The following is a 57671-nucleotide window of genomic DNA, read 5'->3' as shown; positions in this document are numbered from 1 at the left end:
ACCAGCACTAATTGCTGTGTCATATGCTTGTTGCTTAGCAGAATCGGCATTGTAGTATGCTGGGGTCTTTTCTGTAGTTGACTTGGCATCTACTGCTTGTTGCAATGCATCTTTGGCATTTTGTAATGCTGAGCTATTGTCTAAGGCTGTCTTTGCATTAGTTAATGCGGTGTTTGCTTCATTTACTGCTTGTTGTGTTGCATTTGGATCTGCCAATACTTGGTTAGCTTTATCAAGTGCATCAGTGTAATCTTGCTTAGCTTGAGCATCAGCATTGCTCTTATCAAGATCTACTGCATTACTTACACTATTTTGTAAAGTAGTTTTATCTGTTGGATCTCCGTCTAACGTGCCTTTTGCAGCATTAATATTATCCAATGCTGTCTTTATTTGATTTGCTGTTGCATTTGTATTATCTAATACTTTTTGACCTTCTGATACGGCATTCTTATAGTCATTTTGTGCTTTTTCAGTGCCGTTATAGTACTTAGAAGAAGTCTTTTCAACTGTTGGTGCCTCTTTTACTGCTTCTTCAAGAGCAACCCTGTTAGCAGCATCTGTCTTGGCATCTCCGTTCAATTTGCTATTGGCAGTATTTAGATCTTTTAATGCTTGAGTTACTTGAGCTTGAGTTGCGTTTTCGTTGTCTAAAACGCCTTGAGCAGCGGTTACTGCATTGTCGTATGCTGTCTTTTCATTTTGATCAGCATTAGCGTAGTTATTGCTGTCTTTGATACCTTTAGATTTATTAACTGCATCTTGAAGATCTTGCTTATTGGTTGGTTGGCCATCTAATGCTTTCTTAGCGGCTGTAATTACATCTAATGCATTCTTGACTTCTGCTGGAGTGGCATCCTTATTATCTAAAACTGCTTGTCCATCAGTAATTGCATTATTGTATGCATCTTGAACTTTGCTATCTCCGTTGTAGTATGTTGGCGTATTTCTTACGTTCGGTGCGTCCTTAACTGCAGCTTCAAGAGCTTGCCTGTTAGCGGCATCAGTCTTGGCATCTCCGTTCAATGCCTTATTAGCAGTATTAATAGCAGTTACTGCATCATTTACTTGAGTTTGAGTAGCATTATCGTTACTCAATACCGTTTGGGCATCAGTAATTGCTTTATCATAAGCAGTCTTTTGAGCTTCATCGGCATTAGTGTAGTTATTGCTACTCTTGATGCCGTTAGAAGCATCTACTAACGTTTGCAATTCACTCTTATCGGTTTTCTCACCATCTAAAGCATTCTTGGCATTATTAATTGCACTTAATGCACTGTTAATTTGATCAGCTGTTGCATCAGCGCTATCTAATACTTTTTGGCCAGCTTCAATGGCACTCTTATAAGCATTCTGAGTAGTTTCAGTACCGTTGTAGTAAGCTGATGAAGTCTTTTCAACTGTTGGTGCTTCTTTTACTGCATCTTCAAGAGCAGCCTTGTTAGCAGCTTCTGTCTTGACATCACCGTTCAAATTGCTATTGGCAGCATTAAGATCTTGTAACGCCTGATTTACTTGAGCCTGAGTTGCATTATTGTTGTCTAAAACGTTTTGAGCTGCTGTTACTGCACTGTCATATGCGGTCTTTTCATTTTGATCAGCATTAGTATAGTTATTGCTATCCTTAACGTCTTTAGATTTATCAACTGCATTTTGAAGAGCCTCTTTATTTGTTGGCTGTCCATCTAATGCTTTCTTAGCGGCTGTAATTGTATCTAGAGCATTCTTTACGTCTGCTGGAGTTGCGTCCTTATTATCTAAAACCGCTTGTCCATCAGTAATTGCCTTATTGTAGGCTTCTTGATCTTTGCTATCTCCGTTGTAGTATGCTGGAGTATTTCTTACGTTTGGTGCGTCCTTCACTGCAACTTCAAGGGCTTGCTTGTTAGCAGCTTCAGTCTTGGCATCTCCGTTCAAATTGCCATTGGCAGCATTAAGATCTTGTAACGCCTGATTTACTTGAGCCTGAGTTGCATTATTTTTGTCTAAAACGCTTTGAGCCGCGGTTACTGCATCATCATATGCGGTCTTTTCATTTTGATCGGCATTAGTGTAATTATTACTATCCTTGACGTCTTTAGAATTATTAACTGCATTTTGAAGAGCCTCTTTATTGGTTGGTTGACCATCTAATGCTGCTTTAGCATTAGTAATTGCATCTAATGCATTCTTCACATCTGTTGGAGTTGCATCCTGATTATCTAAAACTGCTTGTCCATCAGTAACTGCCTTATTGTAGGCTTCTTGATCTTTGCTATCTCCGTTGTAGTATGCTGGAGTATTTCTTACGTTCGGTGCGTCCTTCACTGCAGCTTCAAGAGCTTGCCTGTTAGCGGCATCAGTCTTGGCATCTCCGTTCAATTTACCATTGGCACTATTTAGATCTTGCAATGCTTGAGTTACTTGAGCCTGAGTTGCATTATTTTTGTCTAAAATGCTTTGAGCCGCGGTTACTGCATCATCATATGCTGTCTTTGCTGCTGGATCGGCATTAATGTAGTTGTTGCTGTTCTTAACGTCTTTAGATTCATCAACTGCATTTTGAAGAGCTTGCTTACTAGTTTCCTTACCATCTAATGCAGCTTTAGCGTCATTAATGTTCTTTAATGCAGTAGTTAAGCTATCAACTGTAGCATTCGAATCATTTAATGCAGTACTACCGGCAGCAACTGCATTGGTATATGCTCTTTGCTTAGTAGTGTCTGCATTGTAATAAGTTGCAGAAGTCTTTTCAAAGTCTGAAGCTGCGTCAACTGCAGTTTGAAGATCTTGTTTTACCTTGTTGAAATCACCATTTAAAGCAGTCTTAGCATTGACGATGGCATTAGCTGCAGCTTCAAGTTGTTCTGAAGTAGCACTAGTATTTTGAAGAAGAGTGCTACCATCACTAATTGCATTAGTATAAGCAGCCTTAAGATCGTTAGTAGCATTAATGTAGTTAGAGCCTGCTTCAACATTAGGAGCTTCATCAACTAACTTTTGCAATTGATCACGGTATGAACTAGTCATCCAGTCAGAAACAGTCTTAGTATCCGTATCACTAGTTACAAAGTCCTTAGCTGCATAAAGTGAAACTTGGTCGTTATCGTTTAACTTACCTAAGTTAACGCTAAATTTACCATCTGCTCCTGTTTCAGCAGTGTAAGGAACTTGAGAAGAAGTTGGATCTCCAGTTTCTCCGGCTGTCCAAAGAGTTTGATCATTATTAGTAGAAACTTGGCGAACTGTACCATTTACTGATACATAAACATAAGCACCTTCACCAGCAGCAGTATTTGCATTACCACTCATGATGTAGTTTCCATCAGCGTCTTTAGTAAATGTGATATCTTTTAAGTCAACTTCTTCACCAGCAGCAATCAAGTTAATCTTATTTTTAGCACTATTCCCAGCAGTTCTAGTTGCTGTAGTGGTAGCTTCATCGTAACTAGTTACCTTAGTGACAGTTGGAGTACCATTTGCTGCATAAGTAATGTCAATTTCGCCGATTGGCTGGCCATCAGCTGAGGTCTTTACACCCTGAAATTGAACTTTACCGTTCTTAATAGCAGTGGCACCATCTGGCATTGAAATATTGAATAATTCTGGTTGTGTTGAAGTAAAGGTACTACCACTACCAAGTGATACACCAGTAGCTTGGGCACCATCACCAGTTACATCGAAGGTACCATGGTGATTAATTGAAATAGTAGAAGTACCAGCTGATGCCAGTAAGGTACCACTATAGTTTCCTAGATTAGTAGCATTGATGTTAAACTGACCACCATTAACATTAATCTTAGAGTCACCACTAATGTAAATTGGTGCATCAACATCATTTCCATAAGGAGCACCATCTACATTTACATTCAAAGTTCCTTTATTTTCAATAGTGGCTCCCTTAGTCAAATATAAAGCACCTGAAAGCCACTTGTCTGTTGATAATTTGTTTAAACTAATGGTCAAATTAGAACTCTTGTCAATATTGATATTAGTGGTACCTTGTGATGCAATACCTCTACCAACACCATCAACACCCATAAAGTTTGACTCAGGCGCGGTTTGAGTATGTGGTTCTAACGTAACTTGAGCACCATTAGCTCCGTTATTGCTTTGAAGATTAATAGCGGTAGTGCCACCATCAATTTCGATTACGTTACTACCATATGTTTTCAGGTTTACATTACTACCTGGTGCAAAATTAATTGCATTATTTCCAGATCTAAACTGAATAATTTGTTGGTTTCCGCTACCTTGAGTAGTTTGGTTCTTATTATTAATTGGACTGGTATAGCCATTAACAGCCTCGGCAGTAACATTCCCCTTGAAATTAACAGTTACATTTGGAACTGAAGTATCAGTATAAACTAATTGAGAGCCATGGAACGTAACATTATCAAATGTATATTCCTTAGCATTTTCAATTGGGCTCCAATATGCTCGATCATAAAGATCAAGGTTACTAAAAGTAACCCCATTTTTACCTGCCATATTAAATGAATATCCATTAAAGTCAACAGCATACTTCTTATTGTCATCTGCAGACTTAATTACGATATCTCTATAATTCTTAATATTTTCAATATGAGTTTGCCTTGTATCCTTAGCACCTAAATCAATATCTGCACCAATGTTAATCGTCGTGGCAGTACCATTTTGAATTGCATCAATTAAGCCTTGAGCATCAGTAACCGTTGTTTCCTCACCAGTAGGGGTTGCTACAAAGGACGCACCAAACAAACTAGCCACATTGTTAGTATTGTTACGATATGAAGCAGTGTTGCTAATATTCTGCAGAACCTGACGCGTGCCATCGAGACTATTCTGATTTTGGTCGGCATTGGTTGATTGACCTTGCGAAGCTGGCGTTGTCTTTTGAGCAGTTGCTTCATTAGCTGTTACTTTTTCGTTATTTGTAGTGGCAGCAGGAGTATCAGTGGCATCTGTAGATTTAGTAGCCACCCCCCCTACTGGCTGTTGGTTTGTGGTTGCCTTATTAGTCTCACTAGCAGTTACTGAATTATCAGTCTGGGCATTATTATTCAATGTAACTTGTGACTGGTCAGCCAAAGATTGTTCGTTAGTCGTCTTAGCTTCTTCAGGCTGGTCGCTAGTAGTGGTCGTATCAGCATGAGCAACCAGTTGTCCGCCTCCGTAAACACTAAACGTAACCCCTAATAGGACTGACGCTACACCAACATTTAATTTCCGTAAAGCGAACCGTTGCTTTTCATTTTTACGATTCTTTTCAGCAATTAATTTATGATTATTCTTAGAAACCATCTATTGATCCCCCGATTCTCTAATCTATACAAAAAAAGCAGTTAACTTTTTGTCTCCGTTGTCCACCCCTAATGTAACTAATCAAATTATCAATTAATCACACCATACTAATTACACACTTCAGATAAAAAGTTACTACTATGCCTACATTTACTGCCTTATTAAGCGGACTTAATGCCGATAAAAAATATTAGCAATCCGCTCACTAAGACAATTACATGATAAGTATAACTTAAAATATACCGTCCTACAACTACCTTAGCTCTTTTAAATCTTAAAAGACCCCTAGCGCCTCTTTGCACTAGGAGTCTGTTTACTAATCTTCTTTTCGGTGACGGATATTAAATGAATGACGGCTAGAATGGCTCTTGCCGTGGTTATCATTCCGATGTCCGTGACGACGATAATTTTTGCGGCGGTAGTGGTTTCCGCCATGGTAATTATTACGGTTGCCGTTACGATTATTATTACGCTTGTTACGGCGTGGGAGCGGTCGTTCTGGGGTGATCTTTACCGGAACTTCACTTGCCGCTTCCTTGGTCATGTTGTTTAATAACGCTGCTACTAAATCAGTTGCATTATGGGTCTCCAATAACTTTTCAGCAGCTTCTTCATATCGATCAGTTGAATCTTGTGCAATCAACTCATCAATGTCATTAAAGGCTGAGGCCACTTGACCCTTAAATGCTTCTTCGGCTGTTGGCGGCTTCAATGGTAGCATCCGCACCCGAGTTAATTTCTCGATTTCGTGGAGGTAATCCATCTCATTTGGCGTAACAAAGGTTAAGGATACACCATGATGTCCGGCACGACCAGTCCGACCAATCCGATGAACATAGCTGTCAGGGTCAGATGGAATATCATAATTATAAACATGGGTTACCCCAGAGATATCTAATCCACGGGCAGCTACATCTGTGGCGACCAAGATATCAAGCTCATTATTCTTAAACTTCCACATGATTTTTGATCGCTTATCCTGCGTAAGGTCACCATGGATTCCGGCTGCATTGTATCCCCGCGCAATTAATCCCTTTGATAATTCGTCTACCCGGCGCTTCGTCCGACCAAAGACAATCGTTAAGTCGGGGTCTTGGACATCAATTAACCGGGTCATAATATCAAACTTTTCGTAATCGCGAGCTCGAACATAGTATTGATCAACTAAGTCAGTTGTCAATTCCTTGGCCTTAATCCGAACAGTCTCTGGATCAGTCATAAACTGAACCCCAATCCGCTTAATTTCTGGTGGCATTGTTGCTGAGAAGAGCAATGTTTGCCGATTATCTGGAGTTTCTTTAATGATTGCCTCAATATCATCCAAGAATCCCATATTAAGCATCTCATCAGCTTCATCGAGGACAAGCGTCTTAATGTGGTCAAGCTTAACTGTATGGCGGTTAATATGATCACGTAAACGACCAGGAGTCCCAACAAGAATTTGCGGGTGCTGCTTCAAGCTCTTAATTTGGCGACGAATATCTGCACCACCGTATACTACTTGAACCCGGACATGTTTATCTTTTCCCAGACGGTAAAGTTCTTCTTGGGTCTGGATTGCTAGTTCACGGGTTGGGGAAATGATGATCGCTTGGATATTAGAATTATCAGTATCAACATTTTCAATAATCGGCAATCCAAAGGCAGCCGTCTTACCAGTCCCTGTCTGTGCTTGTCCGATAACATCCTTACCCTTAAGGACCATCGGAATTGTTTGTTCTTGGATTGGAGTTGCCTCTTCGTATCCGCTCCGCTTAATTGCTTTTAATAGGCTATCTGATAAGCCTAATTCACTAAACTTCAAAAATTTTCCTCCTAAAAATGACCAGTCGATTCATGATATAAGCATCAGTAATCGACTGGCAAATATATTAACTATTCTGCTTTTAATGCCGTTAAAACTTCTTCAAGGTGAATACCGTGACTTGCCTTTAGTAGGACAATATCATCACCAGTCAAAGTACTTTTAAGATCGGCAATTAACTGTTGAAGGTTATCAGCAGCATAGTGATGAATATCCTCTGCTGGGTAACCCTCTTGGATCAACTTATCTTTAAGATTTTTCATTTGTTCGCCTACAAGGTAAACACTAGCAATCTTTTGGTGGTCAATCTCCTCTGCTAAGCTAGCATGCAACTTAGGCGCCGCATCCCCTAATTCAAGCATATCGCCAAGGACCGCAATCCGCCGTCCCTTTACCGGAGTCTCCGCGATTGTCTTAAGGACTTCCTTAGCTGCAGTCGGGTTTGAATTGTAAACATCGCTTAAAATCTGTTCACCATTTTCACCCTTAACCCATTCGGCGCGGTTTTCGGTCAATTCAACATTTGCCAGCGCCTGCTTCATATGAGCGGGAGTAATATGAAGCAGCTGGCCAACCTCCATCGCTGCTAAGGCGTTATTAACGTTGTATTCTCCTACCATCGAAATCGTGAATTCGTCATCCGGCCATTCATTGACAGTAAAAGATAACTGGCGAGGTTCATCGTGAACACTCGTTGCATATAAATCATTGCTTAGCTGCCGACCAAAGCGCATTTGCCGTTGTTTAAGATCTTTTACCCGGTCTGTTAGCAATGGCTCATCACCATTAAATACTAGCGTCCCATCTTCTTTTAGGCCATGAGTAATTTCCATCTTTGCGTCAGCAATCTTATCACGAGTCCCAAAGAATTCAATATGAGCTTCCCCAATCATTGTAATCACAGCAATGTCAGGATTGACAAGCTTACTTAAGAAGTCCAGTTGGCCGAAACGGTCCATCCCCATCTCAACAACAACTGCTTCTGTATTAGACTCCATATTAAGGAGGGTCACTGGAACTCCAATCTCATTATTAAAATTAGCATATGTCTTAGTGACATTGAACTGAGTGCTTAAAATCGACGCAATCATATCCTTAGTCGTCGTTTTACCATTACTTCCCGTAACAGCAACAACAATTGGATTAATCTTATGCAAGTAATACTTACCCAAACGCTGAAGTGCCTCTAGCGGATCACTAACAACTAATAATGGGTGAGTATGACCTGTTATCTCATGGTCACTAGCCCACAAACTAGCCGCGGCGCCATTAGTAAAAGCACTAGGTACGTATTGATGGCCATCTTGAGCACCTTGCAACGGAACAAACAAGCTCCCCTGATCCAAGTGGCGACTGTCAAATGACACACTAGTCACTTCCACGTCTTTCCATTGTTCAATGTCATTTTGTGCGTTAATCGCCTTGGCAATTTCCGCTAATTTCATTTTCATGAAAAAGATACCTCTTCTTTTGATACTTTGGTCTAGCTTTTTAATTATATCACCCTCACTAGTATAAGGCGATTAAAAACAAAAATGTTACATAAAAATAAAGCGGGAGAAAAGGAGAATTTTCTGTAATTCCCTTCTTCTTCCACTTTGACTACATTTGACGTAACCGCTCAATTCGCTTATCCAGCGGCGGATGCGTGTCGAATAAATTTGAGAATGGATGATGCTTAGCGTTTTTTTCCGGATCACTGATGTATAGAGCTGAACTACTAGGATCCACGTGTTTCATTGGTACAGCAGTCTTAAGCTTCTCCAATGCGCTGATCATTCCCTGCGGATTACGCGTTAATTCAACAGCTCCTGCATCGGCTAAATATTCCCGATTACGGGAAAGTGCCATTTGAGCGATTGTAGCTGCTAATGGCGCAAGGATAATCAACAAGATCGAGCCGATAATTGCAAAAACACTCGAAGGATTATCACGGTCATCACTACTACTTCGCCCGCCAATCCACCAGAAGTTTCCCGCAAAGTTAACAAGCATTGCAATTGCAGAGGCTAAAGCTAACGCAATCGTTTGGAGGCGAATATCATAATTCCGAACGTGAGTCATTTCGTGGGCCATTACCCCTTCCAATTCTTCACGGTTCATCTTCTCCATCAGCCCGGTAGTAGCGGCTACAGCAGCGTGCTCAGGGTCATTACCTGTTGCAAAAGCATTTGGACTCGGATCGTGGATAATATAAACTTTCGGCATTGGCACACGGGCAACCAAGGCCATATCTTCAACAACATGCCATAATTCCGGGGCATCACTTGCTGACCGAACCTCGGTTGCATTATTCATCCGCATCACCACATCAGTCGATTGACCAATAATTACGGACATGTAAACCACCGCAATGATTGCTGCAATGATCATTCCGCCAACTGCCGTCCGTGCAAATAAATATCCGATTGCCGCGCCAATTAAAGCAAGCAATACAAAGAACCCAAACATTACCAAAATTGTTTTTCGTTTATTACGGGCAATTTGCTGATATAACATGCTTAGTCACCTAAATCATCGAATGAAACTTTTGGAACCGCCTTAGCTTCGTCAGGAACCTGTAAGTAATCCATTTGCTGGAAGTGATGAATTTTTGCCACAATATTACTTGGGAAAGATTGAATCTTGGCGTCCAAAGCAGCAACAGTACTGTTATAAAGCTGCCGTGAGTAGGCAATTTTATTTTCAGTATTTGTCAATTCTTCCATTAATTTTTGGTATTCAGCACTTGCCTTTAAATCTGGATAGTTTTCAGCAACAGCAAATAACGTCCGCAAAGTTCCAGTTAATTCATTGGAAACTTCCATCTTTTTAGCGTGATCGCTATCCGGAATACTATTTAACTGTGTCCGAAGCTTAGTTACCTTTTCTAAAGTTCCAGCTTCATACTTGCTGTATCCCTTAACAGTTGAAATTAAGTTAGGGATCAAGTCGTTACGTCGTTGTAATTGAACATCAATTTGACTCCATGATTCTTGAGCGTGGGTCCGCAGTTGAATCAAACTGTTGTAAAGTCCTGCATAAATAGCAATTAGCAAGATAATAACAACAATTACAATAATAAGGGTCATTTCTGTTCCTCCTCTAAATAATATTTGTTCTTAATTTTACCAAAAACTTAAGGACAGTGTTAGAATTACCGAATATTTTAGCAAAATATTATCTTTTTCGGTATGATAGAAATAAAATGAGGTGATTATATGAATGTTTTGTTTGTCTGCTTAGGAAACATTTGTCGTTCTCCAATGGCCGAGGCAATGTTTAAGCAAATGGTCGATAAAGCAGGATTAAGCGGAAAAATCAATGTTGACTCTGCTGGAACAAGCAGTGAAGAAGAAGGTAATGGTCCCCACCCCGGCGCCGCGCAGACAATGCATGCGCACGGATTATCAACTGACGGGCTGGTCTCGCGTCCGATCACTCGGCAAGACTTTGAATGGGCCGATTATATTATTTGTATGGATAATATGAATAAGTATAATTTACAGCGGATCGCACCAGCGCAGGATCGGGATAAGGTTCATTTAGCCTATGAAGTTATTCCGGGTAAAGAAGATCAAGAGATTCCAGATCCATGGTATACGCACCGCTTTGAAGATACCTATAATAGTTTGAATGAAACATTGCCATTATGGCTAAACAAAATGGCAAAGGAATTGAAATAACAAAAATCATCTTCACTCTTCCAAGAACACAAACAAGGCCTCTAGAGTTCGGGTTTACCGGATTTTAGGGGCCTTTTGCGTATTGTGATATTCACTTTTCACAGTTATTTTTTATAATTCAAACTGGTTATATGCTACTACTGTCGTTTTTTTAGAGGTCAATTGCAGTTTCATTAACGCGCCATTGTGGAGATTTTCATACTTATGACCAGGTTCACCGTACATTCCTGCAATATATTGAATAATTGATCCGTGGGCAACAACTACAACGTTGCTATCATCTGGCAGATCCTGCAAAAATGCAATCGCCTGTTCTACTCGCGCGTTTAGTTCTTTACTATCCTCGGCAAGATGGGCTGGATCAGCTTCTTTCAACAAATCATGGGCTTTTTCAACCCCAAATTCATCAACTAGCTCGCCAATTCGGCGGAATCGTTTGCCACCAAGGTAACTTGCCCAAATTGCCCCTTCTTCATTACTGTGCCCCTCAAAAGATCCATAGAACACTTCGCGAAAGAATTTTTTTTGGACCGGTTCCTTCATTGAGGCGGTTGGATGTTCTGCAATTAGGATTCGTGCAGTATCAACTGCCCGTTTTAAATCACTTGAAAAAAGGTAGTCAATTCGCAAATCTGCTAAAACCTTACCGATTTTTTGCGCATTCATCTTTCCTTTTTCAGTTAACGGCGTGTCTGACCAGCCTTGTAACCGTGCGAAACGGTTAAAGTATGTTTCACCATGACGGACAAAGTAAACTGTAATTGCCATTCCATAACCTCCATTACAACTAAGCTACTGCCGGGGTGCCTAGCCATTCAATCATATCTTTCATTTTAGCAGTTATCGCATCAGTTCCTGGCAGCAGTAACTTCCGCGGATCGTAGCCTTTTTTCGCTGTATTTAAGTCTAACTCATTTTCAATGTACTTTCGCGTTGCATCTTGAAATGCTAACTGGAATTCTGTATTAATATTTACCTTTGCGATTCCCATTGAAATTGCCTTTTGCACTTGCTCTTTAGGAATCCCTGATCCGCCATGAAGTACTAACGGGATATCAATCGCATCTGCAATTTCTTGAAGGCGGTCAAAGTTTAATCCCGGCCAATTTGTAGGGTAAATTCCATGAATATTACCGATTCCACAGGCAAGGCGGTCAACACCCATTGCCGCGAACGCCATTGCATCCTCGACATCAGCTAATTCACCACTGCTTGTATCTTGGTTTTCACCAACTTTGCCAATTTCAGCTTCGACAGCGATTCCGCGTGAATGAGCCAGCTGAACAATTTCTTTTGTCTTTGCGTAATTCTCTTCAATCGGAAGCTTATGTCCATCAAACATAACAGATGAATAGCCGAGATTAATACATTCAATCGCTGCGTCATAGTCACCATGGTCAAGATTAAGGATAACCGGAACCTTGATCCCCATTGCATCCATTTGATCTTCAACCATATCCTTAACGAATTTGTAACCGCCCATGTACTTAGCAGCCCCCATTGAGACTTGAATTAAGACAGGTGTATTGGTCTCAGCAGCCGCTCGTAAAATTGCCCGTGTCCATTCAAGATTATTAATATTATAAGCGCCAATCGCATAGTGGTTCTTCCGTGCATCATCAAAAAGTTTGTTTCCGTTATCAAAATAAGCCATGTGTTCTTTCCTCCTGAACTAAATTACCTGTAATTTTTCGTTGCTCACTGCTTCAACACAGTTAACCATCTGCAAAAAGCTCTCAATGTCAAGGCTGGCACGACCGATTAACGCGCCATCAACATTCGGTTTACTCATAATTTTGTAAATATTATCGGGATTTACGCTACCGCCATAAAGGATTCGAATGCTATCACCGATTTTATTGCCATACATTTCAACCAGACTTTGCCGAATCGCCTGACATCCCTCTTCAGCAACATCTGGATTTGCCTGATGACTGCTACCAACTGCCCAGCTCGGCTCATATGAAATCACAACTTGTGACAGCTTGTTTGCTGGTACTCCCTTTAAGACACTCCGCAGTTGTTGAAAAACATAATGAATCTTGCCATTGACCTCGGTCTGAACCATTTCCTCATCTGTACAAATAATTGGAATAATTCCGACTTGAAGGGCCGCTAAAACTTTTTGGTTAATTGCATCATTACTTTCATTAAAAAGCCGGCGCCGTTCCAAATGGCCGAGCATCACATAAGTTACTCCCGCATCAGCTAAACTCCGCATACTAATTTCACCAGTATATGGACCTTCTAATTCAGCTGATGCATTTTGAGCAATAATTTGTAAGTTTGAATTTCCCGCTACTTCCTTCATGTTATACAGGGAAACCGCCTGCGCTGCGATTCCGATCTCTTTATTAGTCGGTAGCTTCTCTTTAATCGCCTTTACAAAAGCGACTGATTCATGAACGTTTTTGTTCATCTTCCAGTTCGCAATAATAAACGGTTTACGCATTCTTTTTCTTCCTCCTTAAAACAGCAGTCTAAATAAACGTTGACTGTATTCTTCTTTAGTATCAAATGGACCGGCAGTTACGCTAATTCCTTCGCGGTGGTTGCCTAAAAAGTCTGTATCAAAGTCAAGCGCGGTCTCAGCACTGGTACCGACTGCCACTACTCGGCTCGTGTCTTCATCTAAGTAGTCACAAATATTACTATCAATAAATACCCCGTCTTCATTTGAATCGATTTTCACCGTAACGTCTTCTGTCTGATCATTCATAAAGACATTTCCGGCTTTATTAGCAGGGATATAGTTTCGCTGCCCGCTAGTTTGACCAACGTAAACAGCATTGCCATCACTAACATGGTTATTAACCGGCTGTTCATCTGCCTGTTCTTGGGCAAATACAATTAACTTTTGCATCTCACCACGGAGAGTTTTCCGGATAAAAACGTTGTTATAGAAACAGGACGAATCATAGGAGTCGCTTTCCGTTGTTTTCTGTTGATAAAGGCGGTGATAGTAAGGATCATTGTCTAAAACATTAGTGTTGCTTAACCATTCCACGCTACCATTAATTAAGTTGTGAACCAATAGCACACCCTTTGTTGCAAGCTTAAGAGCACAATCTGACAGTAGGAAATTGTTGTCAATCAAAGTAACACCAGTAGAATCTTTAATTGTAATATCTTCGCCGAGTGCTGCAACTAGGTCGTCACGATTCTCAGTAGTTACTTCAAATGATTCTGGTAACGAATTGTTGTAGAAAACATTCCGTGATATTTGTGTATTCTCAACATCGCCGCCAAGCCAAATTCCCCGTGTACAGTCATGAATGCAATTACGAACAATTTTGGCACCAATAGCTGGCGAAAGATTAATTGCACTCACATCATCACTAACAAAGTTTTGGCGGACATTAATGTTGTAAATACTGTTATGCTCAATGACTGGTGATGGGTTGCCCTCAACACCGATAATACCGGTCTGTCCGCAATCATGGATAGTATTATTCTTAATACGGTGAGGATAAACCTTGTTATCATCAATCGTTGGTACAATGTTTCGGCCAAGTGAAATTCCCGAACACTTTGCGTGGGAAATGTCACATTTAGCAATTTTCCAGCCCTGACCACGGTTAGTGCCTATAATCCCTTTGTTATACTTTGGCGATGCCCAGCGACAGGCTGCTTTTGTCATCGTAAAGCCTGATAAAATAAGGTGGTTAATTTCCTCTTTTTCGGGGTAGAAACAAGTTTCACGAAATGTTAGCTCAACCTGTTCATTATTTGGATTTTTATCTTGGAAGTTAGCATAGATTACCGTTGCATTTTCTGCAGGCAACTGTTCGGTGTACCAGGTATAGAGGGTAGCCTTGCGATCTCGTGAAAGCTCGTTTTCGACTGGCTTTTCAACCTTGGCTAGCTGATCAACTTCATACATTGCCTTATTATTTAAGAAAATTTCACCGGCATGGTTAAAGGTCTGGTCAACTAAAATATTATAAGGATTATAATTACCAAAATCAGTATTAGGGAGCTTCAATTGCCATACCGTGCCGCTAATGTGCTGCCAGCCAGTAACCCGATCTGCTCCAGTGATAATTGCACGATTTTGTCGCGCAGATGCATAAATGATTGGCTTATCGTTAGTTCCCGAATATTGCGGATGAACTTCTTCATGGTATTCACCCGGCATTACTTGAACATAATCACCGGGACGCGCGATATCAGCAGCTTGTTGAATCCGTTTGAAGGGGAACTCTTGTGAACCATTACCATTTTCGGGAGCATTTATATCAACAAAAATTTGCATCTTATTCAATCCTTTCTACCATTCATAAGTTTCAGCATTCTGACGTCCCTTACCAGTTGCGCTGTCAAGCATAATCCGTTGTTCAACACTTGCCACATTCCGTTTTGTTGCTTTGACCATATCAGGATTAACCGAAATATAATCGATTCCTTGCTGAATCAAGAAAGCAGCTAGTTCAGGATATTCTGATGGTGCTTGACCACATATTGAGACCGTCTTATTGTCTTGATGGGCAGTCTTGATGAGGTGACTAATTGCACGTTTAACCGCAAGATTGCGTTCATCAAACAGGTGCGCAACCGTGTCATTATTACGGTCACAACCTAAGATAAGCATTGCTAGATCATTGGAGCCAATTGAGTAGCCATCGACGTACTTGTTAAATTGATCAGCTAAGATGATATTGCTTGGAATCTCAGCCATCATGTATACCTTAAAGTCTGGACCGCGGTATAGGCCTTCATCTTTCATTAGCCGCGTGACCTTTTCTAATTCTGCAACTGTCCGAACAAATGGAATCATCACATTAAGGTTCTTCAGTTGAAATTCTTCACGGACCTTTTTAATTGCCGCCAGTTCTAATTTGAACGCTTCAATATATTTTGGATCATAGTACCGTGAAGCTCCCCGCCAGCCAAGCAGGTCAGCTGGTTCATGTGGTTCGTACTTATCACCACCGGTTAAATTACGGTACTCCCCTGATTTAAAGTCGGAGAAACGCAGAACCATTGGCCGTGGAGCAATTGCACGGGCAACTTTGGCAATTCCATCGGCTAACATATCGACAACTTTTTCTGCTTGTCCGGTCTCAATTAGGTATAGGGGATGGTCATGAATATAGGTTGTCCAAATAAATTCTTCCCGCATTAGGCCAATTCCATCGGCAGGCAAATCAGCATATTTTTCGGCAAGTTCCGGATCACCCAGATTCATCATTACGCCAGTTGCGGTTGGCGCATAGTATTCAGCTTGACCACATTCTGTTGACTTTTCTCGTGAGCTAAACTGTGCTTGGATATTTCCGTGGTAGACAACACCATTTTTAGCATCAACCGTAACCTGATCACCATCTTGAAGTGTTTCAGTAACAGCGTCTCCACAGCTCTTGGTCCCCACAATACATGGAATCTGCATTTCACGTGAAACAATCGCTGCATGACAAGTCATTCCACCATTGTCAGTGATAATTGCTGCTGCTTTCTTCATTGCCGGTACCCAGTCTGGAGAGGTCATCAAGGTTACCAAGACTTCTCCTTCTTCAAATTGATCAATATCCTGAGGGTCAGCGATTACATGAACTTTTCCGGTTGCGGTACCGGGGCTGGCTGGTAATCCCTTAACTAACGGTTTTTGGCTTTCGTTCATCGGTTTCACTGACTCCTTTACTGTTTGTCCGCTATTTTTATTTGACCAGACTGTTTCAGGCCGCGCTTGTACTAACCACAGGCGGTCCGTCCGTGCATCCAGGGCAAATTCCATATCCATGTAACAGCCGTAATGTTTTTCAATTTCCTTAGCATAGCCAGCTAATTCACGAATTTGATCTTCGGTTAATGCAGGCCGGGTAGCACGCTCTGCTGGCACTTGTTCTTCATGAACACCACCACCAGGAGTTTGCCGCAACTCAATTGCTTTCGGTACAACTGATCGTTCTAACACGTGAAGGTCATCCTTATTAATCACAAAATGATCGGGGGTTACTTTCCCAAGAACAATATATTCACCTAGACCCCAGATTGTATCGATAACAATTTGTGAATCATCCCCGTTAGCCACGTTTACGGAGAACATTACACCAGATGCTTTAGAGAAAACCATCATCTGAATTGCTGCAGATAATGCCACCTTTTCATGAGGAAAATGTTGCTTATGACGATAATACGTAGCCCGATCAGTAAATAAAGAAGCATAACATTCTTGGACTTTTGCTAATACCATTTCTGCGCCACGGACATTTAAATATGATTCTTGCTGTCCCGCAAAAGAGGCATTTGGCAAGTCTTCCGCTGTGGCACTTGAACGAATAGCCACAAACGGTTCGGTCTCACCCATTTTTTCGGATAAGTCTGCGTAAGCCTGCGTAATTGATGCTGTCAGTTCGCTAGGCATTGAGGCATCAACAATCATCTGCCGGATTCGGGAACAAACTTGATGAAGCTCATCGGCATTTTCATAGTCGTTGATTTCATTTAACAAACTATTTATTTGATCGTTTAATCCCGTTTCAGTCATGAATTGGCGATAAGCATGGGTAGTTGTCGCAAATCCATATGGGACTGGAATTTTCATTGAAGAAGTCATTTCACCTAATGAGGAAGACTTTCCACCAACGAGATTAACGTCAGAACGATGCAATTCATCAAACCATAAAACATTTTCCTGCTCGCGTTTTTCCATTACTGCATCTCCTTAAATTCAATGTATCTCTTTCTTAGGCGGTTCCCAAAAAAGAGTCAAGGAATTTATGTCCATTAAAAAAATGAGCAAACGGTGGCATTCTTGTCCGTTCGCTCATCTTTTTACTTAAAATTTATTTAGATTTGAACATTTTAGCGACGATTGTGTTTTTCTTAATTTGGAATGGATTACAAATCTATCAAAAAAAGAAGCATGGAAATTTCTTTCCAGCTTCTCATCTTTTAACGACCTGTCGTGTATTTTTCACTAAAATTCTTCTGGACATTTTGTGGTGCTTGCGTAAATGGTTCGGATTTAACAAACTTTCCCCTGATCATCAAACGGTTTGCCCCCGTAGCGTCACAAGTAATCAACGTAATGATCTTCTCAGGGGTATTATTTACCACGTCAACACGCGTAGCCGCAATAAATTCACGCTGGTAAATCTTGTACTCATAAACCCGGTCCATATTTGTAATATAGATCATCTGACCAACTTTCGCATGATAATACAAGGGCGAAAATAGGATTTTACTTCCGTGCGCCATATTGTGACCAGCTAACGCATAGTTGCCTTCTCCCATCTTCATGTCTGGACGAAGAGTCCCCGCAGCTAACGCAAGAGTTGTATTATCAACACCATTAGCAATTGGGATCGTCATATTAATGGCTGGGACCGTAATCGCACCAATCGTATTAATCGACTGCTTGTTTGCCCGTGCCTTTGCAGCAGTTTGCAAATTAAGGTCCTCAACACTTTGAAAATCATAAGTTGCCTTTTTCTTTTGGTTATTTTGAACTGTTTGCCGTGTGATCTCTGGCTTATAGCTTCCCACCAGGTAATATTTAATTTGCTGGTTAAAGATCAAAACGATAGAGACCAGAAGCAGTACAACAACCGCTGTCCACCGCAACCATTCAAATGACCGCTTTTTACCTTTTTTCACGATTTTGAACCCCTTCACTTTTTATTATGAACATAGTATAACCTGCTTAATTAATTTTGAGTAGTCCCGCGCTTATTTTGCGGATTAGGATTTCCATTATCGTTTGGATCAAGCAAGTATTCTTCAATCAGACGGACAATCTGTTTATTCTGTGGCAAATTTGAGTGCTGAGCATCTTTACCAGTAACGGTCATACTTGTATAGTGAGCAACCTGTTTTTGGTAAATATATTTACCCGCGTTCACACTTCCTTCTGGGACCAGCCCATCCGAGGTATAAGTTTCCGTACCTGCTACTGAATAGACTAATAAATTTTTAGGAATTCGATCCCGATATTTTACGAAATCAGAAAACATTTGAGTTGGATGACTGACAGAAGATTCTGCAAAGTTATATGGTGTCCCTAACGTCATCAGCCTTTTAATCGTAATAGTATCTTGATATTCAGAGTAATAATGCTCTAGCCAATAAGTCCATATTAATCCCCCGTTAGAATGACCAAACGCCTTAAAGTTGTTGAAGTTATATTCTTCCGTTAGGCGTTCAAAGACTTGATTAACCATTTTAGCCTGCTTTTTAATATTTTGATAACCATCATGATTATTCTCAAAACCAATAACGATGATTGGTTCGTTATCTCCACGATTGATCCATCCCTGTGAAGTAATCTTACCGTTATTCTTAACTTCCAACCGCAACACGCTATGTTTCTTCGGACTATCTGCATTAATTTTTTGAATCAATGGGTTAAATCGATTTTGCGTGGCCGAACTACCTGGAACCATAATTACTGGTGACATTCTCGAATTATGCTGGGCGGCTAAGTATTTATTATTATCCTTCATCCAAATATAAGCTGGAATTGCCATAAGAATTAAAATAGTCATCAAACTAATTAATACCAGCCGGCTGTGGAGAGTGGTTCTAGCTATTTTTTTCATGACCTGCCACTTCCTGTTCTTCTAACATTAAACGACGCTCAACTGCCAATGCCATTTTCACAAAAGGAATATATGCAATGATATCTAGCAATAACAAAACCAATGCAAAAATAAGCGTTCCCCAATTACCATTTGTGCCGAGGAAACCAAGCAACGGTCCTGGTGTTCCCTGAAGAACCGGGTAAGGAGTTGAGGGAATTAAGTGAATAGCAATCGCAAAACTAGCAAGCAGGATATTCACAATTGGCAAAAATGTAAATGGGATAAAGAATAAGGGATTAAATACAATCGGCAGTCCAACCATTGTCGCATAATTAAAGTTAAATAGTGTCGGCAAAGCGGTCCAGCGCGCAACCCGATGCATATAAGATCCATTCGACGTCAACAAGATTGCAACAATGAGTGCTAAAATCAGTCCATCTCCACCAAAATTAGCAAATGAATTATAAAGCGAACTTCCTAAATATTTATAAGGAACGTTCCATGGTGTTCCATGCGCTAGTGCATAGTTTAAATTAGCGGTAAACGACTCTCCTGACATTAGTGCCATCGAATTATAGGGAACTCCTAGTCCGAGCCAATCCATCGTTGTTATTCCAATCGATGCTAACAGTGTTAACCATAGCTGCCGGTGTTCTTGCGCAACGCCAACTAGCGAAGAATAGCTAGTAGACCAGGCATGGTAAATTGTATTGGAATTTAAGAAAATTGCGACAGCTACGCCAAATATAACGCTAATTATTATTGGTCCCATCGAACTAAATGCTCGTTCTTGTAATAATGGGAGCGAATTAGTATTTTCTCCATACTTTGGCGGTGTTAATAAGCGGTAAAGCTGACCAATTCCGTACCCAAGTAGTAAAACTAATAATAGACTATTACCGCTAAGAAGACGTTGGTAAAAATTAAGAGAAAACGATGATGACATCTTTCCATACCGGTACGACATCAGTAAAAGCGTTAATATTGCCGTGATTCCCGCAAATTTACCATCACGTCGATATAATTTTGCTGTAAACTTAGCTGCCATGTAAGCAGTGTAAACTCCCAAAATACCTAAAGTTAGCTGACCTATACTTGTTAATACAAATTGAATAATTTGCAATACGCTCTGTGGTATCACATCAAGGAAAGCAACATTATAGATAAAGCCATCTGGTTTAAAAACAGTTTTTAAAATCATCTTCGCCATTGTTCCGATAAAAACAATTGGAAAAATCATAATTAGCGTCTGACGAGTTATCCTAACGAAAGAATAATGATGCAGGGCAATTATTCGATTGATTATTTTCTCATGCATAGGTAGACCCCACTTTCGGATACATCATTGAACAAAAAACCCGGGAAGAACTTTCGTTTTTCCCGGGTTTGAATATAAGAAGCTCGATTACTTGAGACCGTACTTCTTGTTGAACTTGTCGACAGCACCGTCGGCTTGAGTAAACTTTTGCTTACCAGTGTAGAATGGGTGTGAGTCAGAAGTAACTTCAACCCGAATTAATGGGTATTCATTACCGTCTTCCCACTTAACAGTTTCACTTGAAGTGGCTGTTGAGCCAGAGAGAAACTTGAAACCAGTAGATGAATCTTCAAAAACTACTGGATGATAATCTGGATGAATTCCTTGTTTCATAATTTATTACGCTCCTTTTGCCATGAATCATTGCCTGAAACATAGATAATCAACTTTAACAGGATACCACGATTTAAAGAACTACGCAACTTCTAACTAATTTTTACTGAAGAATCGTCCTCAATTGAAACATTAGCATGAAGCCGATTAAGCTTCCATACAATCCGGTCGTAACCCCGCAAAATATTTCCGGCATTATTAATTATTGTCTGTCCATCTGCCATTAATCCAGCAATCGTTAAAGCGGCTCCTGCCCGAATCTCGCCTGCAGAAACCTCTGCACCATGGAGTTTTTCCGTATGTTGAACAACAATCATCCCATCATGCGCCTCAATCTTCATCCCCATCTTTTGTAGTTGGGAAATGTGTTTTACCCGCTTAGGATAAATAGTATCAACAATCGTACTATCACCCTCCGCAAGTGACATCAGCGGAGTTAATGGTTGTTGCAGGTCGGTAGCAAAACCAGGGAATGGCATCGTTTTGACAGTAACTGGTCGTAAGTGCTCTGATTTAGGTACAAAGATCTTATCACTATCAATTTGCAGATCAACACCCATCTCAATCATTTTACTTGTGAATGATTCTAGGTGTTCTGGAATAACATTATGAATCATAATCCCATCACCTAGCGCTGCGGCTAATGATAGGTAAGTTCCAGCTTCGATCCGATCTGCAATAATTGTGTGGGTATTCATAGACTGCAGGGTCTTTACCCCAGTGATCCGAATAGTATCTGTTCCAGCTCCACGAATTTTCGCACCCATATTATTTAAGAATGTCGCTAAATCAATAATTTCTGGTTCACGAGCTGCGTTTTCAATAATCGTTGTTCCTTCAGCGCGAACGGCTGCCAAAGTAGCATTAATTGTTGCACCAACTGATACCATATCTAAAAAGATCCGTGACCCATGTAAGCCATTCGGTGCATCTAAATGAACAGTACCTTTTTCTTCGCTAACGGTTGCTCCAAGTGCCTTAAATGCTTTTAAGTGTTGGTCAATTGGTCGGGGACCGATATTGTCGCCCCCCGGAAATGTTAATGTCGCGCGATGGAAACGACCTAATAATGCACCCATAAAATAATAGGAAGCTCGAAGACTTTTGATTGCCTTGCTTGGAAGTTCAGCTTCTACGATTTGTGTTGGATCAATATCTAAAACTCCGTGACTAAACTCGGACTTTACATTCATTGACTCCAAAATAATCATCAGATTGTGAACATCCAAGATATCTGGAACCGTGTCAAACTCTACCGGGGTATCTGCAAGAATAGCAGCAGGAATTAATGCAACTGTACTATTTTTTGCACCACCGATCGTGACTTCACCAGAAAGACGGTTTCCTCCTTGAATGATCATTTTCTTCATTTCTGCGTTTCCTCACTTAAAAATTTTAGTCTGTTTTTCATTTAAGCTAAGTTAATGATTATTTCAGTTACAAAACAGTCAACTGTAATGATAATGAAATATCAAACGAATTACAACCTTTTATAAACAATCTTAAAAAAAATCGTAAAGTAACAGCTAAAAATAGCCTCTATAACTTAAAATTTAACAATGTCACTAATAAAAAACAAGAGAAGTGACAAGTTTGCCCCCATCTCTTGTATTAATTCTATTATATAATTTTTAAATTTATTTGTCCTCGGCGGCTGCCTTTACAAAAGCAGCAAATAATCCTTCTGGGTGGTTAGGACGTGACTTGAATTCTGGGTGGTATTGAGCAGCCACAAAGAATTTCTTGTCAGGGATTTCAACTACTTCAACCAAATTACGGTCAGGATTAACACCAGAAATCACTAACCCATGATTTTCCATTTCTTGGCGGTAATCATTGTTAAATTCGTAACGGTGGCGGTGACGTTCACTAATCATTGACTGGTTGCCATAAGCGGCAGCAGCGACTGTCCCTTCCTTAAGCTTGCAAGGATAAGCACCAAGCCGTTGAGTTCCTCCCATATCTTCAACGTCTGCTTGATCAGCCATTAAATCAATAATATTATGCTTTGTATTTGGATCAAATTCAGTTGAGTTAGCATCCTTGTATCCTAATACGTCACGAGCAAACTCGATACATGCGGTTTGCATCCCTAAACAAATACCAAGGTACGGAACGTCATTTTCCCGAGCATACTTAATTGCAGTGATCATTCCTTCTACTCCTCGGTTTCCAAAACCACCCGGTACAAGAATACCATCGTAGTCCTTTAAGGTTTCGTCAACATTTTCAGGGGTAATATTTTCCGCATTAAAGTGGTCAATTTTAACCTTAGCATTTACAGGGTAACCGGCATGTCGTAATGATTCATTAACAGAAATATAAGCATCTTGTAAGTCAGTGTACTTACCAACCATCGCAATCTTAACCGTCTTAGTTAAGTCATGTTCGATATGATTTACCATTTCTGTCCATTCTGTCATATCAGCTTGTGGCACATCCAAGCCAAAATGATCTACAACTAATTGATCCATCCCCTGCTTTTGTAAGTTCAGCGGAATCTCGTAAAGAGTATGAACATCCATCGATTCCACTACTGCTTTAGGATCAACGTCACAGAATAATGCGATCTTTTTCCGCATATCATCAGTGATCGGCTTTTCTGTCCGTACAACCAAGATATTAGGCTGAATACCCAATCCCCGTAGTTCACGAACACTGTGCTGTGTTGGCTTAGTCTTCATTTCACCAGCAGCACGGAGGTACGGAACTAATGTTGTATGGATATATAAAACATTGTCACTACCAACTTCTTCTTTCATTTGGCGAATAGCTTCCATAAATGGCTGCGATTCGATATCACCAACGGTCCCACCAATTTCGGTAATCACAACTTCAGCATCAGTACTTTCTCCCGCGCGCTTAATCTTATCCTTAATCGCGTTAGTAATGTGCGGAATAACTTGTACCGTGCCACCAAGGTAATCCCCACGGCGTTCCTTACGAAGAACTTCAGAGTAGATTTTACCCGTTGTAACATTTGAATACTTATTTAGATCATTATCGATAAAACGTTCATAGTGACCGAGGTCCAAATCAGTTTCAGTACCATCGTCAGTTACAAAAACTTCACCGTGCTGGTATGGACTCATCGTACCGGGATCGACATTAATGTAAGGGTCAAACTTTTGGATTGCAATCTTTAAGCCCCGATTTTTCAGTAATCGACCTAAAGAGGCAGCAACGATTCCCTTTCCTAATGATGATACAACTCCACCGGTTACAAAAATGTATTTCGTCATTGTCGTCTACTCCTTTTTTAATTTGCGGGTGTGATAATAGAAAAAACTCCCTATTTCAAATGAAACAGGGAGCTTACTTATCTACGAACTTATTGGCCTGTCATTACAGGCGCCCAAGAAAGATAATACAGGGTCAATGATCAATAGTCAAGTATAAACTTAAAAATTATTCATCGTCCTCGTCATCGTCTTCCTCATCATGCAATTCTGACAGTTGACCTTCGATACCATCATCAAGATCATCATCATCGTCACTGAAATCATCAGTGTCATCATCATAATCTTCATCAGAATCGCTATCGTCATCATCGTCAAGATCCTCGTCTTCAGGATCATCGTTATCGTAGTCAATTACATCGTCATCATCATCGGTGTCTGCGAGGAAGGCATTAACTTTACGACGCTTCTTCTTTGGACGGTCATCCTCCTCTTCTTCGTTTTCACCAACAGTGGCTTCATCGATAGATTCGAATGGGTACCAAGCACGCAGACCCCAGGTGTTGTCACCAAGGGAAATAAAACTGCCATCAACATTTAAGTCAGTATAGAACTGTGCAAGACGCTCACGAATTTCCTCATCGCTCTTACCCAGATATTGCTGAACCTCGTTGGTCAAGTCAACAAACGCCATCGCTTCCCCATGGTGAGCTAGAATAGCGTGTGCGACCTCAATCATTGAAAGTTCTGATTTGTCCTGACCGTCAAAAACCTTTAAATCCAAATTGGTGCACATCCCTTCAAAAAGTCTAAACTACATCATACAATATTAAGCTGTAAATTGCAATTCTAGTTGGTAACTTCCAATTAATTGTCCTGCTTGCTTTAACTGATACTTCACAGATGCATGACCAGCAGGCGCATCAATATCAACATCTTTTTCTAAGCTTTCAGTTAACACATCGATGTTAATCATGCCATATTCTGTCCGGTATCGCATAATAGTCTCTTGATGCGGATCTAAGAATAAATTTGTTTCAACATTGCCCCGTCTGCGCAACCGAATCAATTCATCTTCAAATTTAACCTGTACAGGAGTCTCTTGTCCGTCCTGGTGTTCAATATAACGTAAATAATACTTACCATTCATTTCAACAAACGTACCTTCCTCATTGAAGGTAAAGCTCTCTTGCTGGCCGCCTTGATTAATTGTTGTTGATAATTTTACATGGACAGGAATCACTTTCTTAATAGTAATTTCCTCCCTTCATCTTTATTTATCGTCATTATTATACTCTTTTTATTGATAAATACCCCGCCAAACGCCCATGTTCTTCTTAGTTCTTGTATAATATTAATGTATTATTCCAAAGAAAAGAAGAAGTATTATGTCGAATTTTAATAAGCAACCTTTTCAACAATTTATCCAACCACTACCACCGGCTGACAATTTGTCGTCTTTCATCTATACAAATGCGTTGCTTCAATCAGCCAATCAGCTTACACATCCCCTGCTCCATTTTTGGACGCTTCAAGATACTGTTATTCTCGGACTAAAAGATCAACGGTTACCGCATCTCTCTGCGGCTCTTCGCCTGCTTAATCATCGCGGTTACCATTATTTCATGCGTAATTCTGGCGGATTGGCCGTTGTTAGTGACGATGGGATATTAAACCTGTCAATTTTCTATCCGTGGCATCTTGAGAATCACGAATTGACGATCGACGAAGCTTACCAAAGCATGGTCGACCTTATTAAAGCAGCTTTTCCGACTTTATCAGTTGCCACAGGTGAGATTACCCACTCCTATTGTCCCGGCAGCTTCGATATTAGTGTTAATGGTCAAAAAATCGGGGGCATTTCGCAGCGCCGTAATAAGTTAGGCGTTGTCGTAATGCTTTACCTTAGCGTTTGTGGAAATCAACAGGATCGTGGAATACTTATTCGTGACTTTTATGATGAAGGTTTGCAGCAAGAATCAAATAAGTGGCATTTTCCTGATGTTTGGCCGGGTGCAATGACAACAGTCGCTAAGGTCACGGATACTCCTTTAACTGTTAGCGATGCAATTAAAAAAATTCAGGCAGCTGCTAGTATTAGTGATCCAACTAGTCTTAATAGCATTATGTGGTCACCCGATTTCATAACCCTCTTAGATAAAGAACTTACCAGCATGGTCAAATTACAAGAACGCCTAAAGAAAGAAGATTAACATGAACCATTTTCATGACGAAAAACTCCGCCGAGAAAAGGTCTTTCGGGACCCGATTCATGGACAAATCATTGTTGATAACCAGATAATCATGGATTTAATCAATACCCCTGAATTTCAACGCTTACGCCGAATCAAACAATTAGGGACATCATCTTTCACTTTCCATGGTGCTGAGCATTCTCGTTTCGGGCACTGTCTTGGTGTTTATGAAATTACCAGACAGATGTGCAATTATTTTCAACGCAACTACCCTAGCAAAACTGCAGGAGACGGTTTGTGGAATGACAAGGAACGCCCTGTTGCCTTATGTGCCGCCCTTCTCCATGATTTGGGACACGGCCCATATTCGCATACTTTTGAGCATATTTTCCATACTAACCATGAACAAATTACCCGGCAATTAATCACAGATAGTAGTACGAATATTAATAAGATTTTACGACGTGTTTCTCCCGACTTCCCTCACCAAGTTGCCAGCGTTATCGACCATACTTACCATAACCCGCAAGTCGTTCAAATGATCTCAAGCCAAGTTGATGCCGACCGGATGGATTATTTACAGCGTGACGCATATTACACTGGTACTAATTATGGTAAGTTTGACCTTGACCGCGTACTTCACGTTATGCGGCCAGTAAAGAGCGGGATTGCATTTGAAATTTCCGGAATGCATGCCGTTGAAGACTATATTATTAGCCGGCTACAGATGTACCTGCAGGTCTACTTTCATCCTGTTTCCCGTTCGATGGAAGTAATATTGGATCACCTGCTTATGCGGGCAAAATACATTTACCAGCATCCGAATGATTTTGAGCCGGACTTTACTCCTCATATGCTGATGCCGTTCTTTAACAATCATTTTAATCTTAATGATTACTTAGCCTTAGATGATGGGGTCCTAACAACTTACTTCATTCATTGGACTCATTCACGGGACGATATTTTAAGTGACTTAGCCAGTCGCTTCCTTAATCGCCGACCGTTTAAGTCAGTAATTTATGACAAAAATACCCAAGAACTTTTGCCAATCCTGCGCAATTTAATTCAAACAGCTGGTTTTAATAGTCAATATTATACCGCGGTTAACGATAGCTTTAAGCTGCCCTATGACACTTATCACCCCCAAGATTCAAATGCACAAACACAGATTGAACTTCTCCAGCCAAACGGTGACTTTATCGAGTTATCTCAGGTTAGTACCCTTGTAGCAAGCGTTTCTGGCCGAGAAGCAGGTGACCAGCGCTTCTTTTTCCCGAAAGAGATGCTTGAATCCCGAGACAATATTGAAATTTTTGAGCCAATCTATGAAGAATTTCAAAGTTATATTAAAAACAACCATATTATTAAACCAAAGGAGTAATCATAATGGGAATTAAATTAGTTGCAATTGACATCGATGGAACATTAATTAACGATCAACGTGAAATCACTGCTAAAACAGTTACCGCGATCAAGAAAGCAAGTGCAGCAGGCGTTAAGATTGTCTTATGCACAGGACGTCCAATGACCGGTGTTAAAGCTTATCTTGATCAATTAGAGTTGAATGACTCCGATGATGAATTTGTCATTAGCTTTAACGGGGCATTAGCACAGTCGACTAGTGAAAATGTACTGGTAAACTACACAATGTCCTTTGACGATTACGCTGACTGGCAAACCTATTGTCTTAAAGAAGGTGTTAAATCACAGATTGAGACTCGTGATTATATTTACACGATCAATCGTGATCTTAGTCCTTATACTGTTTACGAATCAGATCTTGTTAGTATGCCAATTCGTTACCGTACTTTTGAAGAACTGGCTAAAATGCAAGACCAGTATGTAATCGCCAAAGCAATGATGGTCGACACAAAAGAGAACATTGATAAGGCTTGGCAAGATCTGCCATCATCAATGAGTGATCTTTTTTCGATTGTGCGGAGTGAAGATTTCTATCTAGAATTTATGAATAAGCAGGCTAGTAAGGGAAATGCGCTTCAGTTACTCAGCAAAGAATTAGGAATCAAACGTGAAGAAGTGATGGCATTAGGAAATGCGCAAAATGATGATTCAATGATTGAATTTGCTGGGCTAGGCGTAGCAATGGGTAATTCAATTCCAGGTACATTAAAGATTGCTGACGTAACAACCACCGATAACAACCACGATGGTGTCGGAAACGCAATTGAAAAATATGTATTAAACTAAAATAACGGTGATTGACACCTAGTTTACAGCTAGGGCAATCACCGTTTTATTTATCATGTTGTTGGTGCCATTCGTTTATCTGGTCCATTCGCGCTTGAAATCGTGGTTCTCTCCCCTGATTACTAGGGTGATAGAATGTTTGACCAGCTAAGTCTGGCGGCATTGTTTTCATCGTTGTTAATTTGTCCTTAGTATCATGGGCATATTGGTAATTTTTACCGTAATTTAAGTCCTTCATTAACTTAGTGGGTGCATTCCGAATTGTCAACGGCACTGGTAAATTCCCGGTTTTCTTTATTGCACGATGAGCTTTTTGCCGCGCAACATAGGCTGCATTAGATTTCGGCGCAAGCGACAAATAAATTACACATTCTGTAAGGTGGACATCACATTCAGGCATCCCCAGGAATTGACAGGCTTCAAAGGTATTAATTGCTACTTGGAGAGCGTTAGTATCTGCTAGTCCAATATCTTCACTAGCAAAACGAACCAGCCGCCGCGCAATGTATAACGGATCTTCACCCCCGTCAAGCATTCGTGAGCACCAATAAACAGCAGCATCAACATCACTATTACGCATCGACTTATGGAGGGCTGAGATTATATTATAGTGTTCTTCACCCTTCTTATCGTAACGCAATGATTTTGTATTGATTAGCTGCTTGAGAGTTGTCATTGTCAATTCCACATGATGACCATCCCGCTCACCATTTAAGACTGCCATTTCAAGAGTATTAAGAGCAATTCGCGCATCTCCATTAGCAAATTGAGCAATGAGATTAAGCACGCCATCTTCACATTTAATCGTTAAATCGGGGAAGCCTTGCGGGTGAGTTAGTGCCCGTTGCAAGACTTGCTCAATGTCAGCGGTAGTAAGAGCCTTGAGGACGAAAACCCGACAACGACTAAGGAGAGCCGCGTTAATCTCAAATGAGGGATTTTCAGTTGTTGCCCCGATCAAGATGATACTTCCACGCTCCACAAACGGAAGAAACGCATCTTGCTGAGCTTTATTAAAACGGTGAATTTCATCAATAAAACAGACTGTCCGCTCACCATATTCTCGATTCTGCTCTGCTTCTTCCATAATCTTACGGATGTCACGAATACTACTAGTTACTGCACTAAAAGTAATAAAGTGCGATTTTGTCTGCTTAGCAATAATTTCCGCTAAGGTCGTCTTCCCCACACCCGGTGGTCCCCAAAAGATCAGCGATGATAATTGATCATTGGTAATAATCTCGCGTAAAATCTTACCTTTACCAAGTAAGTGTTGCTGACCAACAAATTCATCAATATTCGTTGGCCGCACGCGATTAGCCAAGGGCGTATTTTTATCATCCTCCTGATTAAATAATGACTCTTGATGCACGGCTAATCCCCCTTTCCTATAACCAAAAAACAAGAGATCGGCTCATGCAGAACCACATCTCTTATTTCTCATATCCTATATTTTGATTTATGCAATCTTAGTAACCGCACCAGTTTGGCTATTATATTGGTAGATACCAATTAAGTTAGCAACGGTGTTATCACTGTTATTTTGCCGAACTTCAAATTTATAAACATTACCAGTCTTACCAGTAGGCATGATTTGGTAACCTTGCGAACCGCTAAAGCCCATCTTGTTAGCAAACTGCTGAACAACGTCAGAACTTGTAGCGTCTGCCGCTGCTTGGTTAGCCACTGCAGATTGTTGACCGTTACTCTTAGTTGTTGAACTATTAGCATTGCTATTTGACTTAGCAGAAGCTGTCGTTGCAGATTGGGACTTAGCACTGTTTGAGCCTTGTGCAGAGCTTACCTTATCTTGTAAGTCAGCATAAGCATTGCGCATTGCAGTACTGGTTGACTTTTGCGACTTCAAATTACTCTTAGCACTGTCATAATCACCATTTTCATATGCTTTTTGCGCATCCATGTAGCTTTGTAAGTCATCAGCAAGTGCTTCCGTTTGTGCATTATGATCGTTTAGATTATTTAACTGTTCATATGCCCCTTCATAATCATGGTTCTGGATAAGCTTATTAGCTGTACGATAAGCCTTTGAAGCTTTACTTTCGGAAGAACGGACAGACGATGCGCTGGAAGAGCTTGTATCGCTACTTGAAGCAGATTGCTTACCACAACCAGCTAAGGCAAAGATAGTAGCCACTGCAGCTGTTCCAACCATTGCTTTTTTGAAAAACTTAATTGTTGTCATTTTTCTCCTCCTTATTTCACATCGTATTATAACATGAATTACAATTTGCTGTTTAGCTTTCAATAATCTTTAGTTTCTTTTAATAATGCAAATGAGGCTTCAGAGCCCGGCCTTACCGAACACTGAAGCCTGTTTGTATGCTTTTTTAAACTATTAATTCTTCTCTAACTGTGCACTTTGAAATACTTGCTTAAAGAGCGGACTAACAGGACGATTTTCATTGATCCGCTTAATAGCATCCCCAATCAACGGGGCCACTGATACCTGCTTGATCTTATCAATTTGTTTTTCTTTTGGTAATTGGATTGAGTCGGTAACCACAACTTCTTTAAGCGGTGATTCCTTTAACCGTTCGATTGCTGGACCAGATAAAACAGCGTGAGTACATGATGCATATACTTCTTCAGCACCGGCATCCATTAGTGCTTTGGAACCAAGACTAATCGTACCAGCCGTATCAATCATATCATCAATCATGATACATTTTTTGCCCTTAACATTACCAATAATGTTCATGATTTGAGCAACATTAGCACGTGGACGGCGCTTATCAATTATTGCAATTGGTGACTTCAAAAATTCAGCAAGTGCCCGTGCCCGTGTCACTCCACCATGGTCTGGTGAAATAACAACCGCATTTTCAGCAACTCCCTGGTTGATAAAGTATTCTGCTAATAACGGTGCGCCCATTAAGTGGTCAACAGGAATATCAAAGAACCCTTGAATTTGTGCCGCATGAAGATCAAGTGCAATAATCCGGTCAACTCCAGAATTTTGCAGCATATTGGCAACTAGCTTAGCAGTGATTGGTTCACGACTCCGCGCTTTCCGATCTTGACGAGCGTAGCCATAGTATGGCATAACCACGTTAATCGTTTTTGCACTAGCACGACGAAGCGCATCAACCATAATTAATAATTCCATCAAGTTATCATTAACCGGTGCAGAGGTTGATTGAATAACATAAACATTATCTCCTCGTACACTTTCCTCAATGTTAATTTGAATTTCACCATCACTAAAACGACTAACAGATAATTTCCCTAAATCCACGCCGACATGCTTAGCAATTTTTTCTGCTAAGGGACGGTTTGAATTTAACGCAAAGATTTTTAAATTTTGATCAAAATATTGCTGTGTCATTAGGTCCTCCGCTGGATTAATAAAAGTTATACTACCTACCACTTACATAATATAAATTAGTGGGGCAAAAAGCAAGTTACCACGGTAGCTTCTTAGCATAATTTTCTTTATTAACCTGCCGTGCCCGAGCAATTGCCATGTCGTATTGCTCTGTACTATCCGTAATTGTTGATCCGGCAGCAACGAATGAATCCTTAGCAATATTTACGGGGGCAACTAAATTACTATTGCTGCCAATGAAAGCATGGTCGCCGACATTAGTATGGTGCTTGTTTGTTCCGTCATAATTAACAAAGACAACCCCGCAGCCAACGTTGATGTTCTTACCAAGCGTTGCATCCCCGATATAAGTTAAATGACCAACTTTAGTGCCTTCACCGATATAGGCCTTTTTAATCTCACAGAAGTTACCAATATGAACATTTTCGCCAATTTCTGCTTTAGGACGCAAGTGGCTATTAGGACCAATATCACTTCCATTATGCATTTCGGCTTCCTGAAGAGTTGATGAAATAATCTTAACTCCATCGTGAATCTTTGAGTCAATGATTCGTGATCCGGCACCAATATAACAATCATCGCCAATTTCAGTATGACCCTTAATGACAACTCCGCCTTCGATAACAGTATCACGGCCAATTTTAACGTCTGCATCAATATAAGTTGTCTCAGGATCAATCATTGAAACCCCTTCATGCATCCAATGAGTATTAATTCGCTTACGCATTACCTTATTAGCGCGGGCAAGGGCAACCCGGTCATTAACACCCATTGATTCGTCAAAGTCCGCCATCTTGTATGCTGTTACGATCTCATTTTCTTGTTTCAAAATGCCAATAACATCAGTCAGGTAATACTCGCCTTGCGCATTATCATTGTTGATCTTGCTAAGGGCTGCAAATAGTTTCTTATTGTCAAAACAATAAACACCAGTGTTAATTTCCTTAATTGCTTGTTCTTGAACTGTTGCGTCCTTTTGTTCAACAATCCGTTCAACAATCCCAACGTCATTCCGAACGATGCGGCCATAACCTGTTGGATCAGGAGCAACGGAAGTCAAGATTGTAACAGCAGCATGACGTTGTTCATGGTATTCAAATAATTTTTCAAATGTTTCTGCCGTAAATAATGGGGTATCCCCGCTAACAATGATCGTTTCGCCGTCTTTATCAGCAAGTAAATCCTTGGTTTGCATAACCGCATGACCAGTTCCTAATTGTTGTTCTTGGAGGGCATATTTTGTACGGTGTCCTAATTGTTGTTCAACTGTCTCAGCTCCATAACCAACAATCGTAATAATATTATCGATTTTAGCCTTTTCCAATTGGGTCAAAACATGTTCAACCATTGTTTTCCCGCATACTTGATGTAAAACTTTATAAAGCTTTGACCGCATCCGTGTCCCTTTACCAGCAGCTAAAATAATTGCATTTCTTTTTGTCATTTTTTAATTCTCCGCTTTCTTACCAAATACATTTTCCATGAAACTTCCCGCCTGAGCTGTAATTTTTTTATCAGCCCCGTCTTTAGTTTCTACTTTGATTAATGAAGTACAGTTATCAACAAGACGTTGACCATTAACCGGCCGCCCTTCTGCAAAAACAGTAATGCCGACAAGATTAGCGTCAAACTCCTTGATTAAGGACTTCATCCCGTTAATCGTACCGCCGCCCTTCATGAAATCATCGACAACCAAGACATTGGCCCCAGCTGATAGCGTCCGCCGTGACAATTCCATTTTCTTTATCCGCTGTACGGACCCAGAAACATAATTAACGCTTACTGTCGGTCCTTCAGTGATATGTGAACTGTTACGGACAATTACAAACGGCTTGTTCATATACATTGCAACGCTCTGGGCGATTGGAATACCTTTAGTTTCAACAGTCATAATAACGTCAATATCAGTATCAACGTATTGAGTAGCGATTAATTTACCAATCTGACGTAACACTTCTGGTTGACCAATTAAGTCAGATAAGTAGACATACCCACCCGGAAGCAGCCGCGAATCATCATTAACTCTTTCTACAAGACTATCGATTGCCACACTAGCATTTTCCTCTGAATAAAATGGGGTTAAGATTGCACCGCCACTTGCTCCCGGAATTGTCTCTAAGCGTCCCTGCCCCCATGTGTGGAAGGTATGCTTAACAATTCCTAAGTCTTCACTGATTGATGACTTAGCTGAGTCATAACGTTCGCCAAAAAACTTTAATGATACCAATGATCGTGGATGATCAAGGAGATAGCGCGTCATATCAACCAGTCGATTGCTACGTCTAATTTTCATCTTTTTTCTCTGCCTTTCAAAAAGGATTAATTATCATCGATTTTACCATAAAATGTTCGGCTTTCAGGCATTAAATTTAAGTTTAAAGTAAAAAATCTGTAATCAGCTAAAGACAAGCTAATCACAGATCGTTTTTAATTTAACAATTCATTGTCTTGGTACGGCCCATCTACTAGTTAGCTTCAACAAATTTGCCATAAGTTATTGCTGTCACATAAATAACAACTTCAATCACTGCAATAAAGAAGCTCACTGGCCAATCTGTTAAGTATCCTAAGAATAAGCCAAGCCAAGTACCCAGCAAGGCAAAAAGGATTGCCAAAACAATCATTTTAGCCACACCATGAGTAAAATATTTTGCGCTCGCTGCTGGTAAGGTCAGCAAAATAAATATTAAAAGAGACCCAACAATCTGTGCGGCAACACTAACGCTTAGTGCTAGAAGCAATAGAAAAATTACTGAAATAACCGTTCCATTTATTCCACTAACTCGTGCACCAATCACGTCAAACGAATCAAACTTTAGCCGACGATACATTAACAGTAATACTATTAAAACAAGGATTGACAGGTAAACTAATTGCCATACTTCATTAAGGCTAATGCCCACAACACTACCAAACAAAATACTTGTTGCCGAACTAGCTGACTGACTGCTTAAAGACAGGAATAGTATCCCCATTCCGATAAAAAGAGCAGAAACGGCACTAATTACTGCTTCTCGGCGTGATTCTTTGATGCTCATTTGGCCCACAATGACTGAGCTAAGCATCGTGAAGAGGATCATTCCATTTAATGCCGACCAACCAGCAAAAACAGCAAACGCCCCCCCTGCAAAACCGATTTCTGATAGTGTGTGAGTTAAAAATGATAGATTACGTGCAACGACAAAGACACCAATAATTCCACTAATAACAGCGATAAAAGTACTGGCGACAAAGGCATGCCTCATAAAGCTTAACGTTAACATTATTTAATGCCTCCCTTTACTGGGCTAGGTAATTCATTGATGGGACCAGTTGAATAAGAACCCGGTGTCATATATAAAAAACGTGTCCCGTATTGTTCTGCTAAGTCCCAATCATGCGTAATAAACATGACACTTAAGCCGTTTTGTTGGAAACGAGTCACCAGATCTAATAATTCATATTTCATTTCATTGTCCAAACTAGCGGTCGATTCATCAAGAATTAATAAGTTAGGATTAGGCAGCAATGCTTGTGCAAGATAAGCACGTTGTTTTTCTCCTCCTGATGCCAAGCCTAATGGACGTTCAGCAATCTTTACCAGGTTATTTTCCCGAACCATCCGTTCAACGCGATCACGTTCCTTTTTAGTCAACCATGGCAAAATTCGTGGTTTAGTATTTAATGCAATAAAGTCACGAATTGAGAGCGGATATTCCTCATCAATATTGCGAAATTGCGGAACGTACCCGATCTTGGTACTTTCTGGAATATTAATCATTCCGCTTTTCGGTTTTAAGAAGCCGAGCATTGAACGGACAAGCGTTGTTTTCCCAACACCATTCTCACCGACAACCACTAAAAAATCGCCCTCATTAATTGTAAAGCTTAAGTGGTCAATTACAGTATGGCTACCATATGCAACTGTTAAATCGTCAACTGATACAACTGCCATTCTTTTTAATTCTCCTTCTGCTGAATATCAGCTAATGCACGATACTGCTTTAGCATCCATTGCATGTAGTTTTCTCCATTTGGTTTTGTTTCCGTAACCTTTAATACCGGGACATTATGTTCATGCGCCAATTTAACCAAATTATCAACTACTTTATCACTTGTCTGGGAATTATCAACAAAGAAAGCAATCCGGTGGTTAATAATTGCTTGTTGAATCTCGTCAATATCCTTTGGCGAAGGATCATTACCATCTTCAACCGCCTTTTCAAAATGTTTGTCCATAATCTGATAACCAGCATTTTCAAGAGCATAATCAAAAACCGGCTCACTGACCGCCACCTGGTTATTATTAGGGTTTACTTGGCGCTTAACTTTGGCAATTTCCTGATCGAGTGGTTTCAGAGAGGCCAAGTATTTCTTAGCATTAGCACGATATTCGCTTGCATGCTTTGGATTAATCTTACCATACTGGGTTGCAAGATCGTTCGCTAGTTTCTTGACTGTTGAGGGTTCATACCAAACATGTTCATTATCGCCATCCTTTTTTCCATTTAAGGATGCAACATTAATAACTTTGATTTTATTATGATTGGCACTAGATTTTACTAATTTATTTACCCAACTATCATAGCCCAGGCCATTTTCGATTACGACATTAGCTTTTGCAACTTGTTGGGCTTGCTTCGTGCTAGGCTGATAGTCATGCGGGTCCACTGAGGCATTATCGATAAATGAAATAACCTTGCCATTGTCACCCGCGACTTGTTGAGCCACCTCACCATAAAAGTTTAATCCCGTTACGACCCTGATCGGCTTTTGATTCTTCCCCATTGTTTTCCACGGAACAAGGGCTAATCCTAGAATAACTAATAACAGGATAACAATACTACTAACACCCAAAATATATTTTTTCATTATTTTTCCTTTCACTAATCGTAATGATTACTATTTAGAACAATGAATATAATATCGAACTTTATATAAGATTGCAACCATAAAAAAGACAAGGCGCGAAAGATTTTCACTTCCTAACCTTGTCCTCATTTCATAATTAAAGCAAGTTTACAACATGAACATCACGGCAAAAGCCACGAATACCGTTTTGAATCCGCTTTGCCCGTGACTCCGTGTGGCATATTGCAAAAACTGTTGGACCTGTCCCGCTCATTTGGGCAACATCTGCTCCCAAGTCTTTCATCTTATTTTTTAAACGCCCGATTTCTGGATAATACTTCATCGTCAATGGTTCTAAGACGTTTCCCATATACTTAGTAGCCTCAAGCCAATTCTGTTCTTTTAAGTTTTTTATTAACGCATCATTATTTAGATGTGCTAATTTTTCATAGTTAATTTGGCGTAAAATCTGCGGTGTAGAAACACTGATCTTTTGTTTAGCAATAACGGCCCAGTAATGTGGTTGCGGCGGTAACAGCTCAATCTGTTCACCATGACCTGTTACACGTGCTAGCTTATTATATACACAGTAAGGAACATCAGAATCAATGGTTAACGCAATTTGGGCCAGTTCAGCTAAGCTCAGTCCCAAACGCCAAATATTGTTTAACGCTCTTAGAACCGCTGCCGCATCAGATGATCCTCCCCCAAGTCCAGCTGCAACTGGAATCTGCTTTTTTATTCTAATCGTCACCCCATCTTTACGGTGAAACCGACTACGCAAAATATGGGCTGCCTGATATGCTAAATTACGCTGGTCATTAGGTAAAAAGCCACTATTAGTATAGACCTTGATTGTTGCAGGTCGCCGGTGAGTCTCAACAGTTATATAATCCGCCAGGTCTGCCGAAACCATTACCATATCCCACTGTGGAGAGCCATCAAAATACCGCATCGGTGTATCTAAACTTAAATTCAATTTTGCAGGTGCTTTTTCCGTAACTATCATCCGGCAACCCTCCTTATCGAAATAATTAATTAAGTAAATTATACTAATGGAACTATAATCCATGCAACTACTGATTCTTCCTTATAGAAAGCAAAAAAGATTGTTGAAAAGTCCTCGCCTTTTCAACAATCTTTTAATATTAGCTAAAAGCTTAATTTATTCTGCTTCTTCATCGAATGCAATAGAAATATTTCTTGTTAATAAATCCGTGTAACTGTATGAAACCCGATCTAGCATCCCTTGATCATCATTCAAATGAACAACAAATACTGCCGGGTAAGTTTTACTTAGAATACCGTGATGGGTGGTAATACGTTTACGTCCAGCTTGTGCTTTAACTAAAACATGTTCGCCAATCCGCTCATCTAGCTTTTTCTTAATTTCTACAATGCTATCAGGCACGACTCCTTCACCTCACTGTAGAACAGTATACACTTATTTGCAATAAAAGGCAAAATTATACCACATAGCTTTATTTAGGTCAACCATATTTTTCTATAATAAATCCTGTTGGTGAAGGGCGTTAGCAAGAGAAACAAACTGTTCGAGTGTTAGTTTTTCTGGACGAATCTGAGGAGAAATCTCCAGACTATTCAAGACATCCTGCATTTTTTCTTTTACTGCCGGTTCCTTGCCAATTACACTCTGAAGATTATTCCATAAACTTTTGCGACGATGAGCAAAACATCCCCGAATAAAGCCAAATAATTTTTGCTTATCAAAGGGCTGGACAGGAAGCGGCTCGGCCCGTGGTGTTAAAACAACAATCGCTGAGTCAACATTTGGCGACGGAACAAAGACTTTTCGCGAAACATCAAATGCAATTTTAGCCTGCATCTGATATTCGATTGCTAGCGTCAATGCCCCATATTGTTTAGTACCAGGTTTTGCTGTCAACCGTTGAGCTACCTCTTTTTGCATCATTACACAAATCGTGGCCCAGTTAACCGGACTAGCTAGCAGGTTCATTAAAATTGGACTCGTAATATAGTAAGGGAGGTTTGCCACCACTTTAATCGGGCGGGTCGGGTCTTTGAATTCCTGCTTAATTAATTCAGGAAGGTTTGCCTGTAAAACATCTTGATTAATTACCTTTACATTGTCATACGGTGATAGTACTTCTTTTAGGACGGGGATTAAATCCTGGTCAATTTCTAATGCCAAAACCTCTCCAGCCGACTGAGCTAACTGTTCTGTCAACGCCCCAATTCCAGGTCCAATTTCAATTACATTGTCATTAGAAGTAATATCAGCAGCTTCAACAATATTTTTCAAAACATTTAAATCAGTAAGGAAATTCTGGCCGAAGCTTTTTTTTGTGCGCACCCCGTACTTTTCCATTATTGCTCGTGTTCGCGTTCGACTGCCGATTTCTGGTGAATTACTCATGATCTTCCTCCCGATCTATTTGTTGGATTGCTTGTTCAAATGCTGAACGGTCAATTCGGAACATATTCAGCCGATGAACCAGCTGTTTTCCGTTTCCATAACCGATTCCTAACAGCTGCCCCAATTTTTCTCGACGTTTTCGCGAATCAGGCTGCCCGGTTAAGCCAGCCTCTTGAAGATCCTGGTGATTAAAAAGCTGTTGTGGATTTGTTGTTTGCGTATAAAGATGTTCTAATGATGCCTTGATAACTGCTGGTGTTGCGTGTTCGACCCCTAAGCTGCCATGGGCTTCAGTTGGAACACCGTCTTTGCGCTTAATAAAAGCATGTTTAACTCCTGGAATAGCCTGACTGATAATTTTTCTGATCCGCTCTCCATTGAAGTCTGGATCAGTAAAAACAATTAACCCCCGACTATCCTGCAATTTCTTTAATTTCTCAATATCAGCTGTTGATATTGCTGAACCGTTTGTCTCATAAGTGTCAGCTTCAACCGCTTTTAAGATTTGTTTAGTATCATCCTTACCTTCGACAACAATAACTTCTTTTATTCTAATCATAGGCCTCTTTCTTCATTTTCTAAAAATAATTGTCGGGCATTTTCAAAGGTTTTATATGCCACCTTCCCCGCATCAAGCTGCTTTAACTGTGCAATCGCATCCACAGTAAACTTAGTAAAACCCGGTTCATTTTGCTTACCACGGTACGGAAGTGGGGTTAAATAGGGAGCATCCGTTTCAACCATCATTTTCTCTAACGGAACCGCCAAGGCAGCTTCGTGGACTTCTGTCGCATTTTTAAAACTTACTACCCCGCTAAAGGAAATCATCATTCCAAGGTTCATAAATTTCTCTGCCCATTCGGCGGACCCGTTAAAACTATGCATAACGCCGCCAAATTCGTCAACATGAGCATTACGTAGAATTTCATAGGTATCGGCTAACGCATCACGACAATGAATAGAAACCGGTAATTTAAGTTCCCGTGCCCACTCAAGCTGCTCAGCAAAAATTTCTTGTTGGCGCTGATGCGGAGAATGCTCATCGTTATAATAATCTAAGCCGATTTCACCAATACCGACAACCAGCGGATCTAATAACTGCTGCTGCAATTCCTTCTTCGTCTCATCATTCCAGCCAGCAATATCTTCTGGGTGCCAGCCAATGATGGGGTGAAGCTGGGAATACTGATGTCCCAATTTAAGGGCACGGGCATTCAAAACTTTATTTGAACCAACAATATTCATCTCGGTAACCCCGTAGTGAGCTGCCCGATCAATAAAAGCAGGAACATCATCGTAAAATACATCGTCATTTAAATGAGTGTGCGAATCATAAACCTGTTGTTGGTGTTGCTTCTTCACTATTCAACGCCCATTCCCGGTACTAAGTTGTCTGGAACAGTTACCACTTGAACGTTGCCATCCTTTTCAGCAGATAGAAGCATTCCTTGACTTAATTCTCCCCGCATCTTCCGTGGCTTTAAGTTAGCAACGATCAAAACCTTCTTACCAACTAAAACGGAAGGATCCGGATACCACTTAGCGATTCCAGAAAGGATTTGACGGCCCTCTTCTGTTCCATCGTCCATTTGGAATTTAAGAAGCTTATCAGCGCCTTCCACATGACCGGCAGCAGTAATTTGCGCAACCTTCAATTCAACCTTATCAAAGACATCAATGCGAATCTGCTTTTTTCCATCCGTCTTCTCTTCTTGAGCAGTTTCTTGTGCCTTTTCTTTTGCTTCAGCCATTGCTTTTCTTCCCTTCTTCTTTTCGTTTGCAGTCATTTTACTCTTAATAAATTCAACTTCTGATTTTACATCTAACCGTGGGAAAATCGGTGTTCCTTTTGCTACAACCTGGGCTTCTGCTGGGAAATCGTTAAATTGAAGGTCAACTAATGACAAATCAGTACCTTCAATGCCGAGTTGTTGAGCAATTTGGTGCGGTGCATTAGGCATAATTGGCTGAATTAAAGCAGCAATTACACGCAAGCTCTTGGCAAGATGCGTCATTACATCAGATAATGTTTCTTTTTTGCTATCATCTTTTGCCAATACCCATGGTTCAGTTTCATCAATGTACTTATTAGCACGGCTTACTAACTTCCAGATAGCAGCTAATGCTTCCGCAAACCGCGTCTTATCCATTAATTCCTTGTATTCGGCAATTACATCACTAGCAGTTTGTTCTAGATCAGCATCAAAATCAGTAGTTGCCGTATTGTTACCAACTAATCTACCATCTTGATACTTATTAATCATTGCGACAGTCCGATTAAGCAGGTTACCAAGGTCATTGGCAAGATCATAATTTACCTTATCAACAAAATCTTCTGGGCTAAAGACTCCATCATTACCAAATGGCATTGCCCGCAATAAGTAGTAACGAGTTGCATCAAGCCCATAACGGTCAACTAATGTCTCGGGGTAGATAACATTTCCCTTTGACTTGGACATCTTACCATCACGCATCGTTAACCAGCCGTGGCCAATAACATGCTTTGGTAACGGGAGGCCGAGCGCATGAAGCATAATTGGCCAGTAAATCGTGTGGAAACGGACAATCTCCTTACCAACCATATGAACATCAGCAGGCCAGTATTTCTTAAAGAGGCTGTCATCATCGCTTCCATATCCAAGCGCAGTAATATAGTTTGATAATGCATCAATCCATACATACACCACGTGCTTTGGATCGCTTGGAACCTTAACTCCCCAATTAAACGAAGTCCGAGTAACAGCAAGATCTTCAAGTCCCGGCTTGAGGAAGTTATTAATCATCTCGTTCATCCGTGACTGTGGTTCAATAAAGTCTGGATGTTCTTTGTAATAATCCATGAGCCAGTCAGCATACTTGCTCATCTTAAAGAAGTATGATTCTTCTTCTACTAATTGAACTTCATGACCTGACGGAGCTTTACCACCAATTACATTACCGTTATCATCACGATAAACTTCAGCTAATTGGCTTTCTGTAAAGTACTCTTCATCGTCAACCGAATACCAGCCAGTGTACTTGCCCTTGTAAATGTCCCCTTGGTCAAGCAACTGTTGAAAAATCTTTTGAACTGCTTTTTCATGGTAATCATCAGTTGTCCGAATAAACTTGTCATTGGTAATTTCAAGCTTTTTCCATAATTCTTTAATTTGTGCCGCCATTTGGTCAACATATTCTTGCGGCTTCATACCGAGTTTTTCAGCTTTTTGCTCAATTTTAAGCCCGTGTTCATCGGTTCCTGTTAAGTAGAAAACATCATAACCCATCAACCGCTTAAAACGTGCTTCTGCATCACACGCAATTGTGGTATATGAATTACCAATATGCAGCTTACCAGATGGATAGTAAATTGGTGTTGTAATGTAATAAGTTGGTTTTTGTTCAGCCATATGAGGCCCCTCTTTCTAAGATATTACTAATTAAGATTTAACATTTAGTATAGCATTTTATTAGGACTTGCTCCATCCTAAAACAAATCAAGCTGTTCTGGTGATTTTGGTGCTAGTCCTTCAAATTTAACATTCATCATTTTTTGAAGGCTCAGTGCATTCGGTGCAGCATCTTTAGCTGAGTTATTATTAAAGATAATACAGAGTTCTTTGGGTTGCGGCTGTAAGGATTTAATTTGCTGCTCAAAAAAGCCCAGTTCTTCTGAAGAATACCGGTACAGGGTGCGCGTTTTTCGCCACTCTTTCCCCTGATTTTCCCAACCTTTACGATTACGACCGTGAAGCCGTAACATCGCTAAATCAGGATTTGTTGTTGCAAGAACAAATGGTACGGAAGTTGGCGTATTATGCGGTTCATCTGCTGCTACTAAGGTAAATTTAAGCTCCTGACAAAAGTCCAAAACAGAAGGCAAAATTTCCTTTTTATACCAGGTCTGATTACGGAATTCAACCGCAATTGGTAAGTTCCCCAGCCATTCCCGAATTAATCGCAAATATGAAAAGTCACGGACCGTCGCATCAAAGTACGGCGGAAATTGAAATAAAATTGTCTTTAACTGACCGGTCGCTACTAAAGGCGCAATTGTTCGCCGATATTGTTGAAATACCTGTTCCAATTCACCACGTTCTTGGTTACGCTGGTGTAATGTCATCTTTTGATTAGCTTTAATTATAAATTGAAAATGCGGCGGAACAGTGGCCAGCCAATTTTGAATTGTTGATACTTGAGGCAAAGCATAGAAAAAAGTATCAACTTCAACAACCGGAAAGTATTGAGCATATTCATCAAGTCTTACAGGACGCTGTTCATTATGAATGAGCACCGGGTGTTCAGTCCAAGTCGTCATCCCCATCGTTATTTCCATTGCTATTCCTCTTTTCAAAACTAAGAAATATTCATTGAATTACTTAGCAAATTCTTATACATTCAAAAATAAATTTATATACATTTTCGAGCGGTCGGAATCCTAATTTTATCACTTTTATTCATTTTCGCTCTAAAGCACGAACGGATTATGCAATATTTACCACTTTCAAAATGAAAGCGTTTCTCATACTTGTTAAATTTCCTAGGAAAAGGACCTAAAACATGATATCTTACAGTTGAACAGTATGAAAGGAGCGATCAAAAATGCTACTAAAGAATAAAGGTATTCGTCACATTTTTTATCAAGAAAAGGATGCTACTAAAAAGAAGGAAGCATGTTTAGTAGCACTCCCATTCAAAGTTGATGGGAAGGTCGTCTTCTTTGAATAATTCAGCAAAAAGAAGCTGTTAATTGTCACAACAGACAATAGCAGCTTCTCTTTTTATACTTTTAATTCTTTAAAGAATTTAGTTGCATCAGCTTGGACCATCTGAAATTCAAACGGGAACTGTAATAATTGCTGGTTAATCGCAATTACTTTTGCCTCCGAATTACGGTAGTCAAGCAAACCTGCAAATGGGTAGACTTTCATTGAAGTTCCCACAATCACCACTAAATCAGCCTGCTGCATTGCATTAACGGAATTAATAATATTTTCTTGTTTTATTCCTTCATCGTATAGGACAACATCTGGACGTAATGGACCATTATCCTTTTGATGCAAGCGGCTCTTTAAATACTCACTAATTGGAACCGTCTCATGACATTTTTCGCAATAAACATGGAATAAATTACCATGAAAGTCGATCAGGTGTTTAGTTCCTGCTTCTTCATATAGATTATCAATATTTTGAGTAATAACAACTGCACGGTCTTGCTGGGTTAATGCTGCTTGTTTTTGATGAATTATATTTGGCTTTGCATCAGGAAAATATAAGTTCTTTTTACAAAATTCATAGAAGCCGTCTGGATCACTAACAAAGTAACGATGACTTAAATAATATTCAGCATTTCGATTCTGAGTATATAAACCATTCGCAGAACGAAAGTCAGGAATCCCAGAAGCCGTTGAAACACCTGCTCCTGTTAAGAAAACTATCTTTTTTGCATCATCAAATGTTTTCTGAATTGCTGCATCCATCTAACTCACTTCCTTACAATATACGGAACACTATTTTGTTCAAGAAACTCCTTTACAGGCTGATCATATATTTTCTTAAATTCTTCCGGGGCATTATTAGCAGGTGTCGGAAGAGTAAATGAATTTTGACCATCACTACGACGGAGACCGACATAAGCCCGCTTATCAGTTCCCCGTTCTTTCATATCGGAATGATAGATTTCAAAGACCTGCCGCATTTCCAACCGAAGCTGTCTTTCACTCAGAACAGGAGACAGCGTCGTATATTCATTGTTATGCAAGGCTGGCAGACCCCAATCCTGCATTTGTTGGTCAAATAGTGAATAGATTTTAATGATTGATCGGCGCATATCAAAGGGCGATTTAATTGGCTTGTTAGTAATCTCCGCATAAATTTTCTTTGCAGCAGCAAGGGCAAGCGGATATTTTTCTTCTAAAACTTTTTCGTATTTTGATAAATTATCACCATAGAAGACAAGCGCATCTAACAGTGTTAATAATCGTAACGTTCGTTCATCGTCCTCTTCTTTTTCTGGGGTCAGCGTATGCTCGATTCCTTTCAGATATTCTTCTTCAATCTGATCGTTAATAAAGCCATGCTTACGCTGTTCAGCAACAACTACCCGGTGCATTGCCACGTTGTATAAGTCGGTTGACATAATCATCATTTGTTCATCGAGTTCTTTGTCTCCCAATGACAATTGGAAGAAAATTTGCGGGAACCCTTTTAGGAGCATCAATAAATGAAGAAGTTCATGGGATGCCGTGTAGTTCGGCGCTGTAAGGTCAGTCACAATAATAACTAATGCTCCTGGAATAGTTTGTTGGGTAGCTTGATCATGACGAACATAACCAGATTTATCACCGTGGAACTGAACAAAAACGCTGCCTTCAGGATAAAGGCTGTTAACTTGGTCTAGAAGCGCTTGATTTTCCTTATTTAATTTAATTGTCTCTTCAGTCATTGCTTCGATCCTTTCTAATTGTTGCGAGTACTTGTTTAGCAAGGGCTTGGTCGACATGAGAATGTTGCTTTAACGTTGCAACGACCACGGGGACCTCAGCTGGAGTTGCTCCTACGCTAACTGCCAACGATCGATATTGCAACTTCATATGCCCATCTTGAATTCCAGTAGTAGTTAGTGCCCGTAAAGCTGCCAAATTTTGAGCGAGACCTACACTAGCAGTTACCGCCGCTAATTCTTCGGCACTCTTAATTTGGCTAATACGGTAATTTATTTTGGTCATTTTATTTAATCCGATTGAGCCGCCAACTACTCCCACTGGTAACGGCAAAGTAATCTTTCCGACTAAATAATTACCTTCAACCTGCCACGTGCTTAATCCGCGATATTGACCATCACGAGCTGCATAGGCATGGACACCGCTTTCAATTGCTCGCCAATCATTACCGCTTGCAATCATTACTGCATCAATACCATTCATAATGCCCTTATTATGGGTTGCGGCACGATAAGGATCAGCCTGTGCAAGATCGCTTAAACGAGCAATACGTTTAGCAACCGTTTTACCATCTATTTGCGTCGTTGATAAATATCTGAAATCAATCTTACAAGTAGCAGTTTGAAGACTTTGTGTCGCCAGATTGCTTAAGATCGCTGTTATAACATGAAACCCTTGAGCCGTTAACCACTTGCCGACTGCTTCAGACATTGTATTAACACTATTAGCGCCCATTGCCTGACAAACATTAATTCCTAAGTCAACGCTAATGAAGTTACCGGGAGTCCGGACCGTCATTGTTTCAGCACCGCCACCACGCGCTTGCATCGATGGGTGGGCCTCATTAGCAATTTTTAGAATTATATCTTGGTGAGCAAGCAGCCATGTTTTAGCAGCCATTACATCATCAATCTCGTCTAAAACAACTTGACCAACTAATCGTCGTGCCTGCTTAGGAGCTATAAAGCCCCCTGACTTGCTGACACGTTGAGCACCATTGCTTGCCGCAGCAATTACGGACGGTTCTTCAATAACCATCGGGACAGTATATTGCTGGTCGTTTACCGTTATATTTAACGCTACTCCCTCTGGCAAAGAATAATCCGTAATATAGTTTTCAACTAGCTCATCCCCTAGGTCAGAACTTGTATTTGCTAATACTTCTTTTTCAACTGGTGAGAGCTGACGTACCTGTGCCAAGCGTTGCCGACGTTCATCCGCCGTAAGCTTATAAAATCCATGTTGCCAATTATTCATGGTGTCGCTTCCTTTGATTAACATACTCCGTAATGATTCCCTCGCGGACGCCGCTTTCAGAAAATATAACTCGTCCATCGCTATTTCGCTGGAGTAAGGTTACAAGCGGAAGCATCCCACCGATAATTATATCTGCTCTTTCAGGTTCTAATCCCGCCATGCGTTTTCGCTGAGCAAGATTACGATTCAATAATTCACGATAAGTAGCAAATACCACTCGGGAAGAAAGCTGGTAGCCATGGATAGAACCGTTTCGATGATGGCGATGGCGATGGTGATAGGACTGAGTCATCCGTGCTAAAGTCCGATTAGCCCCGCCTAATAAAACAATCGGTACCCGTGTCGCATATCTTAACCATGGAATCTTAGTTAATCGCTCATTCATCGCAACCTGGGCACGGAAAAGGTCAGCAGCACGGACATAACCATTTAACCGATATTGTTCGGACAAATTAACAGCACCTACTGGGATTGAGATCAAGTTGCGCGCTTTACGTTGTTGAACTAATACCAACTCGCAACTCGCTCCACCAACATCTAAAATTAAACAGTGGTTAAGCCGCAATGTCCTAATAACACCCAAGTAGTCATAATATGCTTCTTTTTTCCCTGATAAGACTTGTAAATGAATTCCGACTTCACGTTGAACCCGCTTCAAAAATTCCTGTCGGTTACGTGCCTGCCGTACTGCTGCAGTTGTAATAGCTCGCACTTTAATATTGGGAATCTCTTGGTAGATTTTCTTAAATCGTTTTAGAGCCGCAATTGTTCGCTCAATTGCGTTTTCTTGTAACATTTTTTCTCGTCCCATTCCCTCAGATAAACGAGTATTCTCTTTTACTCGTCGAATCTCACGAAACCGCCCATCAGGAGTGATTTCTGTAATTGCCATTCGGGCCGAGTTTGAGCCGAGGTCTACAATCGCGAGGTTTTCCACCATTTTCACCTCCGCTTTAATTAATTATTTTTCGGATAAATACATCTCTTTTATGTTACCATGTTCTGCTATGTGAGACACGAAAAAAAACGGGGCCATGAAAAAAACTCCACAACCTCGTTTAATAATTTGATCTTATCCAAAATAATTAATGCCAATTGCATCGCGAACTTCTTTAAGCGTTTGGTTAGCAACTTCATTAGCGCGGGCAGATCCTTCTTCGAGAACCTGATCAACATAATCAATATTAGCAGCATATTCTTCCCGCCGTTTACGAATTGGTGCCAATTCAGCTTCCAGCACTTCATTTAAGTACCGCTTAATCTTAACATCACCAAGTCCGCCCGCTTGATATTGTTCTTTTAATTTTGCTACTTGTTCTTTATCAGGGTCAAAAATATCAAGATAAGTAAATACCGTGTTCCCCTCAACGTGTCCTGGATCACTAACTTTAATGTGGGTCGGATCGGTGTACATAGACATTACTTTCTTTTGGACCGTGTCAGCATCATCAGAAAGATAAATTGCGTTGCCAAGCGACTTACTCATCTTAGCATTGCCATCTAATCCAGGAATCCGTCCCTGTCCTTTTGGCGGAAATACTCCTTCCGGCTCAACTAAAATATCTCGCTGATAAATTCGATTAAATGTCCGAACGATTTCACGAGTTTGTTCAAGCATTGGCTCCTGATCATCACCAACAGGAACTGTATCCGCCTTAAATGCTGTAATATCAGCTGCTTGACTGACTGGATAAATGAGGAATCCAGCAGGAACACTTTCCCCAAACTTTTTTTGCTTAATTTCAGTTTTAACAGTAGGATTACGCCGCAGACGGGCCACTGTTACTAGATTAAGGTAATGCATTGTTAATTCGCTTAATGCTGGAATTTGTGATTGCACTAGGATCGTTGATTTATGAGGATCAATCCCAACAGCTAAATAATCAAGTGCAACTTCATGCAAACTCCGACGAATTTTTTCTGGATCCCGTGCATTATCTGTTAAAGCCTGCTGGTCAGCAATCATAATATAAGTGTTATATTTGCCCGTATTCTGTAATTCAACCCGGTTTTTTAGCGAACCAACATAGTGTCCGATATGAAGCTTACCTGTTGGACGATCACCAGTTAGAATAACATGTTTTTCTTCTGCCATTTTAATTCCTCCTAAAAATAAGGCGTCCTATCTTAGTAACTAATTACTAAAATAGGACGCTTTGCGCGCGGTGCCACCTAAATTGCAAATAACATTTGCCGCTCTTTATCTATTTTGTTGTAACCATTTCACACTTTGGAGACCTTTACACCAACCGTCTCTCGCTAAAACTCATGTTACTTAATATCTATAATTTTAATCCAATCACCCCTAAAAAGGCAAGACAATCCCGAATATGACAAGTATAATAATATTAAACGTCGAACGGGAGTGGTTAGTATGCGCTCAAAAAGAAACAAAACAATTGATTTTTCACTAAAGGAAGCTTCACCGGAATTGCTCAACCAAATTCTACAGCCTAATAATTCTGACCTACATGCAGTCCAAGATAAAATTATTAATGGCGATTCCTTTAAGGTGATGAATAATTTGGCACTACAGCAAGTTGACCTTGCCTTAATTGACCCTCCCTACAACCTTAATAAGCAATATGACGGTTTAAACTTTAAGAAAATGTCTACAAGTCAGTACCAAGCATATACCCAGAAGTGGATTGATCTTTTAAAACCATTATTAAAAAGCAATGCTAGTATCTATGTCTTTTCTGATTGGGCAACTAGTATCGCCCTTGCACCCGTATTAGAACAAAATTTCACCATTCAAAACCGCATTACCTGGCAACGCGAAAAAGGACGCGGTTCACAAAAAAACTGGAAAAACGGGATGGAAGATATTTGGTTCTTAACTGTCAATGCTAATAACTACACTTTTAATGTTAATCAAGTTAAACAGCGCCGCCAAGTAGTCGCACCATATCGGCAGGATGGCATGGCTAAAGACTGGCAATCAACTAAAAATGGCAATTTTCGTGATACAATGCCTTCTAATTTCTGGGATGATATTTCAATTCCTTATTGGTCAATGCCCGAAAATACTGGTCATCCAACACAAAAACCCGAAAAACTTCTTGCTAAGATTATCCTTGCTAGTTCTAATCCAAATGACTTTATCTTTGACCCCTTTGCTGGTTCTGGTTCAAGTCTCGTAACCGCCGCTAAGCTTAATCGTCATTATCTAGGGATTGAACAAAGCATGTTATATTGCGTATGGGGACAGTATCGGCTTAATCAGGTAAAAGACAATCAAACTATCCAAGGCTATACTGATGGTGTTTTTTGGGAACGAAACACCTTAGCTGCTCAACGAAAATTTCAAAGACATAAATGATAAGAGGCTGAGAAAAAATTTTTCTCAGCCTCTTATCATTTTTTATTATTACTGCTTATCTTTAATATCAAATTCTGGGAACCAAATCCCAATTTCACGGGTAGCACTATCGACATTATCTGAAGTATGGATAATATTTCTCAAGTTGCCATCTGGCCATTCACGACCATAATCACCACGAATAGTACCCCATTCAGCTTCACCAGGATTAGTAGCCCCTGCCATATTATGAATAGCCTGAATTACATTAGTACCAGAAACAACGATTCCAACAATCGGGCCTTCTGTCATGTATTCGAGAAGTTCTGGGAAGAATGGCTTGTCAACTTTATCAAAATAATGCTGACGGAGCTTTTCTTCTGATGGTTCAATCATTTTAAGGGCCTCAATGTTATACCCCTTACGTTCAATTCGGGTAATAACATCTCCAATATGGCGGGTCTTTACCCCATCAGGCTTTACTAGTACAAGTGTGTATTCGTCTTTAACCATGGCGAAGCATCTCCTTTTCTATATCTACAGTCCTTAGATTATCATAAGTCAGCTATTCTTGAAAGCGTTTTTAGTCAATAAACAGGTTTAATTTTTATTTGGCAATTGGTACTCAATTGTAAGCAGCCGTCCTGCCTTTTCAGTTATTGCATCGCTAACCGGCCCATTGCTCAGGAGAACTAGTTCGTGCATTGCGCGAGATGCCATCGTATAAATCATACCGACCTCATCCGTATTAGCCAAGTTTTTAGCAGAAACGTCTGCTGCCAAAACTGCATCAAATTCAAGGCCCTTAGCTAAATAAATTGGTAAGATAAGGATCCCCTTGGGTAATTCAGTGTCGTCAGTATTTAGCAAGTGCAGGTCCTCAATTTTTTGCCGATGTAAAAATTGATAAACCGCAGTCGCTTGTTCTTGGTTTTTAGTTAAGATTGCTACTGTTTCATATTCACTAGCAAGTTTGCGTGTTTCATCCAGCAAGCTTTGTTGGCTTTCTTCGTCAGAATAGCGAACTAATAACCGCGGCTTCTTTCCGTGTCGTGTAAACGAAATTATTTTATCGCCATCTGGTAACAGGGACTTTGCAAAGTCAGTAATCTCAGTCGTTGAACGGTAGCTGCGTCGTAATGCAATTAAGTTAGGTCGTTTAGCTTTTAGTACGCCGCTAAGTTTATTTAACAACTCTTCCGGTAACTGCAACGGTTTAAACAGCGCCTGTTCACTGTCGCCAAGTACGGTAAATTTAGCCTGTGGAAATGCATGTTTCAGGTAGATTAACACTGCTGCGGAATAATCCTGCATCTCATCAATGAATACATACTGGAAAGAACGATTCTGACCTGAACCAGAAATCAAATCACGGAGATACATCAACGGGGCTGCGTGCATCAGTTCCAAACGATGGTATTCGATTTCGTCTTGGAAGGTAAGAATCATCGTCGCCCATTCACGCTGACTGATAGTCTCAGGTACTTCAACAGTATGTAAAAATTTATTGTACTGATTATAGAAATCAAGGAAATAATTATTATAAACAGCATCGGCAATAACACGTAAGCGACGTTTAGCCAGTCGGCGTGTCAAGTAAGCATACTGCTCATCTTCGTTTTTAAAATCATCAATTGATTTCTTTCCATACAAATTATGCAATTGTTGCAGGTCAAGCGAATCTAATTCTTTAGCTACCCAATCTTTTTTAGCTTCATCTTTAACGCGCCGTTGCAATTCACGAATTAGCTTATTTTTTAGTTGGACTAACTTATCAGCTGAAGGCATTGTTTTTGGCAATTCCTTATAAAGTTCTTTAATGTGCTCTGCAGAAAAGAATACTTGGCCATTAAAATGAATATCAGCAAACTGCAAGTCATCAATTGTCATTTTTTCAACATAATGTGCGATTGCTTGCATAAAGGATTCGCTCTCAATAAAATCAGCAACAACATGAGACGTATTATCAGGTTTTTGCCGTTCTTCATACCGCTCAAATAACGTTTCAACTTGCAACCCTTCAAAGCGGCGCCTAATAAATCCTTCTAACGTCACTTGTCGCATGTTTCGTTCCCCAAGGCTTGGTAAAACTTCAGATATATAGTGACTAAATAAGTTATTCGGACTAAAAAGGACAATTTGATCCGCGTTCAATTCTGTTCGGCTATGATAAAGCAAATATGCAATTCTTTGCAGGATCGCTGATGTTTTTCCTGAACCGGCTACTCCTTGTACAAGCAGAAGATCACTACGCGTATCACGAATAATGTCGTTTTGTTCTTTCTGGATTGTTGCAACAATATTATGCATGTACTGGTCGTTTTGTTTACCGAGCGCTGCTTGCAACACCTCATCGCCAACCGTTTCATTAGTATCAAACATGTTAGTAATTCTTCCGTCTTTAATAGTGAATTGTCGCTTCTTTTTTAGTTCAGTCGTTTGCGTCCCCGCTGGCGTCTCATAATTCACCTTACCAAGCGTTCCATTGTAGTAAACACCTGAAATAGGGGCCCGCCAATCATAAATTAAGAATTCAGTTTTATCATCGTTCATCAGTGACGAGGTCCCAATATACAAAGTCTCACTCTGCTTTTCTCCAGGATCTTGAATATCAATTCGTCCAAAATATGGTGAGCCTTTCAAGTTCTTTAAAGTCCTTAATTGATGTTTTAGAATTGACTCACTTTCCGCTGCCCGTGAAACCAATTGTCGCTGCTGTTCAATCATTGACCGCGATTCGGCAATATCATCAACTTCATAACGGTTAATGGACGCATTTTCGCTATAGTTACGTTCAACTGCTCGTGTTTCACGATGAGCATCTTCAACCGCTTTAGTAGTCGCAGCAACTTGTTGATCGATTTGTTTTTCAACATTGTCAACTCGTGCCTGCTCCATTTCTCGCTCATGATTTTCCATCAAAAGTCCCCTTTATTCAAGTTCATTTGCTGATCGTTTTAACGCATGTTTTAGAATAAACGGTGCTAAGACGGTCGCAACAATAATTACAGTAATAACATCAGAATAGTACATCGACGACAGGAGATGCGCTTCATAACCTATTTGTGCCGTGATTAATCCCATTTCACCGCGGGCAACCATTCCGCTACCGACAACATAAGAGCTTGGCATACTAAAACCAGATAACTTTGCCCCGGCGCCACAGCCAATTAATTTTGTTAAACATGCAAGAATGGTCATCACAATTACAAAGACAATCGATTCTTTAATATTATCAAAACGCATATTTAGCCCCACGCTCACGAAAAACAGTGGAATAAACATTGCATATCCAATCGGAATAAAGCTCCGGTCTACAACTTCTTTATGTTTTGTATTAGCAACCGCGATTCCGGCAAAGAATGAACCAACCGCCCCGCTTAAACCAACGTAATCAGCAATTGCTGCCATTCCTAAACAGATAATCATAGCCATTACGGACGTTGAAGCAACTGTTAGTAGTCGGTCGCTCATGTGGATAAGGTAAGGAGCTAACCAACGAATCAGTAAATAAGTTCCGCCAAAGAATACTAACTGCATTAATAAAACAATTCCTAATGGCTGACCACTACCATGACCACTATTGTTGCTACCATTGATGACACTGATCATCACACTCAATAAAATAACACCAATAATATCATCAGCAACCGCTGCTCCAAGAACTGTCGCCCCTTCCCTGCTATCCAGGCGCTTAAATTCACGCAAAACGGCAACAGAGATACTAACAGACGTTGTAGCAAAAATAACACCGATAAAGAGTGATTCAAGCTTAGTAAAGCCAAACATATAGCTTACCGGTCCCATAATTACGATTGGAATGATCACCCCAAGGACTGCCACAACAACTGCTGGCTTTAAATACTTTTTCAATAAGGAAAGATCACTTTCCAACCCAGCAATGAACATCAAGATAATAACCCCGATTTCCTGAAATTCATTCATCATCGAATTTAAATGAACCCAATTAAGAACAGCTGGTCCTGCGATAATCCCCACTAAAATCTGCCCAATTACTTCGGGTATCTCAACTCGACGACATAGGTGCGCTACCACTTGTGTAGCCAGCAGCAACCCTGCTAGCACTGCTATAAATTCCATTTCTTTTCCTCCAATTTTAATTACTGTGCAATATGTATATAGTTCTGATTTTACCATACCAACACGAAATATTATTGAGGGGCGTGTATAATACAAGATAAATAATTCTCAAATTTTTGAAAGGAGGAATTGCCGTGCCAACCAGTAAGTCTAACATCAAACGTGCCCGCGATGTGTTATCAAAACCGATGTCCATGGCTTTCATTTCATTAATTGGAAAAGCAATCGTTGTCGGTGCTTTAACCGGCTTCCTCGTAAGTATCTTTCGCTGGATTATTGACCATACACTAAAATTTTTAATGGTCATTTATCCGATGATGGCCCAGCACCCCCAATTACTCATTCCTTATATTGCAGTTACAGTCTTAATTATTTTAATTCTTAGCAGAATCCTTAAGTCCTCTTTATTAGACTTAGTTGGTTCTGGGGTACCGCAAATCGAGGCAGTGTTGTTAAATGAACACCAAATGAATGCCTGGAGTGTTTTATGGCGTAAATTCGTCGGGGGACTATTAGCAATTTGTCCTGGTCTCTTCCTTGGTCGTGAAGGCCCCTGTATCCAAATGGGTGCTTGTATTGGTCAATTGTTTGGAGAAAAACTTAAGATAAGTAAAGAAGAAAAACGTTTTCTCCTCGAATGCGGTGTCGCTGCAGGTCTTTCAGCCGCATTCAGTGCTCCGTTGGCGGGGGTTATCTTCCTTCTAGAAGAAATTACCTTTGATTTTCATCCCCAAGGCTGCATCACCGCTCTTGCTGCAGCAATTGCATCAGATTTTGTAACAATCCTATTTTTTGGTGTTCGCCCCTGTCTCTATATTCCGGTTCACGCGAACATGCCAAAAGATAGCTATAGCTGGTTAATTTTCCTTGGTATTTTAATTGGTTTTCTTGCTTTTGGCTACCAATATACTCTCTTAAACCTGCGATGGTGGTACAGTAAAATCAAGTTACCACGGATTTACCATAGCGCGATTCCGTTACTACTCGTAATTCCAATTGGATTGTGGAATGCCCGAATCTTAGGCGGAAGTCATGACTTCATCGCTTATATCGCTGGCCTTGACCAGAATAGCAACCTCACAAGCCTCTTAGGTCTTTTCGTCACTTTCTTCATCATTCGGTTTTGCTTTTCAATGATCAGTTATGGTGCTTCTGTTCCCGGCGGTATTTTCATGCCAATTCTTGTTCTAGGAGCATTAATCGGCGCTATTGTAGGTGTAGTTATGATTCACCAGAATATTATTCCTGCAGCATGTTACCTTAATTTTGTAGTTATCTCAATGGCAGCTTACTTCGGCGCAATTGAAGAAGCACCTTTTACTGCAATTACTTTATTAACAGAGATGGTCGGATCCGTCGACCAAATTTTACCAATGACAATTTTAACGTTTATTGCTTATATCACTAGCAATTTACTTGGGGGTCAACCAATCTATGCCTCGCTGCGAAAAGAAATGTTTCCAAAATAAAAAGAAACCGGAAGCTCTCATGTTCCTGCGTTATTGGGAAGCTAATTTCCATAACACTCACGCTGAAACTTCAGATAAATATCTCTTATAACATTTGACAAACTAAAAAAGGCCTCCCAAGTTAGGGAAGGTCTTCTTTAATGGCAATTGATAAAGTTACCACACTTTATCTTTTTGCACATTTACATTCTATAAGAATAATACAATTATAAAATAGGATCGTCAATAAAGCCATCTAGCGGGTTCGAACCGCCGACCTCATCCTTACCATGGATGTGCTCTACCTAACTGAGCTAAGATGGCACTTGTAGTATATCGAAAAAAGGATATTTAAATCAAGAAAGAGTAGAAAATAACTTTCTCAACAAGATTGTTATTTCCTACTCTTTTTTACCAGCCAAGTTCTTCTGCATTAGCTGGTGCAGATAATTTACCAGCAGCTAATTCTGAGAAAGCCTGGTCGATCATTGCAAACGCCCGATCTAGTTCTTCTTCAGTAATTACCAGTGGTGGCTGGAAACGCAGAATATTTCCCCGCAAACTAATGATAATCGCTCCTAATTCAAAAATACGATACATTAATTTTGTAGTTGCGTCTGAATCACCTTCACCAGTTACCGGATCAACAATATCAATTCCGCCATCGAGGCCATACATCCTTACATCACCAACGAAAGAATACTTTGCTTGTTCTTGCTTGAAGAATTCTTCAGCTTTTGCTCCTAAGCGTTGGGAACGTTCCAACAGGTGCTCATTTTGAATAACATCCAAAGTTGCATTGGCTGCTGCGGTTGTAACTGGATTACCAGCTGTCGTATAAACATTAGCCGGTGCGCCAAGTGATTCAAGGATCTCTTTGCGTCCAATCATCGCACTGAGGGGCATTCCCGAAGCCAGGGACTTCCCGACAGACATTAAGTCAGGTTCAATTCCAAAGTGTTGAATTGACCACCAGTTTCCTGTACGACCCATTCCTTGATTAACTTCATCAACCGCAAAAACAATCCCATTAGCTTTTGCAAATTCGTATACCTTTCGCATATAAGCCGGTGGTGTCTTGACAATTCCGCCGTCTCCTTGGATTGGTTCAATCAGAATTGCCGCAACTTCATCAGCCGGAAGATAAGTTTCAAAAGGTAACATAAATTGAGCAAACATCCGGTCAACAAAGTCTTCTTCAGTTTCACCTACAAGCCGCTCCCATGGACTTGGAAATGGTACTTTTACCACCCCTGGTAACATTGGGCCCATCTTGCGGGTCATATTTAACGAAACTCTCGAAAGCGTCATGGAGCCATACGTTGAACCATGGTAAGCCCCTGTAAACGAAACGATATATTGACGTCCTGTATATGCCCGCGCAAATTTAATAATTGCATCATTGGCATCAGATCCGGAATTTCCCCACACCATCTCAACAGGACCACTCATTGGTGCTAGTTCTGCTAATCGCGGAGCCAAGCGCGCTGCCTGTGAATTAGCAAAGTAAGCAGGCGTGTATTGAATCATCTTAGCTGCCTGTTCTTGAATTGCTTTTACAATTTGAGGATGTGCATGCCCTGTATTAGTAGAACTAGCACTAGCAAGCAAGTCAATATAATCATGGCCTTCAATGTCAGTAACAGTTGCCCCCTGACCATGATCCAAAACGATATCATAATACTTAATCCGGGCTGCTGTCGCAAATGCAGCCTCTTCTTTTTGTAAAACTTCTTTATTTGTTTTCTTCAACATTTTCATCTTGTCCATCTTCTTTCTTTGCCATAGTCGAGTGACGCATTCCATAAGCAAAGTAAATAATTAAGCCGAAGATGAACCAAATACCAGCGTAAAGTTTTGCTTGGTAATCAAGTCCCATGAAAACAAGGAATGAAGCAATGAAACCAAGTGCTGGCAATACAGGGTAGAATGGCATCTTAAATGAAGGTTCTGGAATATCTTTACCTTCACGACGACGCAGGGCATATACACCGAGTGACACAAACATAAAGGCGATTAAGGTACCAGCAGAAATCAATTGAGAAAGGAATGCAAATGGGAAGAATGCTCCGATAAGCACTGCCC

At 40.3% G+C, this 57671-nt stretch carries 50 protein-coding genes and 1 tRNA gene (2 of these 51 cut by a window edge); 7 read left to right on the top strand and 44 right to left on the bottom strand.

Going from position 1 to position 57671, the window contains the following annotated elements; genetic code table 11:
* From IEU90_RS09060 to IEU90_RS09040, 5 genes are all read right to left on the bottom strand, one after another.
* A protein-coding gene (locus tag IEU90_RS09060; RefSeq protein WP_188358033.1) for a DUF1542 domain-containing protein crosses the window boundary here: on the bottom strand, positions 1–5259 show its 5' portion. It extends 5247 nt beyond the left edge of the window; 5259 of the gene's 10506 nt are visible here — the first part of the coding sequence; it begins with the start codon at positions 5257–5259; the stop codon falls past the left edge of the window.
* 316 nt (positions 5260–5575) lie between these two features.
* Positions 5576–7063, bottom strand: a complete 1488-nt coding sequence (gene cshA, locus IEU90_RS09055; RefSeq protein ID WP_153710523.1) for a degradosome RNA helicase CshA — start codon at positions 7061–7063, stop codon at positions 5576–5578.
* A gap of 71 nt (positions 7064–7134) precedes the next feature.
* On the bottom strand, positions 7135–8514 hold the full coding sequence (locus tag IEU90_RS09050; RefSeq protein WP_188358032.1) for a UDP-N-acetylmuramoyl-tripeptide--D-alanyl-D-alanine ligase: 1380 nt from the start codon (positions 8512–8514) through the stop codon (positions 7135–7137).
* A gap of 151 nt (positions 8515–8665) precedes the next feature.
* Positions 8666–9562: a zinc metalloprotease HtpX gene (gene htpX, locus IEU90_RS09045; protein WP_153710521.1), complete on the bottom strand. Its 897-nt coding sequence runs from the start codon at positions 9560–9562 to the stop codon at positions 8666–8668.
* A gap of 2 nt (positions 9563–9564) precedes the next feature.
* The gene (locus IEU90_RS09040) at positions 9565–10134 is read right to left on the bottom strand and encodes a LemA family protein (RefSeq protein WP_153710520.1); all 570 of its coding nucleotides are present in this window, start codon (positions 10132–10134) and stop codon (positions 9565–9567) included.
* 129 nt (positions 10135–10263) lie between these two features.
* On the opposite strand from IEU90_RS09040, the gene IEU90_RS09035 reads away from it, so the two are divergent.
* Positions 10264–10728 (top strand): low molecular weight protein-tyrosine-phosphatase, encoded by a 465-nt coding sequence (locus tag IEU90_RS09035; protein ID WP_153710519.1) that lies wholly within the window; start codon positions 10264–10266, stop codon positions 10726–10728.
* Positions 10729–10839: 111 nt separating this feature from the next.
* Here the strand turns inward: IEU90_RS09035 and IEU90_RS09030 are convergent, their stop codons facing one another.
* The 13 genes from IEU90_RS09030 to IEU90_RS08970 all read right to left on the bottom strand — a co-directional run bounded on the left by IEU90_RS09030 (position 10840) and on the right by IEU90_RS08970 (position 25323).
* On the bottom strand, positions 10840–11496 hold the full coding sequence (locus tag IEU90_RS09030; protein ID WP_153710518.1) for a histidine phosphatase family protein: 657 nt from the start codon (positions 11494–11496) through the stop codon (positions 10840–10842).
* 19 nt (positions 11497–11515) lie between these two features.
* On the bottom strand, positions 11516–12382 hold the full coding sequence (gene fba, locus IEU90_RS09025) for a class II fructose-1,6-bisphosphate aldolase (RefSeq protein WP_153710517.1): 867 nt from the start codon (positions 12380–12382) through the stop codon (positions 11516–11518).
* An 18-nt stretch (positions 12383–12400) separates the two neighbouring features.
* On the bottom strand, positions 12401–13180 hold the full coding sequence (gene tpiA, locus IEU90_RS09020; RefSeq protein WP_153710516.1) for a triose-phosphate isomerase: 780 nt from the start codon (positions 13178–13180) through the stop codon (positions 12401–12403).
* Between the two features lie 15 nt (positions 13181–13195).
* On the bottom strand, positions 13196–14983 hold the full coding sequence (locus IEU90_RS09015; RefSeq protein WP_153710515.1) for a right-handed parallel beta-helix repeat-containing protein: 1788 nt from the start codon (positions 14981–14983) through the stop codon (positions 13196–13198).
* Between the two features lie 15 nt (positions 14984–14998).
* Entirely contained in the window at positions 14999–17380 is a 2382-nt protein-coding gene (gene ppsA / locus IEU90_RS09010; RefSeq protein ID WP_153710514.1) for a phosphoenolpyruvate synthase, read from the bottom strand.
* Between the two features lie 242 nt (positions 17381–17622).
* On the bottom strand, positions 17623–18327 hold the full coding sequence (locus IEU90_RS09005; RefSeq protein ID WP_163704620.1) for a class A sortase: 705 nt from the start codon (positions 18325–18327) through the stop codon (positions 17623–17625).
* 50 nt (positions 18328–18377) lie between these two features.
* Positions 18378–19268, bottom strand: coding sequence for an alpha/beta hydrolase (locus tag IEU90_RS09000; protein WP_153710513.1), 891 nt, complete (start codon positions 19266–19268; stop codon positions 18378–18380).
* Positions 19252–20568 carry a PTS sugar transporter subunit IIC gene (locus IEU90_RS08995; RefSeq protein ID WP_153710512.1) on the bottom strand — a complete coding sequence of 439 codons (1317 nt, stop codon included), beginning with the start codon at positions 20566–20568 and terminating at the stop codon, positions 19252–19254. Before IEU90_RS08995 ends, IEU90_RS09000 begins: the two co-directional genes overlap by 17 nt.
* A gap of 87 nt (positions 20569–20655) precedes the next feature.
* The gene (locus IEU90_RS08990; RefSeq protein ID WP_076459140.1) at positions 20656–20901 is read right to left on the bottom strand and encodes a type B 50S ribosomal protein L31; all 246 of its coding nucleotides are present in this window, start codon (positions 20899–20901) and stop codon (positions 20656–20658) included.
* Positions 20902–20993: 92 nt separating this feature from the next.
* On the bottom strand, positions 20994–22271 hold the full coding sequence (gene murA / locus IEU90_RS08985; RefSeq protein WP_182598867.1) for a UDP-N-acetylglucosamine 1-carboxyvinyltransferase: 1278 nt from the start codon (positions 22269–22271) through the stop codon (positions 20994–20996).
* A gap of 267 nt (positions 22272–22538) precedes the next feature.
* On the bottom strand, positions 22539–24143 hold the full coding sequence (gene pyrG, locus IEU90_RS08980) for a CTP synthase (RefSeq protein WP_153710510.1): 1605 nt from the start codon (positions 24141–24143) through the stop codon (positions 22539–22541).
* Between the two features lie 166 nt (positions 24144–24309).
* The gene (rpoE, locus tag IEU90_RS08975) at positions 24310–24864 is read right to left on the bottom strand and encodes a DNA-directed RNA polymerase subunit delta (RefSeq protein ID WP_182598865.1); all 555 of its coding nucleotides are present in this window, start codon (positions 24862–24864) and stop codon (positions 24310–24312) included.
* A gap of 45 nt (positions 24865–24909) precedes the next feature.
* Positions 24910–25323, bottom strand: a complete 414-nt coding sequence (locus IEU90_RS08970) for a YwiB family protein (RefSeq protein WP_229723659.1) — start codon at positions 25321–25323, stop codon at positions 24910–24912.
* 145 nt (positions 25324–25468) lie between these two features.
* On the opposite strand from IEU90_RS08970, the gene IEU90_RS08965 reads away from it, so the two are divergent.
* Genes IEU90_RS08965 through IEU90_RS08955 form a run of 3 tightly spaced genes read left to right on the top strand, consistent with a single transcriptional unit; the run spans position 25469 to position 28483 of the window.
* Entirely contained in the window at positions 25469–26293 is an 825-nt protein-coding gene (locus IEU90_RS08965) for a lipoate--protein ligase family protein (protein WP_153710507.1), read from the top strand.
* Between the two features lies 1 nt (position 26294).
* Positions 26295–27656, top strand: a complete 1362-nt coding sequence (locus tag IEU90_RS08960; protein WP_188358031.1) for an HD domain-containing protein — start codon at positions 26295–26297, stop codon at positions 27654–27656.
* Positions 27657–27661: 5 nt separating this feature from the next.
* On the top strand, positions 27662–28483 hold the full coding sequence (locus tag IEU90_RS08955) for a Cof-type HAD-IIB family hydrolase (RefSeq protein ID WP_153710505.1): 822 nt from the start codon (positions 27662–27664) through the stop codon (positions 28481–28483).
* A 46-nt stretch (positions 28484–28529) separates the two neighbouring features.
* On the opposite strand, the gene IEU90_RS08950 is transcribed toward IEU90_RS08955, so the two are convergent.
* From IEU90_RS08950 to IEU90_RS08880, 15 genes are all read right to left on the bottom strand, one after another.
* The gene (locus IEU90_RS08950; RefSeq protein WP_188358030.1) at positions 28530–29855 is read right to left on the bottom strand and encodes a replication-associated recombination protein A; all 1326 of its coding nucleotides are present in this window, start codon (positions 29853–29855) and stop codon (positions 28530–28532) included.
* Positions 29856–29942: 87 nt separating this feature from the next.
* On the bottom strand, positions 29943–30686 hold the full coding sequence (locus tag IEU90_RS08945) for a hypothetical protein (protein WP_153710503.1): 744 nt from the start codon (positions 30684–30686) through the stop codon (positions 29943–29945).
* Between the two features lie 153 nt (positions 30687–30839).
* Complete coding sequence (locus IEU90_RS08940; RefSeq protein ID WP_153710502.1) at positions 30840–31829, bottom strand: ribose-phosphate diphosphokinase; 990 nt, start codon at positions 31827–31829, stop codon at positions 30840–30842.
* A 76-nt stretch (positions 31830–31905) separates the two neighbouring features.
* Positions 31906–33273 (bottom strand): bifunctional UDP-N-acetylglucosamine diphosphorylase/glucosamine-1-phosphate N-acetyltransferase GlmU, encoded by a 1368-nt coding sequence (gene glmU, locus IEU90_RS08935; protein ID WP_153710501.1) that lies wholly within the window; start codon positions 33271–33273, stop codon positions 31906–31908.
* Between the two features lie 3 nt (positions 33274–33276).
* The gene (gene purR, locus IEU90_RS08930) at positions 33277–34122 is read right to left on the bottom strand and encodes a pur operon repressor (RefSeq protein ID WP_163704631.1); all 846 of its coding nucleotides are present in this window, start codon (positions 34120–34122) and stop codon (positions 33277–33279) included.
* 172 nt (positions 34123–34294) lie between these two features.
* Entirely contained in the window at positions 34295–35092 is a 798-nt protein-coding gene (locus IEU90_RS08925) for a metal ABC transporter permease (RefSeq protein ID WP_153710499.1), read from the bottom strand.
* The gene (locus tag IEU90_RS08920; protein ID WP_182598855.1) at positions 35092–35763 is read right to left on the bottom strand and encodes an ATP-binding cassette domain-containing protein; all 672 of its coding nucleotides are present in this window, start codon (positions 35761–35763) and stop codon (positions 35092–35094) included. The genes IEU90_RS08925 and IEU90_RS08920 overlap by 1 nt, the downstream gene beginning before the upstream one ends.
* A 5-nt stretch (positions 35764–35768) precedes the next feature.
* The gene (locus tag IEU90_RS08915; RefSeq protein ID WP_188358029.1) at positions 35769–36680 is read right to left on the bottom strand and encodes a metal ABC transporter solute-binding protein, Zn/Mn family; all 912 of its coding nucleotides are present in this window, start codon (positions 36678–36680) and stop codon (positions 35769–35771) included.
* 136 nt (positions 36681–36816) lie between these two features.
* Positions 36817–37668: a 4-(cytidine 5'-diphospho)-2-C-methyl-D-erythritol kinase gene (gene ispE, locus IEU90_RS08910; RefSeq protein ID WP_153710496.1), complete on the bottom strand. Its 852-nt coding sequence runs from the start codon at positions 37666–37668 to the stop codon at positions 36817–36819.
* A 156-nt stretch (positions 37669–37824) separates the two neighbouring features.
* Positions 37825–38070, bottom strand: a complete 246-nt coding sequence (locus IEU90_RS08905; protein WP_182598852.1) for a Veg family protein — start codon at positions 38068–38070, stop codon at positions 37825–37827.
* Positions 38071–38163: 93 nt separating this feature from the next.
* Entirely contained in the window at positions 38164–39057 is an 894-nt protein-coding gene (rsmA, locus tag IEU90_RS08900; protein WP_153710495.1) for a 16S rRNA (adenine(1518)-N(6)/adenine(1519)-N(6))-dimethyltransferase RsmA, read from the bottom strand.
* Positions 39050–39616: a ribonuclease M5 gene (rnmV, locus tag IEU90_RS08895; RefSeq protein ID WP_153710494.1), complete on the bottom strand. Its 567-nt coding sequence runs from the start codon at positions 39614–39616 to the stop codon at positions 39050–39052. The genes rsmA and rnmV overlap by 8 nt, the downstream gene beginning before the upstream one ends.
* Positions 39613–40422 (bottom strand): TatD family hydrolase, encoded by an 810-nt coding sequence (locus IEU90_RS08890; protein WP_188358044.1) that lies wholly within the window; start codon positions 40420–40422, stop codon positions 39613–39615. The genes rnmV and IEU90_RS08890 overlap by 4 nt, the downstream gene beginning before the upstream one ends.
* Positions 40419–42446 (bottom strand): methionine--tRNA ligase, encoded by a 2028-nt coding sequence (gene metG / locus IEU90_RS08885; RefSeq protein ID WP_153710493.1) that lies wholly within the window; start codon positions 42444–42446, stop codon positions 40419–40421. Before metG ends, IEU90_RS08890 begins: the two co-directional genes overlap by 4 nt.
* A 77-nt stretch (positions 42447–42523) precedes the next feature.
* Positions 42524–43372, bottom strand: a complete 849-nt coding sequence (locus IEU90_RS08880) for a DUF72 domain-containing protein (RefSeq protein WP_153710492.1) — start codon at positions 43370–43372, stop codon at positions 42524–42526.
* A gap of 266 nt (positions 43373–43638) precedes the next feature.
* Between IEU90_RS08880 and IEU90_RS11445 the strand changes: the two genes are divergently transcribed.
* Positions 43639–43764 (top strand): hypothetical protein, encoded by a 126-nt coding sequence (locus IEU90_RS11445; protein ID WP_268234254.1) that lies wholly within the window; start codon positions 43639–43641, stop codon positions 43762–43764.
* Between the two features lie 53 nt (positions 43765–43817).
* On the opposite strand, the gene IEU90_RS08875 is transcribed toward IEU90_RS11445, so the two are convergent.
* The 5 genes from IEU90_RS08875 to trpS form a co-directional block, all read right to left on the bottom strand.
* Positions 43818–44516 (bottom strand): NAD-dependent protein deacylase, encoded by a 699-nt coding sequence (locus IEU90_RS08875; RefSeq protein WP_188358028.1) that lies wholly within the window; start codon positions 44514–44516, stop codon positions 43818–43820.
* A gap of 5 nt (positions 44517–44521) precedes the next feature.
* Positions 44522–45481: an IpaB/EvcA family protein gene (locus IEU90_RS08870; protein ID WP_153710490.1), complete on the bottom strand. Its 960-nt coding sequence runs from the start codon at positions 45479–45481 to the stop codon at positions 44522–44524.
* Positions 45474–46736: a hydroxymethylglutaryl-CoA reductase, degradative gene (locus IEU90_RS08865; protein ID WP_153710489.1), complete on the bottom strand. Its 1263-nt coding sequence runs from the start codon at positions 46734–46736 to the stop codon at positions 45474–45476. The genes IEU90_RS08870 and IEU90_RS08865 overlap by 8 nt, the downstream gene beginning before the upstream one ends.
* Entirely contained in the window at positions 46729–47676 is a 948-nt protein-coding gene (locus tag IEU90_RS08860) for a Ppx/GppA family phosphatase (protein WP_188358027.1), read from the bottom strand. The genes IEU90_RS08865 and IEU90_RS08860 overlap by 8 nt, the downstream gene beginning before the upstream one ends.
* 132 nt (positions 47677–47808) lie before the next feature.
* Positions 47809–48831, bottom strand: coding sequence for a tryptophan--tRNA ligase (gene trpS, locus IEU90_RS08855; protein ID WP_153710487.1), 1023 nt, complete (start codon positions 48829–48831; stop codon positions 47809–47811).
* A gap of 279 nt (positions 48832–49110) precedes the next feature.
* Between trpS and IEU90_RS08850 the strand changes: the two genes are divergently transcribed.
* On the top strand, positions 49111–50058 hold the full coding sequence (locus IEU90_RS08850; RefSeq protein WP_153710486.1) for a DNA-methyltransferase: 948 nt from the start codon (positions 49111–49113) through the stop codon (positions 50056–50058).
* A gap of 48 nt (positions 50059–50106) precedes the next feature.
* On the opposite strand, the gene ndk is transcribed toward IEU90_RS08850, so the two are convergent.
* From ndk to IEU90_RS08835, 3 genes are all read right to left on the bottom strand, one after another.
* Positions 50107–50550 carry a nucleoside-diphosphate kinase gene (gene ndk / locus IEU90_RS08845; protein WP_153710485.1) on the bottom strand — a complete coding sequence of 148 codons (444 nt, stop codon included), beginning with the start codon at positions 50548–50550 and terminating at the stop codon, positions 50107–50109.
* 87 nt (positions 50551–50637) lie between these two features.
* Positions 50638–52956, bottom strand: coding sequence for an RNA polymerase recycling motor HelD (gene helD / locus IEU90_RS08840; protein ID WP_188358026.1), 2319 nt, complete (start codon positions 52954–52956; stop codon positions 50638–50640).
* 12 nt (positions 52957–52968) lie between these two features.
* Positions 52969–54138 (bottom strand): cation:proton antiporter, encoded by a 1170-nt coding sequence (locus IEU90_RS08835; protein WP_153710483.1) that lies wholly within the window; start codon positions 54136–54138, stop codon positions 52969–52971.
* A gap of 194 nt (positions 54139–54332) precedes the next feature.
* Here IEU90_RS08835 and IEU90_RS08830 point away from each other — a divergent pair, with 194 nt between their 5' ends.
* Positions 54333–55607 carry a ClC family H(+)/Cl(-) exchange transporter gene (locus tag IEU90_RS08830; RefSeq protein ID WP_225431327.1) on the top strand — a complete coding sequence of 425 codons (1275 nt, stop codon included), beginning with the start codon at positions 54333–54335 and terminating at the stop codon, positions 55605–55607.
* A 229-nt stretch (positions 55608–55836) separates the two neighbouring features.
* On the opposite strand, the gene IEU90_RS08825 is transcribed toward IEU90_RS08830, so the two are convergent.
* The 3 genes from IEU90_RS08825 to IEU90_RS08815 form a co-directional block, all read right to left on the bottom strand.
* Positions 55837–55910: transfer RNA gene (locus IEU90_RS08825), tRNA-Thr, on the bottom strand.
* Between the two features lie 87 nt (positions 55911–55997).
* Positions 55998–57347: an aspartate aminotransferase family protein gene (locus IEU90_RS08820; protein ID WP_371868227.1), complete on the bottom strand. Its 1350-nt coding sequence runs from the start codon at positions 57345–57347 to the stop codon at positions 55998–56000.
* A protein-coding gene (locus IEU90_RS08815; RefSeq protein ID WP_153710481.1) for an APC family permease crosses the window boundary here: on the bottom strand, positions 57322–57671 show its 3' end. It continues 1111 nt past the right edge of the window; 350 of the gene's 1461 nt are visible here — the last part of the coding sequence; its start codon lies off the right edge, out of view; its stop codon occupies positions 57322–57324. Before IEU90_RS08815 ends, IEU90_RS08820 begins: the two co-directional genes overlap by 26 nt.

The organism is Limosilactobacillus caviae (assembly GCF_014635905.1).
GTDB lineage: Bacteria > Bacillota > Bacilli > Lactobacillales > Lactobacillaceae > Limosilactobacillus > Limosilactobacillus caviae.
Note: the sequence above shows the minus strand (reverse complement) of the source record. Positions and strands in the feature narration are given on the sequence as shown.

What these genes read in the sequence shown, in the direction of transcription:
- IEU90_RS09050 (WP_188358032.1), bottom strand. Translation starts at nt 8,514, where the DNA reads ATGAAAATGAAATTAGCGGAAATTGCCAAGGCGATTAACGCACAAAAT.
- htpX (WP_153710521.1), bottom strand. Translation starts at nt 9,562, where the DNA reads ATGTTATATCAGCAAATTGCCCGTAATAAACGAAAAACAATTTTGGTA.
- IEU90_RS09040 (WP_153710520.1), bottom strand. Translation starts at nt 10,134, where the DNA reads ATGACCCTTATTATTGTAATTGTTGTTATTATCTTGCTAATTGCTATT.
- IEU90_RS09035 (WP_153710519.1), top strand. Translation starts at nt 10,264, where the DNA reads ATGAATGTTTTGTTTGTCTGCTTAGGAAACATTTGTCGTTCTCCAATG.
- IEU90_RS09030 (WP_153710518.1), bottom strand. Translation starts at nt 11,496, where the DNA reads ATGGCAATTACAGTTTACTTTGTCCGTCATGGTGAAACATACTTTAAC.
- fba (WP_153710517.1), bottom strand. Translation starts at nt 12,382, where the DNA reads ATGGCTTATTTTGATAACGGAAACAAACTTTTTGATGATGCACGGAAG.
- tpiA (WP_153710516.1), bottom strand. Translation starts at nt 13,180, where the DNA reads ATGCGTAAACCGTTTATTATTGCGAACTGGAAGATGAACAAAAACGTT.
- IEU90_RS09015 (WP_153710515.1), bottom strand. Translation starts at nt 14,983, where the DNA reads ATGCAAATTTTTGTTGATATAAATGCTCCCGAAAATGGTAATGGTTCA.
- ppsA (WP_153710514.1), bottom strand. Translation starts at nt 17,380, where the DNA reads ATGGAAAAACGCGAGCAGGAAAATGTTTTATGGTTTGATGAATTGCAT.
- IEU90_RS09000 (WP_153710513.1), bottom strand. Translation starts at nt 19,268, where the DNA reads ATGAAAAAAATAGCTAGAACCACTCTCCACAGCCGGCTGGTATTAATT.
- IEU90_RS08995 (WP_153710512.1), bottom strand. Translation starts at nt 20,568, where the DNA reads ATGCATGAGAAAATAATCAATCGAATAATTGCCCTGCATCATTATTCT.
- IEU90_RS08990 (WP_076459140.1), bottom strand. Translation starts at nt 20,901, where the DNA reads ATGAAACAAGGAATTCATCCAGATTATCATCCAGTAGTTTTTGAAGAT.
- murA (WP_182598867.1), bottom strand. Translation starts at nt 22,271, where the DNA reads ATGAAGAAAATGATCATTCAAGGAGGAAACCGTCTTTCTGGTGAAGTC.
- pyrG (WP_153710510.1), bottom strand. Translation starts at nt 24,143, where the DNA reads ATGACGAAATACATTTTTGTAACCGGTGGAGTTGTATCATCATTAGGA.
- IEU90_RS08965 (WP_153710507.1), top strand. Translation starts at nt 25,469, where the DNA reads ATGTCGAATTTTAATAAGCAACCTTTTCAACAATTTATCCAACCACTA.
- IEU90_RS08960 (WP_188358031.1), top strand. Translation starts at nt 26,295, where the DNA reads ATGAACCATTTTCATGACGAAAAACTCCGCCGAGAAAAGGTCTTTCGG.
- IEU90_RS08955 (WP_153710505.1), top strand. Translation starts at nt 27,662, where the DNA reads ATGGGAATTAAATTAGTTGCAATTGACATCGATGGAACATTAATTAAC.
- IEU90_RS08945 (WP_153710503.1), bottom strand. Translation starts at nt 30,686, where the DNA reads ATGACAACAATTAAGTTTTTCAAAAAAGCAATGGTTGGAACAGCTGCA.
- IEU90_RS08940 (WP_153710502.1), bottom strand. Translation starts at nt 31,829, where the DNA reads ATGACACAGCAATATTTTGATCAAAATTTAAAAATCTTTGCGTTAAAT.
- glmU (WP_153710501.1), bottom strand. Translation starts at nt 33,273, where the DNA reads ATGACAAAAAGAAATGCAATTATTTTAGCTGCTGGTAAAGGGACACGG.
- purR (WP_163704631.1), bottom strand. Translation starts at nt 34,122, where the DNA reads ATGAAAATTAGACGTAGCAATCGACTGGTTGATATGACGCGCTATCTC.
- IEU90_RS08925 (WP_153710499.1), bottom strand. Translation starts at nt 35,092, where the DNA reads ATGTTAACGTTAAGCTTTATGAGGCATGCCTTTGTCGCCAGTACTTTT.
- IEU90_RS08920 (WP_182598855.1), bottom strand. Translation starts at nt 35,763, where the DNA reads ATGGCAGTTGTATCAGTTGACGATTTAACAGTTGCATATGGTAGCCAT.
- IEU90_RS08915 (WP_188358029.1), bottom strand. Translation starts at nt 36,680, where the DNA reads ATGAAAAAATATATTTTGGGTGTTAGTAGTATTGTTATCCTGTTATTA.
- ispE (WP_153710496.1), bottom strand. Translation starts at nt 37,668, where the DNA reads ATGATAGTTACGGAAAAAGCACCTGCAAAATTGAATTTAAGTTTAGAT.
- rsmA (WP_153710495.1), bottom strand. Translation starts at nt 39,057, where the DNA reads ATGAGTAATTCACCAGAAATCGGCAGTCGAACGCGAACACGAGCAATA.
- rnmV (WP_153710494.1), bottom strand. Translation starts at nt 39,616, where the DNA reads ATGATTAGAATAAAAGAAGTTATTGTTGTCGAAGGTAAGGATGATACT.
- metG (WP_153710493.1), bottom strand. Translation starts at nt 42,446, where the DNA reads ATGGCTGAACAAAAACCAACTTATTACATTACAACACCAATTTACTAT.
- IEU90_RS08880 (WP_153710492.1), bottom strand. Translation starts at nt 43,372, where the DNA reads ATGGAAATAACGATGGGGATGACGACTTGGACTGAACACCCGGTGCTC.
- IEU90_RS11445 (WP_268234254.1), top strand. Translation starts at nt 43,639, where the DNA reads ATGCTACTAAAGAATAAAGGTATTCGTCACATTTTTTATCAAGAAAAG.
- IEU90_RS08875 (WP_188358028.1), bottom strand. Translation starts at nt 44,516, where the DNA reads ATGGATGCAGCAATTCAGAAAACATTTGATGATGCAAAAAAGATAGTT.
- IEU90_RS08870 (WP_153710490.1), bottom strand. Translation starts at nt 45,481, where the DNA reads ATGACTGAAGAGACAATTAAATTAAATAAGGAAAATCAAGCGCTTCTA.
- IEU90_RS08865 (WP_153710489.1), bottom strand. Translation starts at nt 46,736, where the DNA reads ATGAATAATTGGCAACATGGATTTTATAAGCTTACGGCGGATGAACGT.
- IEU90_RS08860 (WP_188358027.1), bottom strand. Translation starts at nt 47,676, where the DNA reads ATGGTGGAAAACCTCGCGATTGTAGACCTCGGCTCAAACTCGGCCCGA.
- trpS (WP_153710487.1), bottom strand. Translation starts at nt 48,831, where the DNA reads ATGGCAGAAGAAAAACATGTTATTCTAACTGGTGATCGTCCAACAGGT.
- IEU90_RS08850 (WP_153710486.1), top strand. Translation starts at nt 49,111, where the DNA reads ATGCGCTCAAAAAGAAACAAAACAATTGATTTTTCACTAAAGGAAGCT.
- ndk (WP_153710485.1), bottom strand. Translation starts at nt 50,550, where the DNA reads ATGGTTAAAGACGAATACACACTTGTACTAGTAAAGCCTGATGGGGTA.
- helD (WP_188358026.1), bottom strand. Translation starts at nt 52,956, where the DNA reads ATGGAAAATCATGAGCGAGAAATGGAGCAGGCACGAGTTGACAATGTT.
- IEU90_RS08835 (WP_153710483.1), bottom strand. Translation starts at nt 54,138, where the DNA reads ATGGAATTTATAGCAGTGCTAGCAGGGTTGCTGCTGGCTACACAAGTG.
- IEU90_RS08830 (WP_225431327.1), top strand. Translation starts at nt 54,333, where the DNA reads ATGGCTTTCATTTCATTAATTGGAAAAGCAATCGTTGTCGGTGCTTTA.
- IEU90_RS08820 (WP_371868227.1), bottom strand. Translation starts at nt 57,347, where the DNA reads ATGAAAATGTTGAAGAAAACAAATAAAGAAGTTTTACAAAAAGAAGAG.